This window comes from Streptomyces sp. bgisy159, from assembly GCF_057707805.1.
The window spans coordinates 1-54950 of the sequence record NZ_JBYIQX010000011.1; the positions used below are offsets into that span (position 1 = coordinate 1).

The 54950-nt window shown below is 71.7% G+C and carries 53 protein-coding genes, 1 tRNA gene and 1 riboswitch (1 of these 55 running past the window's edge); of the genes, 23 read left to right on the forward strand and 31 right to left on the reverse strand.

Annotation, left to right across the window (positions count from 1 at the left end):
• Nucleotides 1-110 precede the first annotated feature (110 nt).
• A complete protein-coding gene (locus tag AC3ET3_RS13310; RefSeq protein WP_432138864.1) occupies nucleotides 111-1199 on the reverse strand; it encodes an ABC transporter ATP-binding protein in 1089 nt (362 codons plus the stop codon).
• Between the two features lie 218 nt (nucleotides 1200-1417).
• Here AC3ET3_RS13310 and AC3ET3_RS13315 point away from each other — a divergent pair.
• Nucleotides 1418-1491 (forward strand) — tRNA-Thr (locus AC3ET3_RS13315).
• Between the two features lie 77 nt (nucleotides 1492-1568).
• Here AC3ET3_RS13315 and AC3ET3_RS13320 read toward each other — a convergent pair.
• The 13 genes from AC3ET3_RS13320 to AC3ET3_RS13380 form a co-directional block, all read right to left on the reverse strand.
• Nucleotides 1569-2708 carry a site-specific integrase gene (locus AC3ET3_RS13320; protein ID WP_432158624.1) on the reverse strand — a complete coding sequence of 380 codons (1140 nt, stop codon included), beginning with the start codon at nucleotides 2706-2708 and terminating at the stop codon, nucleotides 1569-1571.
• Nucleotides 2708-2908: a helix-turn-helix domain-containing protein gene (locus AC3ET3_RS13325; RefSeq protein WP_432158625.1), complete on the reverse strand. Its 201-nt coding sequence runs from the start codon at nucleotides 2906-2908 to the stop codon at nucleotides 2708-2710. The genes AC3ET3_RS13320 and AC3ET3_RS13325 overlap by 1 nt, the downstream gene beginning before the upstream one ends.
• Nucleotides 2909-3084: 176 nt before the next feature.
• A complete protein-coding gene (locus AC3ET3_RS13330) occupies nucleotides 3085-4317 on the reverse strand; it encodes a DUF3631 domain-containing protein (protein ID WP_435612177.1) in 1233 nt (410 codons plus the stop codon).
• The gene (locus tag AC3ET3_RS13335; RefSeq protein WP_435612178.1) at nucleotides 4314-4655 is read right to left on the reverse strand and encodes a hypothetical protein; all 342 of its coding nucleotides are present in this window, start codon (nucleotides 4653-4655) and stop codon (nucleotides 4314-4316) included. Before AC3ET3_RS13335 ends, AC3ET3_RS13330 begins: the two co-directional genes overlap by 4 nt.
• An 80-nt stretch (nucleotides 4656-4735) precedes the next feature.
• Nucleotides 4736-5632 carry a bifunctional DNA primase/polymerase gene (locus tag AC3ET3_RS13340; RefSeq protein ID WP_435612179.1) on the reverse strand — a complete coding sequence of 299 codons (897 nt, stop codon included), beginning with the start codon at nucleotides 5630-5632 and terminating at the stop codon, nucleotides 4736-4738.
• Complete coding sequence (locus AC3ET3_RS13345; RefSeq protein WP_435612180.1) at nucleotides 5629-6315, reverse strand: class I SAM-dependent methyltransferase; 687 nt, start codon at nucleotides 6313-6315, stop codon at nucleotides 5629-5631. The genes AC3ET3_RS13340 and AC3ET3_RS13345 overlap by 4 nt, the downstream gene beginning before the upstream one ends.
• Before the next feature lie 85 nt (nucleotides 6316-6400).
• Nucleotides 6401-6709 carry a hypothetical protein gene (locus AC3ET3_RS13350; RefSeq protein WP_435612181.1) on the reverse strand — a complete coding sequence of 103 codons (309 nt, stop codon included), beginning with the start codon at nucleotides 6707-6709 and terminating at the stop codon, nucleotides 6401-6403.
• A gap of 242 nt (nucleotides 6710-6951) precedes the next feature.
• Complete coding sequence (locus AC3ET3_RS13355) at nucleotides 6952-9078, reverse strand: hypothetical protein (protein ID WP_435612182.1); 2127 nt, start codon at nucleotides 9076-9078, stop codon at nucleotides 6952-6954.
• Nucleotide 9079: 1 nt separating this feature from the next.
• Nucleotides 9080-10639, reverse strand: coding sequence for a hypothetical protein (locus tag AC3ET3_RS13360; RefSeq protein WP_435612183.1), 1560 nt, complete (start codon nucleotides 10637-10639; stop codon nucleotides 9080-9082).
• A gap of 77 nt (nucleotides 10640-10716) precedes the next feature.
• Nucleotides 10717-11055 carry an RRQRL motif-containing zinc-binding protein gene (locus tag AC3ET3_RS13365; RefSeq protein ID WP_435612184.1) on the reverse strand — a complete coding sequence of 113 codons (339 nt, stop codon included), beginning with the start codon at nucleotides 11053-11055 and terminating at the stop codon, nucleotides 10717-10719.
• Nucleotides 11055-12065 carry a DUF2637 domain-containing protein gene (locus AC3ET3_RS13370; protein ID WP_435612185.1) on the reverse strand — a complete coding sequence of 337 codons (1011 nt, stop codon included), beginning with the start codon at nucleotides 12063-12065 and terminating at the stop codon, nucleotides 11055-11057. Before AC3ET3_RS13370 ends, AC3ET3_RS13365 begins: the two co-directional genes overlap by 1 nt.
• Entirely contained in the window at nucleotides 12062-12352 is a 291-nt protein-coding gene (locus tag AC3ET3_RS13375; protein WP_432138853.1) for a DUF6303 family protein, read from the reverse strand. The genes AC3ET3_RS13370 and AC3ET3_RS13375 overlap by 4 nt, the downstream gene beginning before the upstream one ends.
• On the reverse strand, nucleotides 12352-12609 hold the full coding sequence (locus AC3ET3_RS13380) for a DUF6284 family protein (protein ID WP_435612186.1): 258 nt from the start codon (nucleotides 12607-12609) through the stop codon (nucleotides 12352-12354). The genes AC3ET3_RS13375 and AC3ET3_RS13380 overlap by 1 nt, the downstream gene beginning before the upstream one ends.
• A gap of 814 nt (nucleotides 12610-13423) precedes the next feature.
• Here AC3ET3_RS13380 and AC3ET3_RS13385 point away from each other — a divergent pair.
• Both AC3ET3_RS13385 and AC3ET3_RS13390 read left to right on the forward strand, forming a co-directional pair.
• The gene (locus AC3ET3_RS13385) at nucleotides 13424-14185 is read left to right on the forward strand and encodes a GntR family transcriptional regulator (RefSeq protein WP_432138851.1); all 762 of its coding nucleotides are present in this window, start codon (nucleotides 13424-13426) and stop codon (nucleotides 14183-14185) included.
• A 25-nt stretch (nucleotides 14186-14210) separates the two neighbouring features.
• Nucleotides 14211-14879: a histone deacetylase gene (locus AC3ET3_RS13390; protein WP_435612187.1), complete on the forward strand. Its 669-nt coding sequence runs from the start codon at nucleotides 14211-14213 to the stop codon at nucleotides 14877-14879.
• Nucleotides 14880-14987: 108 nt separating this feature from the next.
• Here the strand turns inward: AC3ET3_RS13390 and AC3ET3_RS13395 are convergent, their stop codons facing one another.
• Both AC3ET3_RS13395 and AC3ET3_RS13400 read right to left on the reverse strand, forming a co-directional pair.
• Nucleotides 14988-15830, reverse strand: a complete 843-nt coding sequence (locus AC3ET3_RS13395; RefSeq protein ID WP_435612188.1) for a hypothetical protein — start codon at nucleotides 15828-15830, stop codon at nucleotides 14988-14990.
• The gene (locus AC3ET3_RS13400; protein ID WP_435612189.1) at nucleotides 15787-16782 is read right to left on the reverse strand and encodes a hypothetical protein; all 996 of its coding nucleotides are present in this window, start codon (nucleotides 16780-16782) and stop codon (nucleotides 15787-15789) included. Before AC3ET3_RS13400 ends, AC3ET3_RS13395 begins: the two co-directional genes overlap by 44 nt.
• Nucleotides 16783-17361: 579 nt before the next feature.
• Here AC3ET3_RS13400 and AC3ET3_RS13405 point away from each other — a divergent pair.
• Nucleotides 17362-18030, forward strand: a complete 669-nt coding sequence (locus AC3ET3_RS13405) for a histone deacetylase (protein ID WP_435612190.1) — start codon at nucleotides 17362-17364, stop codon at nucleotides 18028-18030.
• A 218-nt stretch (nucleotides 18031-18248) separates the two neighbouring features.
• On the opposite strand, the gene AC3ET3_RS13410 is transcribed toward AC3ET3_RS13405, so the two are convergent.
• Nucleotides 18249-19745 (reverse strand): NAD(P)/FAD-dependent oxidoreductase, encoded by a 1497-nt coding sequence (locus AC3ET3_RS13410; RefSeq protein WP_432157560.1) that lies wholly within the window; start codon nucleotides 19743-19745, stop codon nucleotides 18249-18251.
• A 105-nt stretch (nucleotides 19746-19850) separates the two neighbouring features.
• Between AC3ET3_RS13410 and AC3ET3_RS13415 the strand changes: the two genes are divergently transcribed.
• Nucleotides 19851-20321 carry a GNAT family N-acetyltransferase gene (locus AC3ET3_RS13415; RefSeq protein WP_432138846.1) on the forward strand — a complete coding sequence of 157 codons (471 nt, stop codon included), beginning with the start codon at nucleotides 19851-19853 and terminating at the stop codon, nucleotides 20319-20321.
• Between the two features lie 99 nt (nucleotides 20322-20420).
• Here AC3ET3_RS13415 and AC3ET3_RS13420 read toward each other — a convergent pair whose 3' ends face one another.
• Together AC3ET3_RS13420 and AC3ET3_RS13425 are read right to left on the reverse strand one after the other, a co-directional pair.
• Nucleotides 20421-21923: an MFS transporter gene (locus AC3ET3_RS13420; protein ID WP_435612191.1), complete on the reverse strand. Its 1503-nt coding sequence runs from the start codon at nucleotides 21921-21923 to the stop codon at nucleotides 20421-20423.
• Nucleotides 21924-22090: 167 nt separating this feature from the next.
• On the reverse strand, nucleotides 22091-23071 hold the full coding sequence (locus tag AC3ET3_RS13425) for a zinc-binding dehydrogenase (protein WP_435612240.1): 981 nt from the start codon (nucleotides 23069-23071) through the stop codon (nucleotides 22091-22093).
• A 447-nt stretch (nucleotides 23072-23518) separates the two neighbouring features.
• Between AC3ET3_RS13425 and AC3ET3_RS13430 the strand changes: the two genes are divergently transcribed.
• The 3 genes from AC3ET3_RS13430 (at nucleotide 23519) to AC3ET3_RS13440 (ending at nucleotide 27069) form a co-directional block, all read left to right on the forward strand.
• Complete coding sequence (locus AC3ET3_RS13430; RefSeq protein WP_432138844.1) at nucleotides 23519-24190, forward strand: pentapeptide repeat-containing protein; 672 nt, start codon at nucleotides 23519-23521, stop codon at nucleotides 24188-24190.
• Between the two features lie 120 nt (nucleotides 24191-24310).
• Complete coding sequence (locus AC3ET3_RS13435; protein WP_432157558.1) at nucleotides 24311-24820, forward strand: HIT family protein; 510 nt, start codon at nucleotides 24311-24313, stop codon at nucleotides 24818-24820.
• A 677-nt stretch (nucleotides 24821-25497) separates the two neighbouring features.
• Nucleotides 25498-27069, forward strand: a complete 1572-nt coding sequence (locus tag AC3ET3_RS13440; protein WP_432138885.1) for a M4 family metallopeptidase — start codon at nucleotides 25498-25500, stop codon at nucleotides 27067-27069.
• A 42-nt stretch (nucleotides 27070-27111) separates the two neighbouring features.
• Here the strand turns inward: AC3ET3_RS13440 and AC3ET3_RS13445 are convergent, their stop codons facing one another.
• Entirely contained in the window at nucleotides 27112-28539 is a 1428-nt protein-coding gene (locus AC3ET3_RS13445; protein WP_435612192.1) for a M1 family metallopeptidase, read from the reverse strand.
• 118 nt (nucleotides 28540-28657) lie between these two features.
• Between AC3ET3_RS13445 and AC3ET3_RS13450 the strand changes: the two genes are divergently transcribed.
• Together AC3ET3_RS13450 and AC3ET3_RS13455 are read left to right on the forward strand one after the other, a co-directional pair.
• Complete coding sequence (locus AC3ET3_RS13450) at nucleotides 28658-29158, forward strand: hypothetical protein (RefSeq protein WP_432138841.1); 501 nt, start codon at nucleotides 28658-28660, stop codon at nucleotides 29156-29158.
• Between the two features lie 111 nt (nucleotides 29159-29269).
• Nucleotides 29270-29923 carry a DUF1326 domain-containing protein gene (locus AC3ET3_RS13455; protein ID WP_432138840.1) on the forward strand — a complete coding sequence of 218 codons (654 nt, stop codon included), beginning with the start codon at nucleotides 29270-29272 and terminating at the stop codon, nucleotides 29921-29923.
• 299 nt (nucleotides 29924-30222) lie between these two features.
• Here AC3ET3_RS13455 and AC3ET3_RS13460 read toward each other — a convergent pair whose 3' ends face one another.
• Nucleotides 30223-30798, reverse strand: a complete 576-nt coding sequence (locus AC3ET3_RS13460) for a TerD family protein (RefSeq protein ID WP_432138839.1) — start codon at nucleotides 30796-30798, stop codon at nucleotides 30223-30225.
• Between the two features lie 143 nt (nucleotides 30799-30941).
• Between AC3ET3_RS13460 and arfB the strand changes: the two genes are divergently transcribed.
• On the forward strand, nucleotides 30942-31379 hold the full coding sequence (arfB, locus tag AC3ET3_RS13465) for an alternative ribosome rescue aminoacyl-tRNA hydrolase ArfB (protein WP_432138838.1): 438 nt from the start codon (nucleotides 30942-30944) through the stop codon (nucleotides 31377-31379).
• 93 nt (nucleotides 31380-31472) lie between these two features.
• Here the strand turns inward: arfB and AC3ET3_RS13470 are convergent, their stop codons facing one another.
• A complete protein-coding gene (locus tag AC3ET3_RS13470; protein ID WP_432138884.1) occupies nucleotides 31473-31964 on the reverse strand; it encodes a flavin reductase family protein in 492 nt (163 codons plus the stop codon).
• A 506-nt stretch (nucleotides 31965-32470) separates the two neighbouring features.
• On the opposite strand from AC3ET3_RS13470, the gene cdgB reads away from it, so the two are divergent.
• Together cdgB and AC3ET3_RS13480 are read left to right on the forward strand one after the other, a co-directional pair.
• Nucleotides 32471-34141 carry a diguanylate cyclase CdgB gene (gene cdgB, locus AC3ET3_RS13475; protein WP_432138837.1) on the forward strand — a complete coding sequence of 557 codons (1671 nt, stop codon included), beginning with the start codon at nucleotides 32471-32473 and terminating at the stop codon, nucleotides 34139-34141.
• Nucleotides 34142-34292: 151 nt separating this feature from the next.
• Nucleotides 34293-35252: a carbohydrate-binding protein gene (locus tag AC3ET3_RS13480; RefSeq protein WP_435612193.1), complete on the forward strand. Its 960-nt coding sequence runs from the start codon at nucleotides 34293-34295 to the stop codon at nucleotides 35250-35252.
• Nucleotides 35253-35264: 12 nt separating this feature from the next.
• On the opposite strand, the gene AC3ET3_RS13485 is transcribed toward AC3ET3_RS13480, so the two are convergent.
• From AC3ET3_RS13485 to AC3ET3_RS13495, 3 genes are all read right to left on the reverse strand, one after another.
• Nucleotides 35265-36203, reverse strand: coding sequence for a 1-phosphofructokinase family hexose kinase (locus AC3ET3_RS13485; RefSeq protein WP_432157553.1), 939 nt, complete (start codon nucleotides 36201-36203; stop codon nucleotides 35265-35267).
• 151 nt (nucleotides 36204-36354) lie between these two features.
• Nucleotides 36355-37482: an N-acetylglucosamine-6-phosphate deacetylase gene (nagA, locus tag AC3ET3_RS13490; RefSeq protein WP_488187276.1), complete on the reverse strand. Its 1128-nt coding sequence runs from the start codon at nucleotides 37480-37482 to the stop codon at nucleotides 36355-36357.
• Nucleotides 37483-37586: 104 nt separating this feature from the next.
• Entirely contained in the window at nucleotides 37587-38531 is a 945-nt protein-coding gene (locus AC3ET3_RS13495) for an ROK family protein (RefSeq protein WP_432138833.1), read from the reverse strand.
• Nucleotides 38532-38701: 170 nt separating this feature from the next.
• Between AC3ET3_RS13495 and AC3ET3_RS13500 the strand changes: the two genes are divergently transcribed.
• From AC3ET3_RS13500 to otsB, 3 genes are read left to right on the forward strand one after another with little or no spacing between them, the layout of a single operon-like run.
• On the forward strand, nucleotides 38702-39979 hold the full coding sequence (locus AC3ET3_RS13500) for an extracellular solute-binding protein (protein WP_435612241.1): 1278 nt from the start codon (nucleotides 38702-38704) through the stop codon (nucleotides 39977-39979).
• 22 nt (nucleotides 39980-40001) lie between these two features.
• On the forward strand, nucleotides 40002-40220 hold the full coding sequence (locus AC3ET3_RS13505; RefSeq protein ID WP_432138832.1) for a DUF3263 domain-containing protein: 219 nt from the start codon (nucleotides 40002-40004) through the stop codon (nucleotides 40218-40220).
• A gap of 18 nt (nucleotides 40221-40238) precedes the next feature.
• A complete protein-coding gene (gene otsB, locus AC3ET3_RS13510) occupies nucleotides 40239-41096 on the forward strand; it encodes a trehalose-phosphatase (protein WP_435612194.1) in 858 nt (285 codons plus the stop codon).
• Here the strand turns inward: otsB and AC3ET3_RS13515 are convergent.
• Nucleotides 41081-42481: an alpha,alpha-trehalose-phosphate synthase (UDP-forming) gene (locus AC3ET3_RS13515; RefSeq protein WP_435612195.1), complete on the reverse strand. Its 1401-nt coding sequence runs from the start codon at nucleotides 42479-42481 to the stop codon at nucleotides 41081-41083. The two genes, otsB and AC3ET3_RS13515, sit on opposite strands and share 16 nt — an antisense overlap.
• A gap of 148 nt (nucleotides 42482-42629) precedes the next feature.
• On the opposite strand from AC3ET3_RS13515, the gene AC3ET3_RS13520 reads away from it, so the two are divergent.
• Nucleotides 42630-43379, forward strand: coding sequence for a hypothetical protein (locus AC3ET3_RS13520; protein ID WP_432138829.1), 750 nt, complete (start codon nucleotides 42630-42632; stop codon nucleotides 43377-43379).
• Nucleotides 43380-43471: 92 nt separating this feature from the next.
• Here AC3ET3_RS13520 and AC3ET3_RS13525 read toward each other — a convergent pair whose 3' ends face one another.
• Nucleotides 43472-44416 (reverse strand): glucosyl-3-phosphoglycerate synthase, encoded by a 945-nt coding sequence (locus AC3ET3_RS13525; protein ID WP_432138828.1) that lies wholly within the window; start codon nucleotides 44414-44416, stop codon nucleotides 43472-43474.
• 148 nt (nucleotides 44417-44564) lie between these two features.
• A riboswitch (SAM riboswitch) is annotated at nucleotides 44565-44712 on the forward strand.
• Nucleotides 44713-44730: 18 nt separating this feature from the next.
• On the opposite strand from AC3ET3_RS13525, the gene thrC reads away from it, so the two are divergent.
• The 5 genes from thrC to AC3ET3_RS13550 all read left to right on the forward strand — a co-directional run bounded on the left by thrC (nucleotide 44731) and on the right by AC3ET3_RS13550 (nucleotide 50154).
• A complete protein-coding gene (gene thrC / locus AC3ET3_RS13530; RefSeq protein ID WP_432138827.1) occupies nucleotides 44731-46014 on the forward strand; it encodes a threonine synthase in 1284 nt (427 codons plus the stop codon).
• Nucleotides 46011-46286 carry a MoaD/ThiS family protein gene (locus tag AC3ET3_RS13535; protein WP_432138826.1) on the forward strand — a complete coding sequence of 92 codons (276 nt, stop codon included), beginning with the start codon at nucleotides 46011-46013 and terminating at the stop codon, nucleotides 46284-46286. The genes thrC and AC3ET3_RS13535 overlap by 4 nt, the downstream gene beginning before the upstream one ends.
• Before the next feature lie 430 nt (nucleotides 46287-46716).
• Nucleotides 46717-46920 (forward strand): cold-shock protein, encoded by a 204-nt coding sequence (locus AC3ET3_RS13540; protein WP_004986573.1) that lies wholly within the window; start codon nucleotides 46717-46719, stop codon nucleotides 46918-46920.
• Between the two features lie 285 nt (nucleotides 46921-47205).
• On the forward strand, nucleotides 47206-48828 hold the full coding sequence (gene groL / locus AC3ET3_RS13545) for a chaperonin GroEL (protein ID WP_432138825.1): 1623 nt from the start codon (nucleotides 47206-47208) through the stop codon (nucleotides 48826-48828).
• Between the two features lie 192 nt (nucleotides 48829-49020).
• Complete coding sequence (locus AC3ET3_RS13550; RefSeq protein WP_432138824.1) at nucleotides 49021-50154, forward strand: NADH:flavin oxidoreductase; 1134 nt, start codon at nucleotides 49021-49023, stop codon at nucleotides 50152-50154.
• Between the two features lie 155 nt (nucleotides 50155-50309).
• Here the strand turns inward: AC3ET3_RS13550 and AC3ET3_RS13555 are convergent, their stop codons facing one another.
• The 4 genes from AC3ET3_RS13555 to AC3ET3_RS13570 are packed head-to-tail and all read right to left on the reverse strand — an operon-like array spanning nucleotide 50310 to nucleotide 54504.
• On the reverse strand, nucleotides 50310-50888 hold the full coding sequence (locus tag AC3ET3_RS13555; protein WP_432138823.1) for a hypothetical protein: 579 nt from the start codon (nucleotides 50886-50888) through the stop codon (nucleotides 50310-50312).
• Between the two features lie 4 nt (nucleotides 50889-50892).
• A complete protein-coding gene (locus tag AC3ET3_RS13560) occupies nucleotides 50893-52491 on the reverse strand; it encodes a PTS transporter subunit EIIC (RefSeq protein ID WP_435612196.1) in 1599 nt (532 codons plus the stop codon).
• A gap of 16 nt (nucleotides 52492-52507) precedes the next feature.
• Nucleotides 52508-53566 (reverse strand): N-acetylmuramic acid 6-phosphate etherase, encoded by a 1059-nt coding sequence (gene murQ, locus AC3ET3_RS13565; RefSeq protein WP_435612197.1) that lies wholly within the window; start codon nucleotides 53564-53566, stop codon nucleotides 52508-52510.
• A 50-nt stretch (nucleotides 53567-53616) separates the two neighbouring features.
• Nucleotides 53617-54504, reverse strand: coding sequence for a MurR/RpiR family transcriptional regulator (locus AC3ET3_RS13570; protein ID WP_432138820.1), 888 nt, complete (start codon nucleotides 54502-54504; stop codon nucleotides 53617-53619).
• 56 nt (nucleotides 54505-54560) lie between these two features.
• Between AC3ET3_RS13570 and AC3ET3_RS13575 the strand changes: the two genes are divergently transcribed.
• Nucleotides 54561-54950, forward strand: the 5' portion of a protein-coding gene (locus tag AC3ET3_RS13575; RefSeq protein ID WP_432138819.1) for a hypothetical protein. It continues 9 nt past the right edge of the window; the window shows 390 of its 399 coding nt (coding positions 1-390); it begins with the start codon at nucleotides 54561-54563; its stop codon lies beyond the right edge, outside the window.

The window sequence follows — 54950 nt, forward strand, 5'->3', positions numbered from 1 at the left end:
GTAATGCCGGGGTATTCCGGTGCGTTGAAAAGGGCCCCGCAGTTCTCTGCGGGGCCCTGATCGTCAACCTGGGTGAATTACCCGGGATTCTTCCCGGGGTGTCCCGGTCCTCAGTCGGACAGGCGGGCGCCCGTCGACGTGGCGAACACGTGGGTCTCACCGGCGCGCGGCACGACGTGCAGCGAGCTGCCCTTCTCCGGGACGTCACGGCCGCCGACGCGGACCACGAGGTCCTTGGCCTCGCCGCCGACCTGGGCGGTGCCGTAGATGAACGCGTCGGAGCCCAGCTCCTCCACGACGTTGACGGTGACCTCGACGCCCTGGTCGGAGCCGGCGCCGGCCACGTCGAAGTGCTCGGGGCGGACGCCGACGGTGACCGTCTTGTCGGTGGCGGCGGAGAGCGCCTCACGCTCGACCGGCACGACCGAGTTGCCGAACTTCACGCCGCCGTCGGCGATCGGCACCTCGATCAGGTTCATCGCCGGGGAGCCGATGAAGCCGGCCACGAACAGGTTGGCGGGCTTGTCGTACATGTTGCGCGGAGTGTCGACCTGCTGGAGCAGACCGTCCTTGAGGACCGCGACGCGGTCGCCCATGGTGAGAGCCTCGACCTGGTCGTGGGTGACGTAGACCGTGGTGATGCCGAGGCGGCGCTGCAGCGAGGCGATCTGCGTACGGGTCGAGACGCGGAGCTTGGCGTCCAGGTTGGACAGCGGCTCGTCCATGAGGAAGACCTGCGGCTCACGCACGATGGCGCGGCCCATCGCGACACGCTGGCGCTGACCGCCGGAGAGGGCCTTGGGCTTGCGGTCCAGGTACTCCGTGAGGTCGAGGATCTTCGCGGCCTCCTCGACCTTCTTGCGGATCTCCGCCTTGTTGACGCCGGCGATCTTGAGCGCGAAGCCCATGTTGTCGGCGACCGTCATGTGCGGGTAGAGCGCGTAGTTCTGGAACACCATGGCGATGTCCCGGTCCTTGGGCGGCAGGTGGGTCACGTCGCGGTCGCCGATGCGGATGGCGCCGCCGTTGACGTCCTCCAGGCCCGCGAGCATCCGCAGGGAGGTGGACTTGCCGCAGCCGGACGGGCCGACCAGGACGAGGAACTCGCCGTCCGCGATCTCGATGTCCAGGGCGTCGACGGCGGGCTTCTCGGAACCCGGGTAGATGCGGGTCGCCTTGTCGAACGTAACAGTGGCCATGGTGAATGGGCCCCCTTCTACCGGCAGGAACGTGCCGGACGATCCGTTGTAGGAAGGTGGTTGGTGTAGTCCACACGGGTGAACTCGATCAGGACGGTACCTTCCGTTCACCCGCCCTGTCAGTACCTGGGGGACTGTGAACTTCGCGGAAATTTTCGACGGGACCGACCGGCGACCTGGGTACACTGCTCGGGCGCGCGGGTGACAGACCCGTGCGGGCCTCCTTAGCTCAGCTGGTCAGAGCACCGCTCTTGTAAAGCGAAGGTCGTCGGTTCGAATCCGACAGGGGGCTCTGTGTCTACCTGCATCAGCGTCCCCGCGATCATGGACCGGGGGGATGCTGACGGCAGGATTTGACGGCAGTCGCGCCTATCGGCGCCGCTTGAGCAGGCGATCCATGTGACCCATGGCCTCCCTGCGGTGGTCGTCGCTCACGTGGGTGTACACGTTCATCGTGACCGCGATCTGCGAGTGCCCCAAAATCTCCATCACGGTGCGGGGCGCGACGCCGGCGGCGAAGAGCAGCGACGCGCACCCGTGGCGGGTGTCGTGCAACCGCACCTTCGGCAGGCTGGCGGACTCGGAGATCCGCAGGAACGACCGGTAGAGGTTCCGCGGCTCGATGGGCCGACCGCTGCGCGTCGTGAACACGTGATCGCTTTCGTGCCACTCAGCTCCGGCCGCCGCTCGGCGGTCCGCCTGCCGCAGACGCTGCCACCGGAGCGGCGCCACGCACATCAGCGGAATCGGGACGACGCGGGCCCGCCGGTTCTTCGTCGTGTCCAGGTACAGCTCATTGCCGCCCCGGTGCAGCGTCGTGCGGACCGTGAGGGTGCGCCGGTCAAGGTCGACGTCCTTCCACTGCAACCCCAGGATCTCGCCCCGCCGCAGCCCCAGGGCGACGGCCAGGACGAATGCCGCGTAAAGCCCGTCTGTGCGCGCGGCCTCCAGGAAGGTCAGGGTCTCGTCCAGCGTCCACGGCCGGAGCTCCCGCGGCTCGACGCGCGGCGCCGGCACCAATTGGACGACGTTGCGGCTGATCAGTTCCTCACGGCAGGCAGCGGTGAGGGCGGTGCGCAGCACGCGGTGCGCCTCCTTCGCGGTCGCGGCGGACGCCTGTGCAGTCACCTTGGAGAGCATCTGCCGGACGTTGGCGGTGGTCAGCGACTCCAGCCGACGGCTCCCCAGCAGCGGCACCAGGTACAGCCGGACGTGCATCTCGTACTTCACGTACGTCGTGCGCTTCCGGTGCGGCCGGATGTACTCCTCCAGCCAGTACGGCAGCCACTCGGAGAGCTTGGCCGACCGCGACGGGGTCGGGATGCCCTGCCGGTCGCGGCGCACCAGCTCCTGCCGCTTCTCGTCGCACTCCTCCCAGGTGGCGCCGTAGACCGTCTTGCGCTTGCGGGTGCCGTCGGGCTGCGGGACGTAGACGCGCGCCTCATAGCGTCCGTCCTTGCGCTGCCAGATGCTGCCGGCGCCGTTCGGGTTCCTCTTGCGGGGTGCCATCAGGCTGCGTTCTCCTCCAGTCGGTCTTGCATGTAGCGGCGAACGGCATCGACGGGGATGCGGCGGGCCCGGCCGGACGTGTAGCTCGGGAGCTGTTTCGAGCGGATCAGGTCGTAGACCTTGCTGCGGCTGAGGCGCAGGGCGACCACGACTTCCGCGACGGTGAGGGCTTGAGGCTCTGTCGGGACGACGGTGAGCACGTCGGAACCTCCAAGACGGGGTGGGGCCTTCCTCGGCTTCCTTCTGGGAAATCCGCCACGTCCGCCACGCCGCCACAGCGCAGGTCAAAGCCTTGATCGTGTGGCGGGTAGCGGTTCTGTGGCGGATGGGCGCCGCCACACCGTGGCGGGTGTGGCGGCGAGGGAGGGGCGGTCGGCTATCCGGCGAGGATGGGCTGTGTGGCGCCTTCGGCCGGCGTGTGGCGGATGCCGGTGGCGGTTTCCGCCACGGATTCGCCCCCGCTGACCTGCGGTGTGGCGGACGTGGCGGACGTGGCGGATTCTCCGGAGGGAGGGGGGCAGTACCGGGTCCACGCGTCCGTGAGGTCTTCCGCGTAGTAGCCCTTGGGGAAGCCCGACGGGGTGCGGATACCGCGCGGCTTGATGGGCTTGTTGGCGGGGGTGACGTACTGGCCGAGCAGCTTGGACAGCATCCGGGCGTTGAGCGGCTTGTCGTCCACATCGCCCCACGGGGCGTCGTCCAGGGCGAGCAGCATTTCGAGGATGACGGCGGTGGGCATGCGGTCGGCGCCGCAGAACACCTTGTCGCGCAGGTCGGTCAGGAGACGGACACCGAGGGATGCTTCGTTGCCTTCGTCGCTGGCCGCCTTGATGAGTTCGACGCAGGCGGCGCGGGCGCGGTCGGGCCAGTGGCCGCCGGCCGCGTCGGCGACCGCGAGCAGCGGTTCCCACACGTCTGCGGGCCGGTCCGTGACGCCCTCGGGCATCGCGGGCCAGGCTTCGGCGACCTGGTCGTGAACGGTTGCGGTCCACTCGGCGAGCCGGTCGCGCAGGGCGTGTCCCTGCTTCTCGTGGACGCGTCGGCGGTAGGGCTCGACCGTCTCGTTGGGTGCGCGCTTGCGCATCCGGATGATGACGGAGCGGGTCAGGATGGTGTCGGGCAGGGAGCCGAGCCCGGCCATGGCGACCGCGCAGAACGAGGCGAACCACGCGGCGGTCTGGTTCGAGCCGTCCCCGACGCAGCGCAGGGACTTGGCGCCGCGCCGGTATCCGGAGTTCAGGAACCCGCGGACCTCTTCGTTGCCGCCGGCCTTCGGCCCGAAGACGGTGTCGATCTCGTCGAAGAGGAGCGTGGGCTTGCCTTCCTCGGCTTCCACGAGTCGGAAGAGGGCGTTGGCGGAGGCGTTGACGGTGGTGGCCGCGCGGGGGGTGAGGGTTTCCACGATCTCCAGCGCGCGGGACTTGCCCGACCCCGGCTCCGGGGACAGGAACGCCAGCCGGGCCGTGCCGTCGAACGCGTCGATCAGGTGGGCGTGCGCGTCCCACAGGGTGACGGCGACGTAGGCGGCCTCGGTGGGGAAGACGTTGAAGCGGCGGTGGAAGGCTTCCACCTCGTTGAGCAGCGCAGCCCCGTCGATGGTGGGGGTCATGCGGCGTTCCTCCGTTCGGTGTGCTCGGCGGGGGTGCCGGTGCAGAGGTGCTTGTGGTCGGTGTAGTCGGCGACCAGGGCGGTCACGGCGGCCGGGCCGCGGGCGGTGCGGGCACGGCCGCAGGGGCAGGCGTAGGCGGCGGTGGGGGTCTCGCCGTGCCGCTTGGACCAGCGGGCACCGTCGTCGGGGTGGCGGTAGACCGGCGGGGCGCTGATGCGGATGCCGGGCCGGTCGGGCGTCGGGTCGTCCGTGCGGTGGCGTGCGCTGTCGGCGGGGAACCGGTCAGAGCGAAGGACAGTTCGGACGCCCTGACGGGCGGCGCCTGTCGGCTCGCCCACGGATGCGGTGTCCACAGGCTGTGGAGCGGCCGGCGGCCCGGCGGCGGTGGTGGGCAGGCTCTTAGTAGGCGGTGGGCTGGTCATGCCACCCGCCTGTCGGCCGCGTTGCGGGCGATGGACCAGTCCAGTCCGCGCCGGATCACGTCGTCGTAGTAGCGCTGGGACTGGGTGGCGTTGCCCGCCGCCGCCCTACTAAGAGCCTCCTCGACCTCCCCGCGGGTGAGGTCGCCGGATGCGACCAGCCGACCGAGGGCGCGCGAGGCCCGCAGCAGGGTGGCGTTGCGGGTGCCGTCCGCGGCGGTGGCCACGTTGCGCACCTCGCCGTGCAGCGCTGCTGAGGCGTATCCGCTCGCGCGGGTCGTCACCGGCACGGTGCGGCCGTGGGTGGGCCGCTGGCGGGGTTTGAGGGCGTCGTGCAGCCACTCGGGCAGCACGACGGGCGGGCGGCCGTCGAGAACGGTGTAGGTGCCGTCTGTGGTGGTGCTGCCGGGGGCGACGACGTAGCCGCCCCAGCCCCGGGTGTCGATCTTCTTGGCGAGCCGTCCGGCGGTGTTGTGCAGGCGAGTGCCGGGCGGCTGGGTGAAGTACAGGTGCTCACCGCCGCGCGCGGTCCGCACCCGGTAGGTGTCGGGGACGGGGTGTCCGGCGCGCTCGCAGAGCGCCTGAAAGCTGGTCACGCCGTCAGGCATTCCTTCTCGCTCTTGAGGCTTGAGCGTGTCCAGGTCAATGACCAGCAGCCCGGACGGGCCGGTCGCGATACCAACGTTGTACGGCTTGTGTGCCCACGCTTCGCTCAGCAGGCCGGGGTCGGTGGTGGCGCGTTCCTCCGGGGTCTTGTGACCGTCGGCGCAGCGGCCGGTGCCGGGGCAGTACTGCTCGGCGTGCCCGGCGGGCCGCTTGTCGTGGGGGCGCAGCGGGATGACGTGCCAGCCGCGCGCGGCGGCGTTCAAGGCAGCGCGGAGAAGGTGCTCGTTCACGCCGCCTCCAGCACGGTTGAAGCGGCGAGCCATGCGCGGCCAATCCACTGGGTGTAGGCGGGCGGGATGCATTCGCGGATGCCGTCGCGGTTCATCCAGGGCACGCCCATCGCCTTGCGGGCGAGGTCGACGCCGGAGAAGTTGCCGACGAACTGCCCGTAGTAGCCCGGCGGGACGGGGCGGCCCATCTTTGCCTGCGGCGCGGTGTGGGCGGGGTGGTCCGGCTGGCCGAGGGCGAAGCCGCCGCCGGTCTCGAAGAACCGGTGCCGGTACGTTTCCACGCCGAACATGGGCCCGCACAGCATCACCGGAGCACGCAACTTGGGCACCGCCCCGCCCACGTTCTCGATCACCCACGGCCGCCCCGTCGTCTCCAGGGCGGCGCGGGTGGGGGCGATCAGGTCCGGGTGGGTGTTGCCCTGGATGCGCTGGCAGTCGCTGTCGTGCTGGCACGGCGGCGACGCATGGATGAACTCGAACTGCGCCCCATGCTCCAGCACGAACGCGATCGCGTCCGCCTGAACGAACCGGTAGGGGTAGCGGGGCTGGGGGGCGAGGTCGACGCCGGTCACGTCGAACCCGGCGTCGGCGTAACCCTTGCCGGCGCCGCCCTGGCAGCAGAACAGATCCAGCAGACGCGGTCGACGGCCGCGCACTCGCCGGTTGGCGATGGGATGGGTCATCCTGAAGGTCTCCAGTTCCTTGACGGGTTCTGGCTGACAAGGGCGGCCCCGGACTTTGGCGAGACGGGGGCCGCCCTTGGCGTAGCTAGGCGCCCTTGTGGCGGGCGAGTTTGAGGGTGATGCCGCCGATACCGATGGGTCCGGCGGCGCCGGCGATGACGGTGGCGGTGTGGGCGGCGGTGTCGAGCAGGACGCACAGGGCGGCGACCAGCCCCCAGCCGCCGGCGACGACCGCGCCGGCGATGGCGAAGGGGATGAGCACGCGCCGCCACTCGGTCCGGGCCGGGGCCTGGTCGTGGACGACGATGACGACGGGCTGTCCGGTGGCCTGTGCGCGGTGGAAGGTGTCGGCGGGTATGTGCGGGGCGATATGGCCCGGCGGGGTGTGATTCATCAGGGCTCCCTCGGGGTGAGCCGCGGGCCCGCGCCGGCGGTGGCGCGGGCCCGTGTGGGTGGGTGTGGTGGTGGGGTGTGGCTTGTCGCGTTGCTTGTCGTCTCACTTGTCGTGCTGCTTGTCGTCCTGCTTGTCGCTTGTCTTGTCTTGTCGCTTGTCGCCTTGCAGGTCACAGGCCGTTTTCGGGCCCTCGGGGCGGCCCGGACGCGCATGTGTTCTCGCGGGCGACAAGCGACAAGTGATCAGTTCGCGTCGGGCTGTTCGGGGGCGTGGCGGTGGTGGACGTAGCGGGCTTTGGTGCCCTCCCCGACGCGCACGGCGGTGCCGTCCTGCACCCATGTCTTGAGCCAGCCGACGACGGTCTGCCGGGTGGTGCCGTACTCGTCGGCGAGGGCGCGGGCGATGGCGGATGCTCCGGTGCCCTCCGGGCCGGCGGCGAGCAGCGCGGCGAGCGCGGCCTGCTGCGCGGGGTTGTCCTGCTCGCCCCGCAGCGCCGACAGGTTCAGCCCGATCGTCCCGGTGGCCGGCGGTTCGGCGTCCGGGGTGTGGGGGTCGGGCGTGGTGGCGAACTCGGCGTCGATCTGCTCGCGGAAGCGGCGCAGCATCTCGTCTTCCGGCGAGACCTGTCCGGCCGCCTGCTCGCGCAGCGCGGACAGGTTCAGCCCCGCCCCGGCCTGCCGCCCGCCCGGGCCGCCGTTGTCGTGCTCGGGTGCGGGCTGGTCGCGCATCCAGGCTGTGCGCTCGGCGTCCCACCGTCGCGCGTACGCGGGTCCGGCCGCCTTGGCGGACACGGCGTCCAGGACGGGGTGGCGGTCGGAGGTGGCGGCGATGATCTCGCGGATCTGGTTGGGCAGGATCCGCCACGCCTTGAACAGCGCGGCCGGCGACTCCGGGGTGCCCATGAACCCGGCCCCCTTGTACGGGGCCTGGTCGACGCGCAGTCCGCGCGAGCCGGGGAACATCTTGGACAGGTCCATGCCCTCCGTCTCGCCGCCGGTGAGGGCGACGCGGACCTTGGCTTCCCGGCGGATCATCAGGTTGCCCAGCACCGCCCCGGTGGCGCCGAGGGCGGTCAGGATGGTGCGCAGGCCCATGGCGCGGGCGATCCGGATGACTTCCAGGATCTTCTCCGCGAGCTTGCGCATGGCCCGGTCCGGGCTGGCCAGGATCTCGGCGCCCTCGTCGATGACGAGCATGATCTGAGGGATGCGCGGGCCGACCGGAAGCAGGTCGGTGTTCTCCCGGGCGAGGAGATCCTGGTAGGCCATCTTGCGCTGCTTGGCGACCTTCACGGCGGTGTCGAGCATGGTCAGCGCTTCGTCGTAGGTGCCGGCGAGCCAGTCGACGCCGGGCCGTACCGGCGTGCCGTCGGTGCGGGTGAGGTCGCCGGTCAGGGCGGGCAGCACCCAGGGGAGGCCGGCGGATCCGGCGTTGAGGTCGATGACCCAGGTCAGGACGTCGTCGGCGCGGGCGAACCCGGCAAGGATCGTGTGGACCATGTTGGTCTTGCCTGATCCGGTCGGCCCGACGACCAGCGCGCATTGCTCGCGCAGGTGGGCCAGGACGTGCTCCGCGTTCGTCCGGTACCCCCACGGGATCCCTGCGGTGAGGGAGAGCGGGCCGTAGTCGGTGGGGTAGGTGCGCTGTTCGGCGAGGACGTTGACGGTGGTGACGTCGATGATGACGCGGCCCTGGTCGATGCCGGGGGAGGCGGCGACGGTGCAGCCGTGCGGGAGGCGGGCGTCGGCGGACAGCCGCCCCGACTCGGCGGCGATCTTGGTGTAGGTGGCGCCGCCGGGCGGGAGTTCAGCGTCCAGGGAGAACCCGGCCCCCGTCTCCCACCGCTCCACCCCCACGATGCGCACCGTGATGCCGCACACCCGCTGGATGCGGTCGATCCATTCCGCGGCGATGGCGCGGCGTTCGGCGGACAGCTCCGCTGCGATCTGCCGCTGCTCGACGGCCAGCGTCTCCGCCTCCCGCGCTTCCTCGTAGAGGGCGGTGGAGCGAGCGGCGGCGCCGATCCCGACGCCGATGGTGGCGAGCGATCCGAGCGCGGCCCAGGTCAGCGGGCCGTGGGTCATGGCCCATGTGGTCCAGCCGGCGCCGATGAGCCAGGACGCGGCGCGGGTGGCAAGGGTGCGGCCGGCGTTGCGCACGCGCAGCCCGATCACGGTGTGTCCCAGGGCGCCGGCGGTGCCGACGGCGAGTGCCCAGCCCGGGGGCATGTGGGTGGCGGCGCCGGTGGTGGCGATGGCGAAGGCTCCGGTGGTGGCGGACAGGGCGCCGGTCACGGACCCGTGACCGGCGGCCCAGTCCAGCACCGGGCCACTGCCGGCGTTCTGCTTGGCGGTGGCGGTGCTGCTCATCTCAGACGTTCCAGCCCTTCTCGGCCTCGGTGCCGTTGCGGGGGTCCTCGTGGCGGGCGATGTCCTGCTCGTGGGCCTGCCGGAACAGCGGGCCCATGTCCTCCGCGACGGCGACGGCGCTCATCAGGGCGCCGAAAATGTCGTTGAAGCCGTCCGCAACCTCCTTCTCCAGCGGAAACTCACTGTCGGAGCGCTCGGCGAGAATCTTCATCACGTTCGCGACGCTGGTCAGCGCGGCGGGCAGTCCCTCGACCATGGCCAGGATCTCCATGGCGTTCTCGGGGTCGTACTGGGTGGCGGCCTGCTCCATCTCGGCCGCGACCTCTTCGAACCGGAAACCGGACACACTCTCTCCTTCACTCACAGAGACATTCGGGCTGGTCGGTGCAGGGGTGGCGGGCCGCTCGACGGTTTCGGCGATGCCGTCCGTGCCGTCCGTGGCTGCTTCCGCGTCCGCAGCGGCTTCGGCGTCGCGCTGCTGCTCGCGGATCCCTTCATCGCGCTCGGCGCGCTGCTCGGCCGCCGTACGGGACAGCCGCCGATACAAGCGGCGCCCCGGATGCATCAGCGCCGGGATGCCGAACTTGCGTCCCACCCAGGAGGACAGGCAGCTCAGCAGCCCGACCGGCAGGGCGAGCAGGGCGGCCAGCAGACGGCGCCCGTGGAACCGGGCCGCCGAGCGGCGCAGCGCCTTGCGGGCGGCCCGCCGCGCCGGAGCCTTCCGCACCGCCGCCCGCTGCGCCGCCACGGTCCCGGCGGTCTTGGCGTCGCGCTGGGCACGGCTCCGGGTGACCGCCGCATCCCGCGCACCGCGAGCCTTCCGAGCCGCGCCACTCGACAGGCGGCCCCCGGAACGCCCGCCGCTACCGGGCCTACTGCCAGCGGATCCGGCGCGGGAGGCGCGGCGGGCATCAGCGACCGCCCGCCGGGCCGCAGTCGTCTGCGCCCGCCGCTCAGCACGCGAGCCGGCCGCAGCATGCTGCGCGGACCGCAGCGCCCTGACCTGCCCCACCCGGGCCGCAGCCCTGCCGACAACGCCAGCTGGCCGCGGGGACGCGCTGCGGGAGGCGTTCCCCGGGGTCTTGGTGCGGGTGTTGGTGCTGCCATTCCGCGCGGCCGGGCCGGTGCGCCGGCGGTGCTGAGCGGGCACCCGGTTGGACCGGCCGCCGCTCCGACCGGCGCGGGCGCTCGGCGGGGTGGCTCCGCTGCGGTTCGTGCTGGCCTGGCGGGCCGCCGTACGGCCGGCGGCGCGGGCCGCGGACCGGCGGCCATCGCGGCGCGGGTTGGGCTTGTGAGAGCGGGTGGCGGCGACGGTGCCGAGGACGACGGCGCCGGTCGCGGCCACCATCGCGGCGACCGGGCCGCCGGCCAGGGATGCGGCGGCGAGCATGCCGACGGTGGAGTTGGCGCCCGACAGGGCGAGCGGCAGGACCGGCCAGCCGCCGGGCGTGTGCTCCACCTCCACCGGGGCCGGGGCCGAAGGTGTCGTGGTCGGTGCGGGCGGCGGCTGGGGTGTGGCCGGCGCCTCGACGGTTACCGGCTCGATGCTGACTTCCGTCATGCTGAGAGCACTCCTCTTCGGGGAGTAGGGCCCGGCCAGGGCCGTGGAAAGTTGCTGGCCGGGCCTGCCAACAGGGCTTATGCGGCGCGCTGTTCCTCGGAATGGGCGCAGGTGGCACACATGCCGAGTGAGGGCGGGATGACGTATCCGGCGTCCCGGCGGCACTCGGGGCAGATACGGCGGACGGCGTTCGCTCTGGCCAGCGCCGCCCACTTGGCGGGCGTCATCGGCCGGACCGGTTTGGCCTGGTCGATCCGGTAGAGGTAGGCGACCAGCGGGCCGCGCCGACGGCGCGGACGCTCGACCTGCGCGACCACATCCTGACCGCCCGGCCGCAGCCCCAGCGCACGCAGTTGGCGGCGCGTGGCCAGCCCGTCAGGGGCCAGCCGCCACCGGTAGACCGGGAGCGCGGCCATCAGCGGCCCGCGATGGCCAGCTCAGCGCCGCCACCGGCGGCCGGGTCGCGGTGTTCGGCGTAGCGGGAGGACACCCAGCCGACCGACCAGCCGCACAGCTCCGCAGCCGACCGCACCGACAGCCCCGCCGTGAACGCGGCGGCCACGACCGCGCGCGCTTCGTCCTCGGGCAGCTTGCTGGTGGCCGGGCCGCGCGCCAGCAGCGCGGCGCGTTCACGCTCGGCCCGCTCCTCCCGCTCGCGCTGTTCACGGCGTTCACGCTCGGCCGCCTCATGGCGCTCGCGTTCGCGCCGCTCGGCTGCTTCCTGCTCGGCGCGTTCACGCTCCCGCTCGCGCTGTTCACGCTCGCGTTCACGGCGTTCACGCTCCGCCAGCTCTGCAGCCTCCCGGACCGCCTGCCGCTCCTGCTCCTCACGGTGGCGCCGCTCCTCGCGCTCCGCCTGCTCGCGCGCCAACGCGGCCTCGTGTTCACGCTGTTCACGCGCCAGCAACGCGGCATGCTCGCGCTCCTCCCGCGCTTGCCGACGGGCGGCCTCGGCACGCTCCCGGGCAGCCTGCTCCGCCCGCTCACGCTCCGCCCGCTGTGCTTCCTTCAGCGCGGTCACGGCCGTCGTGATGGCGCGCCGGTAGGCGAGCCCGGTCTCGGCCGTAACGATCAGCAGCAAGGGCGCCACCGAGTGGACGGCGACGCCGACCATGTCCTTGTGCAGGGCGGAGTCGGCGACGTTCAGGGCCAACGTCATGCAGCCGGTCATCCACCGCAGCGCGATCGGCCAGGCCCCGCCGTGACCGCCGAGGCGGGCCAACACCGAGTCCAGCCGGACCACGATGACCACTGCTGCGTCCACGACCAGGGGCAGGATCGGGGACGTCCAGTCCCACTTGTCGGGCGTGTGCGCGGCGGCGAGCGGCGTCACGGTCAGGATCGAGTACAGCATCGCCCCGGCCACGATCAGCCACGTGCCGACCGACAGGGCGCGCTCGGCTGAACGGACCTGAACGGCGTTCATGCCACCGCCCCCGTCCATGAACGCACCCGGACGGCGGCGAGTAGCGTCACCGGCGACGACGGGTCGTCAAGGTCGGCGCTGTACTCCGTCCACTCCCACTCGGCCCCCGGCACCGGTTCGAAGCCCAGCACGCTGAGCGCTTCCGAGCGCTCCGTGAACGTCGGCACCGGCTCAGCCCGGCCGAAGCTGAACTCCGGCCACCGCGTCGTAGTGCCGTCCAGCAGGACGACATACAGCCGCCACCGCCCCTTGGATACGGACATCTGCGCCGCGAACTCCCGCGCCATCAGGCAACCTCCCGCACCGCAGCACGGTTGGCGACCATCGCCCGCTCGACCAGCACCCGGTGCCGCTCGCGCCGCGCCCGGCGCGTGTCCAGCTCACCCGGCACCCGGTCCAGCAGCGCGATACGCACGTCCAGCTCCTCGACGTCCGCCAGAATCGCGGGCATCTCGGCGTCGATGGCGTCCAGCTCCGCGTCCGTCGGTTCCATCCAGTCCGCGAACGCGGTAACAGCCTCCTGAACAGTCACGATGTGACTCATTGGGTCGTCTTCCTCTCACACGGTGGAACGGCCCGCACAGCGGCTCCCGGGGATGCGCCCCCGGGAGCCGCGCGCCGTTGAAGCCGGCATCTCGGCTCCCCGCACCCCGCCCGTACGACCACCGCACACACGGCGCGGGCCGGACGGGCGAGGGAGGCAACCGGCCGCAGCGCCGGCGACGCTGCGGCATCACCCCGCGCACGACCACGCCACCGGCAACACCGGGACGCCCGCACACGGAGGATCTGGAAGGGACTCGGTGGGCAAGCCGCGCGCATGGTCCGACACGGCGGCGCCCTAGGTATGTCGTCGGTTCACACCGAACTCCCGCAGGTCGCAGGGACACGGCTTCACCGGTACGCCGTTGCCACGGAGCACCGGTCCCGAGCCGGGACAGTCGGGCGCGTCATCGTCACTGCTCTGACGCCAGCAGGGCGGCGCGCACCGGGTGGCACCCCTGGGGTTGACCTCCAGAAATGAAGGGATGATCCCCAGGACTGTTCTCCAGAGCCGGTACGCGGGGCAGGACGTGTTCTCCTGCCGCAAAGTGGCCGCCGGCGGCCGTGACCCGGGCCGCTACGGGGACGGGGACTTCCACCCCGTCGCTTCACACCCTGTTGAGTTCTCAAAGAACGCCCAGTTCAGGACCACGAGGTTCCGTGGACAGCACCTGTCCGGCATAAAGACTGACTCAACGGTGTTGGTGGTGTTGTACCAACAACCGACGCCCTGAGTGTTGCCTCAACCGCTTGGGATCGTCAAGGCAATCGGCGTATGTTGTTGGCACAAGTCAGCCAACCGTCGGGAGGGAACCGTGAGGGAGCAACGCCCCAGGTATCACCGCATCGCCGATGACCTGCGAGGACAGATCGAGCGGGGGGAGCTGGAGCCCGGTGAACAGCTTCCGACGGAGTTCGAGTTGGTGGACCGCTACGAGGCGAGCCGGAACACAGTGCGGCTCGCTCTGCGCCGGCTGACCGAAGAAGGGCTCATCATCGCTGGTCAGGGCCGAGGAAGCTTCGTGCGGCGCAGCCTCACGCCAGCGGTGTGGGACTGGTCGGTACTGGAGTCCCGCTCCCGTCACCAGAGCGACCAACAGGGCGACCAGTGGTCCAGCATCGTGGCCGAAAGTGGTCGTCAGCCGCGACAGGAAGTGCGCGTATCCATCCGGCGCCCGCCTAAGGTCGTGGCCGAGCGGTTGGGGCTGGACCCCGAGAACGCGCTGACGGTCGTACGGGAGCGCGTGCGCATAGTCGACCAGGACCCGTACGCACTGGCTGACTCGTACTTCCCTGAGGAACTTGTACGGGGCACACCCCTGATGCTTCCTGAGGACGTCTCCGCTCCGGGCGGTGTACTGGCCAGCGTGGGGCTCGTTCAGGCCCGGTACCGCGACGAGATCACAGTCCGGATGCCGACCCGCGCCGAGATCGAAAAGCTGTCGTTGCCGTCGGCCACGCCCGTGGCTGTCCACATGCGCACCGGATACGACAAGGACGACCGTCCGCTACGAGTAATGGTCACGATCCTTCCGGGGGACCGACATGTCATCGCGTACGACGTTTCCGCAGACTGAGTCCCCTAGCCAGGAGCGAGCAGGCGTGAAAGCCCTCAACGCCATTGACCCGACGTTGCCGACCGACCTGAAACCGGAACGGGTCTGGTACACGTCGTACGGCTCGAACATGGATCTCGACCGGCTCGCCTACTACATCCGCGGCGGTCGGCCGCCTGGTGCCGCCAGGACCTACCCGGGGTGCCGCGACCAGCAGATGCCTTCGCGATCCATCCCGGTTGAACTGCAAGGGGCGATGTACTTCGCCACCGAGTCTCCCGTGTGGGGAGGTGGCCGGGCCTTCTATGACCCGCAGGCGGACGGGCGGGTCTTGGGCCGTGCCCACCTGGTGTCGGTTGAGCAGTTCTCCGACATTGCCGCTCAGGAGATGTACCGCGAGCCTGGCAGGAACCTCGATCTCGGTGAGGCACTGACAACCGGGCGCGTCATGCTGGGCGATGGGCGCTACGAGACTCTTATCTGTTCAGGCCAGGTCGACCGGGCGCCAGTGCTCACATTTACCGCCCCGTGGAGCATGCATGACGTGAGGTGGAACCCTCCCTCGGCCGCTTACGTCCGCTTCCTTGCGACTGGTCTACTAGCTGCAGGTGCATGGGACGCGGAAGCAGTCGCGGAGTATGTCGCTGCCTGCCCCGGAGCGATTGACCACTGGTCGGAGCAGACCATCCGGGAGCTCCTTGGATCCGAGACCTAGGTGTGCTTCCAGCCTTCCCAACAGGGGTAAGGCTGCTTGCTCCGCTCTCCGCGCCGACTCGGACCCTCCCCCCGGCCTGCGCTCTTACTTATGGCGCGGTAATTAGATTCAAGCGCTTTGCAGCACGGGAACGCCTAGAGCATCAGCAACATTCTCCGCTGCACGCCGATCTCTCACGTTGACCGTGTGCGAAAAACGCTCTATGGCGCGAAGATAACTGTCAACTGGGCCGGACTCTCTAGTCTTCCCAAGGTCGTAAAGTGTAACGAAATTCGGCTGCTTGACTTTTAGGTCTTCACGCACGTGCTCTATACGGAAAAGCAGATCATGGACCTTCTGTCGAATGATCCTATCCTGCGGGGAAAGAGTGATCTTATCCAGGAGAGTGGTGCGCCCGTTCTCGTAACGGTAATCGAATCCAACGTCATGCGGCTCGCCGTTCAACTCCACCGTATACACAACATTGCGCTCTATGCGGTGGCCCTGGGGAACTTTCAATCGCCGGTACAGGAGAGTGTTCGCTATTTCGTCTATCGACGGCTCATCGGAAGACGTAGACTCGCCCACAAGCTCCTGGAATAGCCCTTCGGCGATTTCTTTTATCGTTGCATCCGGGGCATTGAGGAGCACGCCTCGCGGCTCGATCAAATAGTTTTGCCCACTTCGTCCGGAAAGCCTTTCAAGCTGTTCTCGGAACGAGCCGGATTCGAGGTGGTATTCGAGGTACTCAAGCCACGCCCGAAGGGTTCGAGAGCTCCGAACTATGCCCCGGACGCGGCGACCGTCCAGAATGTCCCCCTTCTGCCCGACCAGACGGACTGCCCCTCGCCCCTCAGCTTCAACAACGACGCCAATATTCTTGGGCTCGTTCCTGAAAGGGTCAGGGACGTACTTCACCAGATACCAGTTAATTGCCACCATCCACCCCCTCAAGATCAAGAGTCCATTCATCAGCGCTAATGAACTGGTCCTTAGTCCTATCAATGAAAGACCGGATCCTGGACTGGCGATATTCAATAAATTCGATCAAGGCGTCGCGCACATGAGCGTCAATCAAACCTGCAGAATGACAACGCCCCACGATCTGCAAAATTTCCCGACGAGTAACAGAAGAGATTCGATCAAACCATTCCGGGAAGTGTGACACATCCTTCACGTGACGGATCAGGCAATGAGTTTTGTAGGCTATGTCTTTTCCGCTGGACAGCGATGCAATCGCATCTCCGTCGGGCGGCTGATTGATCAAGGTGCGATCATGGTCGAATACTGAAACCCCGACATCAGGCAGGTATGCGAGGTTTTCGTCATGTCGATCAGTATTCAGAATCCAGTGATCAAAAGCGATGATTCCACAGGCCTCCCAAGGTCGCTCAGCGCAAAACTTGGGTGGGATTACGGGTGGAGGGCGGTCACCTCGATCACCGAAGGCCAGGGAGACGTATCCATGCTTGCCGCCGTACAAGCCCACCAAATTACCCGGAGGTACCGGGAGGCCTGCCGCCATGCCTAGTGAACTCGCTACAAAGTCATTGACGACAGCGAACGGCTTAGCGGACGTGTCTTGGCGTGCGTAAGCGTTGAGTTTTACGTGGTAAACTCCGCCAGTGGAATTCTCGATTGCCGCACCATAATGGGCAATATCAAAATATCCGACGTCGTTCTTCGTCGGCTTATTTGCCCGCGGCGGCATGGAACCTCCCGCGGCTGCCTTGGGGATACATGCACCAAAGCGTAGAGGATCGGTCTGCAGCGTGCTGCCGGTAGAGCCGCGGCGACCCCAGCTTCCAGCGCGAATCATGGCCTTATGCGAAGAATGACCAGGTTTTTCTCTGGTGAGCAGGCGTGGGCTGGGGAGGCCCGGCGAAATCGCCCGCCTCATCCCCGGTGCTGCGACAGCTTGCATGCTCCGACCTTAGGTTCCGCCTGTGACATCAGTTCCTCGCTGTGACCTAACGACCACAGTGAGTGTCAGTTATTCACTCCACTGCCACGACCAGGGTTCCCTTACCCACTCATGAGCAAGCCTGATCGTAAATGATCAACAGCGACAGCTTGTGTCATCTAAAGCAAAATATACTTGCCGGTAGGTGTAAGGAGAGTAACAACTCCCGGTTGCTGTCAGTGATCAGCACGGTAACCATCTAGCGACGCCGTGCGGCGCGGGGTTCCCGGACCCAGCACCGGGGAGCGTGCTTGCGAACGGCCTAGCGGCTCGCGCAGAGCGGATGAGAAGAGGGCCGCAGGCATCCGCAGGGCGGTGCGCTACCGAGGTTCATGGGGGCAGTGACGGCAGCCTTTGACGGCAACGTCAGCACACAGACGCGGCCCGGAGTGATCGTTCAGGTGCTCGCCGAGACCTCCAAGAGGCCCAGCCGAGCAGGCCAGCCGCCCCCCTGGACGAACTTGTAAAGCGAAGGTCGTCGGTTCGAATCCGACAGGGGGCTCTGTGGGTGGTTTTTGCGGCGGGCGGGAGCCGGTCGGGGTGAAGGCGCTCGGTGTCATTGATCCGGCGTTGCCGGCCGACCGGCGGCCCGACCGGGTCTGGTACGCGGCCTACGGGTCCAACACGGACCTCGACCGGCTCGCCTTCTACCTCCGCGGCGGCCGGCCTCCCGGTGCCGCGCGGGCCTGTCCGGGGTGCCGCGACCCGCGGATGCCTTCCCGGTCGGTCCCGGTCGAACTGGCCGGGGTGCTGTACTTCGCCACCGAGTCGCCGGTGTGGGGAGGCGGCAGGGCCTTCTACGACCCGCGGGCCGACGGGCGGGTCCTGGCGCGGGCGCACCTGCTGTCGGCCGGGCAGTTCTCCGACATCGCCGCTCAGGAGATGTACCGCGCGGCCGGCGTGGACCTCGATCTGGGCGCGGTGCTCACCGACGGCCGAGCCGTCCTCGGCGAAGGGCACCACGAGACCCTTGTCTGCGCCGGGCAGATCGACGGGGTGCCGTTGCTCACCTTCACGGCCCCGTGGGGTGTGCGCGACGTGAGGTGGGTCGCGCCGTCGGCCGCCTACCTTCGCCTGCTGGCCGTCGGGCTGCTCGCCGCGGGAGCGTGGGACACGGAGGCGGTCGCCGAGTACCTCGCCGCCTGCCCGGGAGCTGCCGGCCACTGGTCGGAGCAGGCGGTGCGAGAGCTCCTTGGGCGCGAGACCTGAGCGCGCTCCGGGAGCGGGCTCGTCGCCCGCCAGGAGCCGCCTGTCGCTGGTCGCCCGCCACGAGCCGCGCCCGCTGCCGTCGCGGGCCGGGACGGCGCTCCCGGCGGGGTTCTCTCGCGGACGACGCCGGTCACGCGCAGGTCGGCCACGGCTCAGGTGCGGCTCGGGAGCGGAGCGGGCCCGGGCCGGTGTGAGGAGCGGCCCGGGCCCGCGGGTTCTCAGTGGCGGCCCGCGATCAGGTCCGCGGCGCGGGCCAGCCGGGAAGAGCCGGTGGTGCGCAGTTCGCTCTCCCGGCGGTCGGCCGCGCGGTAGGTGGCGTACAGGCCCTGCACGCCCAGCCAGCGCAGCGGCTCCGGCTCCCAGCGGCGCACCCGGTGCCCCACCCACGGCAGCCCGGTCAGCTCGGTGGGACCGTCCTCGCCCGCGTCGAGGCGGACCAGGTCGCGCAGGGTGCGGGCGGCGAGGTTGGCGGTGGCGACGCCGGAGCCGACGTAGCCGCCCGCCCAGCCGAGGCCGGTCGCGCGGTCCAGGGTGACGGTCGCGCACCAGTCGCGCGGTACGCCGAGGACGCCCGACCAGGCGTGCGTGACACGCACCCCCGACAGGGCCGGGAAGAAGTCCGTGAGGATGCGGCGCAGCGCCGCCACCGTCTCCGGCTGGGTGCGGCCGTCGTGGTCGGTGCGCGAGCCGAAGCGGTACGGCACGCCGCGCCCGCCCAGCGCGATCCGGCCGTCGGCGGTGCGCTGGGCGTACATGTACGCGTGCGCCATGTCGCCCAGGGTGGCCCGGTCCTCCCAGCCGATGTCCGCCCACTGGCCGGCGGTCAGCGGCTCGGTGGCGATCATCGAGGAGTTCATGGGCAGCCAGGTGCGCTTCTGGCCCTTGAGGGCGGCGGTGAAGCCCTCGGTGCAGCGCAGGACGTACGGCGCGCGGACGGTGCCGTACGGCGTGACCGCCCGGCCCGGGTGGATCTGCGTCACCGGTGTCGACTCGTGCACCCGCACCCCGAGCGCCTCGACCGCCGCCGCGAGGCCGCGTACCAGCTTCGCCGGGTGCACGCGGGCGCCGTGCGGGGTCCAGCTCGCGCCGAGCGCGTCCGCGATCCGGATCCGCTCGGCGGTCTCCGCGGCGTCGTACAGCCTGCGGTCGTGCTCCCCGTAGGTCAGTTCGTGCGCGTGGAAGGCGTGCAGCCGGGACAGCTGGGCGGGGGTGCGGGCCACCTCCAGAACGCCGCCCCGGTGGACGTCGGCGTCGATGCCCTCCTCGCGGGCCGCGCGCACGACCTCGTCGACGGTGGCGTTCATCGCCTTCTGCAGGCGTACGGCGGCCTCGTGGCCGTGGCGGCGGGCGTACCGGTCCCGGCCGGCGATGCCGTTGTAGAGCCAGCCGCCGTTGCGGCCCGAGGCGCCGTACCCGCAGAACCGCTGCTCCAGCACCGTGATCCGCAGGTCGGGGGCGGCCTTCTTGAGGTAGTACGCGGTCCACAGGCCGGTGTACCCGCCGCCCACGACGGCGATGTCGGCGGCCGTGTCGCCGGGCAGCGGCGGGCGGGGGGCCGGGAGGCCGTCCGAGGCGTACCAGAAGGAGACGCCGCCGTTGACGGGATCGTCGGGGCCGGTGCGGTGGGCCGGTACAGGAGAGTGGGCCGGTGCGGGGGAGTCGGTCGGTGCGGGGGAGTCGGTCGGATCGACGGGATCGGTGGTGGGGCTGGTCATGGGCGGACGGTAACCCGACTGGGAGGGGGGTGTCTCCTTCGGATTCCGTCGTTTTCCGGGGAATTCCGCAGGCTGTGCTCACCGGGGCCGGGATACGCTTCCGGGGTGATTCGTGTCGCCACGCCTGACGATGTGCCCGTCATCCACGCCCTGATCCGCGAGCTCGCCGAGTACGAGAAGGCCCCGGACGAGGCGCGGGCGACGCCCGAGCAGTTGCGGGAGGCGTTGTTCGGGGCGCGGCCCGCGGTCTTCGCGCACGTCGCGCAGGACGGCGACGGGGAGGTCGTCGGTTTCGCGCTGTGGTTCCTGAACTTCTCCACCTGGCGCGGCACGCACGGTGTCCACCTGGAGGACCTGTACGTGCGTCCCGCCGCGCGGGGCGGCGGGTACGGCAAGGCCCTGCTGACGGAGCTGGCGCGGCTGTGCGTGGCGCGCGGCTACCAGCGGCTGGAGTGGTCGGTGCTGGACTGGAACCGGCCCGCGATCGACTTCTACGAGCGGCTGGGCGCCGTACCGCAGGACGAGTGGCGCGGCTACCGGCTCACGGACGAGGCACTGGCCGCGCTGGGCGGCTGACCGTCCGCCGCCCGACGCGCGGGCCGGGCAGGACAGGGCAGCCAGGGCCGGTGTCCGGTGTCCGGTGTCCGATGTCCGGTGTCCGGGGCCCGCGGGCCCTCAGGCCACCGACTCCGGTACCGCCTGACGGGCGTGCGCGCCCTGCTTCGGCGGCGGCTTGGCGGTGACCATCGTCGCCGCGACGACGCCCGCCAGGAGCATGATGCCGGCGGCCCACCAGATGGCGACGGTGTAGCCGTGCACCGTGCCCTCGGCGACGACCTGGGCTTTGCGGGCGGGGTTGCTCAGGTGGGCGGCGATGTAGGCGCTGCTGCTGGTGGTGGCGATGGTGTTGAGCAGGGCCGTGCCGATGGAGCCGCCGACCTGCTGCGAGGTGTTGACGGTCGCGGAGGTCACGCCGGAGTCCTGCGGGGCGACGCCCGCGGTGGCGGTGGAGAACACCGGCATGAAGGTGAGACCCATGCCGAGGCCCATCAGGATCAGGGCGGGCAGGATGTCCGTCGTGTAGGAGGAATCCACGGTCATCCGGGTGAGGAGCAGCATGCCGCCGGCGGCCAGCACCATGCCCGGAGCCATCAGCATGCGCGGCTGGACCCGGCTGAGCAGCCGCGCCGAGATCTGGGTCGAGCCGATGACGATCGCCACCGTGAGCGGCAGGAACGCGAGGCCGGTGCGGACCGGCGAGTACTGGAGGATGCCCTGCAGGTAGTACGTCATGAACAGGAACAGGCCGAACATGCCGATCACGGCGAGGCCCATGGTCAGGAAGCAGCCGGCCCGGTCGCGGTCCCGGATGATGTGCAGCGGCAGGAGGGGCATCGGGGCCCGGGTCTGCCACCACACGAACACCGCCAGGAGGGCGACCCCGCCCCCGAGCAGGCCGAGCACCAGCGGGTCGGTCCAGCCGCGGGGCTGGGCCTCGCTGAAGCCGTAGACGATCGCGACGAGGCCGCCGCAGCCCAGTACCGCGCCCGGCACGTCTAGGCGGGCGCCGGCGTGGCCGGGGCGGTCGTGCAGCAGGGCCAGGGCGCCGAAGACGGCGACGGCCGCGATGGGCACGTTGACGTAGAGGCACCAACGCCAGTCGAGGTACTCCGTCAGCAGCCCGCCCACGATGAAGCCGATCGCGGAGCCGCTGCCGGCCAGCGCGCCGTAGATGCCGAACGCCTTCCCGCGCTCCTTCGGGTCGGTGAAGGTGGTGGTGAGCAGGGAGAGCGCGGAGGGCGCCAGGAGGGCCGCGAAGACGCCTTGCAGCGCGCGGGCGCCGAAGAGCATGCCCGGGCCGACGGCGGCGCCCCCCAGCGCGGAGGCGCCGGCGAAGCCGATCAGGCCGATGACGAAGGTGCGTTTGCGGCCCACCAGGTCGGCGACGCGGCCGCCGAGCAGGAGCAGGCCGCCGAAGGCCAGCGTGTACGCGGTGATCACCCATTGGCGGTTGCCGTCGGACATGCCCAGCTCCCGCTGGGCGGACGGCAGGGCGATGTTCACGATGGTCGCGTCGAGGACGACCATCAGCTGGGCCAGTGCGATGATCACGAGCCCCCACCAGCGGTGGGGGTCGGCGGTCTGGGGCCGGGCCTCACCCGGTGGGGTGACACTCACGGGCCCAGAACAGCATGGTTCGGGATGTGTCGCATTCTCGGTGGGTTGCCAGGGACGGGGGCGGTCATTCCCACGAGTTCTGTTCCGGCTGCCCGGGTCACTCGGGTGGCCGCTTTCCCTCGGGTGCCTCGGGCGGCGCCGGGGGCGGGGGCGGGGGCGGGGGCGGGTCAGGGCTCCAGGACCACCTTCCCCGTCGTGCGGCGGGTCTCCAGGGCGTGGTGTGCGGCGGCGGCCTCGCTGAGCGGGAAGCGCTGGACGGCCGGGGTGAGACGGCCGGCGGCGGCCTCGGCGAGGGCGCGCAGTTCGAGGGTGCGGACCGGATCGGGGCCGCCCGCCTTCCGCATCATCACCGGGCCGAGGACCTGCTCGGTGACGCCTTCGACGACGTAGGGGCCGCCGTCCCGGATGCCGTCGGCCGACCAGCCGAACACCAGGTGCCGGCCGCCGGGCCCGAGGAGGGCGACGGCCTCGCGGGCCACTTCGCCGCCGACGCCGTCGAGGACGACGGTGGCCGTCCGTCCGCCCAGGTGGGTGCGGACCTCGGCGGGCCACGAGGGGGCGGTGTAGTCGACGGCGAGGTCGGCGCCGTTCGCCCGGACGCGGGCGGTCTTGTCCGGGCCCCCGGCCAGGCCGACGACCGTGGCGCCGGCGTTGCGGGCGTACTGGACCAGAAGCGTGCCGAGGCCTCCGGCGGCGGCGGGGACGACGACCACCGAGTCGGGGCCGAGATCGGTGAACTGCACGATCCCCATCGCCGTGCGTCCGGTACCGATCATGGCTACCGCCTCGGCGAAGTCCAGGTTCCCGGGGATCTCGTGGAGGCGGCCGGTGTCCGTGACGGCGAGTTCGGCGTAGCCGCCGGGCGCGAAGCCGAGGTGGGCGACGACGCGTTTGCCGAGCCAGTGGCCGTCGACGCCCTCGCCGAGCGACTCGACGACCCCGGCGATCTCCCGTCCGGGCACGGTCGGCAGGTCCGGCAGCCGGGGCAGAGGGCCCTGGACGCCCTGCCGTATCGCGGTGTCGAGCAGGTGCACGCCGGCCGCGGCCACGGCGACGCGGACCTGACCCGGGGCGGGTACGGGAGCGTCGATCCGCTCGTGGAGCAGGTTCTCGGCGGGGCCGAAGGCGTGGAGGCGGATGGCGTGCATGGGGTGGGTGGTCTTCACGGGTCCCCCGTTGTGGTCGTCCGGTGTGGTCCTGCGGGGTTGCGTCCGGTGTGGTCCTGCGGTGCTGCGTTCGGTGGGCTTGCGGTGTGGCTGTCGGGCGCCGTCGTCGCCGGGTGTCGCCGGGTGTCGTCGGGTGTCGTCGGGCGTTTCCGGCGGGCGTGGTGCTCGGGTGCCTTCCGGTGCCGTCCTCGGGTGCCTTCCGACGGAGAACAGCCTCCGACCTCAAGCGGGATTGAGGTCAAGGGGCGGGGCGGCCGCCGCCGGGAGCGAGGCACGGCGGGTGGCAGGGGCGGCCGGTGGGGCGGCCGGTGGGGCGAAGGCACGGCGGGTGGGGAGCGGGGGCGTGGTCGGTGGGGCGAAGGCACGGCGGGTGGGGAGCGGGGGCGTGGTCGGGGGGCGTTGTCAGTGGTGAGGTGGAGGATGGACGGTATGGCGAAGAGCGGTGGCGGCAAGGTGAAGGGGGCGCGGCGGCCGGAGGTGCGCCTGCCGGCGCTGGAGGCGTACGGGGGCGGCGGGCTGGAGCCGGACGGGGACTACGACGGGGTGGAGTTCGCGGGGTCCGACCTCTCCGGGCAGGGCGGTGCCGGGGCCCGGTTCATGGACTGCGCGCTGCGGGGGTGCGCGCTGGACGGGACGGGGCTGGCGGGGGCCCGGATCCTGGACTCGGTGCTGAGCGATGTACGGGGGGTCGGGACCGGCCTCGCGAAGGCGACTCTGCGAGACGTCGAGCTGACCGACGCACGGCTGGGCGGGACGCAGTTGCACGGCGCGGTTCTGGAGCGGGTCCTGGTCCGTGGCGGCAAGATCGACTACCTGAACCTGCGTCAGGCCCGCTTGAGAGACGTTGTCTTCGAGGGCTGTGTCCTGGTCGAGCCGGACTTCGGGGGAGCCACGCTGGAGCGGGTGGAGTTCCTGAACTGTGCGCTGAGGGAGGCGGACTTGCACGGGGCCACCCTCCGCGACGTCGACCTGCGCGGCGCGAGCGAGCTGACCGTCGCGGGCGGGCTGGACCGGCTCTCCGGGGCGGTGATCAGCGTGGCGCAACTGATGGACCTGGCGCCGGTTCTGGCCGCGGAGTGGGGCATCCGGGTGGAGGGGTAGCGGCGGGGGTGGTGAGGGTGCCGGTGGTGGAGGACTGGAGGGGGAGGAGGAAAGGACTGGAGGGGGAGGGAAGGGCGAAGGGGAAGGAGAGGGGGAAAGGCGAGGGAGGAAGGGCGAGGCATGGGACGTGCGACGCCGGCAGCGGATGACGCCCGGGCAGGGGAGGCGTGGCGCCGGGACCGGATCGGCAGCGCACTGCGGGGTGACAATCCCACGGTGCTGCGGAGACTGGAAGCGGGGTTCGCCGTCATCGGGGACGTCCAGTTCCTGCCGGGGTACTCGCTGCTCCTGGTGGACGACCCCGCGGTGCGGCGGCTCTCCGAGTTGCCGAGGAGCAGGAGGCTGGCCTTCTTGTCCGGTATGGACCGGCTCGGCGAGGCCGTCGAACGGGCCTGTGCGCGGCTGGACCCGGCCTTCCGGCGGGTCAACCTGGAGATCCTGGGGAACACCGAGCCCTTTCTGCACGCCCACGTCTGGCCGCGGTTCGACTGGGAGCCCCCCGACCTGGTGGGCCGGCCGGTGTGGCTGTACCCGCGGGAGCGATGGACCGACGGGCGGTACGCGCTCGGCCCGCGGCACGACCCGCTCCGGGCGGCGATCGCGGGGGAACTGGACCGCCTGACACCGTGACCGGATGCCGTGGCAGAGCGTGCCGCGGTGATCACCGGGTCTCCTCGCCTCGTCGGCGAGCGCCGGGTTCCGGACGAGTCGCTCGCCGGGTTGGTCAGGGTCCCCTGGACCGGGCTGCTGAAGTGGACGCGGCGGTGCGGGGGCAGAGGTTCGGGCGTCGGCTCGCGGAGGCGGTGGAGGCACGGCTCCGTGAGGCGGGGCGAAGTGGTGTCCGACTTGCCGTGCCGGACGCCGATCCGAAGGGGCTCGCGTTCTGCTCGGCCCTCGGGTGGGAGGCGCGAGGCGATCGACCGGCGGGGCGACCCGGAACGCCCCTCCTTGCACGCGGTGTTGCGCAGGTCGCCCGCCGGGTGACGTCCGGGCGGGTAACTGCGCTGTGTTGTAAGGGGGTTGGTGCTTCGGCCGGTCGTCCGGATAGCGGATCCGCAGTAACGGCTTTCGGAAACGAACACGTAAAGTCTTGACGGCGCTCTGTCAAACAGGGGCCTGGGGATGTCAGTCTCTCCTCGCTCGCCGCAACCCTGTGCCCCACATGTGGCCTCCCCCCACGAGGCCCGTCCTGCGCCTCGAAACCCGAGGCCGGCGAAGAAGGAGACCGAGTGAGACTGCAGTCCCGCGTCACCCGCACTCCCCGCACCACCGCTCTGCGCGCCGCCGCTCTGATCGGCTCGGCCGCGATGGTCGTGCTGGCGGTCCAGAACGGCCCCGCCACCGCGGTCCCCGAGCAGGCGAACGGCGCCGCCGCCCTCCCCGTGAACGCCTCCGCCCGAGCCGCCGCCATCGCCTCGGCCCAGGACGCCGCTCCGGCCGCCGCCCGCCGGCTCGGCCTGGGTGCCCGGGAGAAGCTCGTCGTGCGCGACGTCGTCAAGGACCGCGACGGCACGGTCCACACCCGCTACGAGCGCACCTACGCCGGTCTGCCCGTACTCGGCGGCGACCTCGTCACCCACGTCACCGGGAACGGCACCCTGAAGGGCGTCAGCAAGGCGACGCGGGCCCGGATATCGGTGCCGTCGACCGAGGCCGCCGTGTCCGTCGCGGGCGTGAAGAAGTCCGCGCTCGCCGCCGCGGCGGCGGACGGCGCCACGGCCGGGGACGCCGGTGTCGCCTCCGCCCGCAAGGTCGTCTGGGCCGCCGGCGCCAAGCCGGTCCTCGCCTACGAGTCGGTCGTCAAGGGCCTGCGGCACGACGGCACCCCGAGCGAGCTGCACGTCATCACCGACGCCACCAGCGGCAAGGAGCTGTTCTCCTACGAGGCCGTCGAGACCGGCGCCGGCACCAGCCAGTACAGCGGCACCGTGCAGCTGGGCACCACCGCCTCCGCCTCCGGCGGCTACGACCTGGTCGACTCGGGTCGCGGCGGCCACCGGACGTACGACCTGAACGGCGGCACGTCCGGCACCGGCACCCTCTTCCACGACGCCGACGACGCCTGGGGCGACGGCACGCCGGTCAACCGGCAGACCGCCGCCGTGGACGCCGCCTACGGCGCCCAGGTCACCTGGGACTTCTACCAGAACGCGCTGGGCCGCAACGGCATCCGCAACGACGGCAAGGCCGCCTACTCCCGCGTCCACTACGGCGACGCCTACGTCAACGCCTTCTGGTCCGACCAGTGCTTCTGCATGACGTACGGCGACGGCGCGAACAACCTCAAGCCGCTCACCTCGCTCGACGTCGCCGGCCACGAGATGAGCCACGGCCTGACCGCGTCCACCGCCGGCCTGCGCTACAACCGGGAGTCCGGCGGCCTGAACGAGGCCACCTCCGACATCTTCGGCACCTCGGTGGAGTTCTTCGCCAACAACTCCTCCGACGTCGGCGACTACCTCATCGGCGAGAAGATCGACATCCGGGGCAACGGCACCCCGCTGCGTTACATGGACCGGCCCAGCCGGGACGGCAACTCCGCCGACTACTGGTCGCGCTCGGTCGGCCGGCTCGACGTGCACTACTCGTCCGGGCCCGCCAACCACTTCTTCTACCTGCTGAGCGAGGGCAGCGGCGCGAAGACCGTCAACGGAGTCTCCTACAACTCCCCGACGTACGACGGCTCCACGGTCACCGGCATCGGGAGGGCCAAGGCCTACCAGATCTGGTACAAGGCCCTGAGTACCTACTTCACCTCGTCGACCGACTACGCGGACGCCCGCGTCGGTACCCTGCAGGCGGCCGCCGACCTCTACGGCTCCGGCAGCGCGGAGTACACCGCGGTGGCGGCGGCCTGGAAGGCCGTCAACGTCAACTGACGCCGCCACCTCGGCAGCGCCGTGGGCCGGGCCGTCCGTTCCCTACGGGCGGTCCGGCTTTCCCTCGCCGTACAGCCAGTCCTCCCAGAGCGACGTGAAGTCCTCGTCCGGGAAGGCCTTCTCCACGTACGCCGTGAAGTCGTCGGTGCCGGCGTTGCCGTGCCGGTGCTCGGCCGCCCAGCCCTGGACGAGGTCGTAGAACGCGTCGTCGCCGACCGTCCGGCGGATCCGGTGCAGCACCATCGCGCCGCGCTGGTAGACGGGCTCGCCGGAGATGTCCGAGGCGGTCGGCGGCTCGGCGGGCGGGAAGTCCCAGAGGTCCTCGAACACCTCGTCGCCGTGGCGCCCGTGCTCGTACAGCTCGGTGAAGATCTCCTCCGCGTCGTCGCCGCCGTGGTCCTCCTCCCACAGCCACTCCGCGTAGGTCGCGAAGCCCTCGTTGAGCCACATGTCCCGCCAGGACTCAGGGCTGACCGAGTCGCCGTACCACTGGTGGGCCAGCTCGTGGACCAGGAGTTCCACGGTGGGCGGGCCGGGGAAGACCGGGCGGTTCTGGGTCTCCAGGGCGTAACCGGCGTCGCCCGGGCGGTCGACGATCGCGCCGGTGGAGGAGAAGGGGTAGGGGCCGAAGTTCTCCGTCGCCCAGTCGACGACCTCGGGGAGCCGGCCGAGGACGTCCCGGCTCGCCTCGTCGACCTCCGGGTCGACGGCCGTGTACACCGGCAGCCCGTCCTCGGTGGTGGACTCGCTGACCCGGTAGCGCCCGATGGCGAGAGTGGCGAGATAGCCCGCCATCGGTTCTCCGGTGTGCCAGGTGAAGACGGTCCGCCCACCGCTCTCCCGGCGTTCCGTCAACTCCCCGTTCGACACGGCCGTCAGGCCCTCGGGCACGGTGACGGCGAGATCGTACGTCGCCTTGTCGGACGGGTGGTGGTTGCCCGGGAACCACGCCATGGAGCCCGTCGGTTCGCCGAGCGCCAGCGCGCCCTCGGCGGTGGGCAGCCAGCCCTCCTCGGAACCGTCGGGGTCGGTGAGGGTGCGCGGCCGGCCCGAGTAGCGGACGGTGACCTCGAAGGTCTCCCCGGCGGTGAGTTCGTCCTGCGGCCGGACGGTCAGTTCCTGCCCGTCGCGGCTGGTGCGCGCCGGGCGCCCCTCGACGGTGACCCCCGCCACGTCCAGGCCCGCCAGGTCCAGGTCGAAGGCGGACAGGGCCTGGGTGGCGCGTGCGGTGATGACGGCCGTGCCGGTCAGGCGGGTGGTGGCCGGGTCGTAGGAGAGGGTCAGGCCGTAGTGGGAGACGTCGTATCCGCCGTTGCCCGCCCGCGGGAAGTACGGGTCGCGCACGCCGGGGGCGCCGGGACGCGCCGAGTCGCCGCCGCTGCCACCGCCGCTGCCGCTGTCGCAGGCGGTCAGGGCGAGGGCCAGGGAGAGCAGAGCGGCCACGGGCGCGAGCCGTGCGGATCTGGACATGTCAGTGATCTTAGGGTTGTGGGGGTACGTCGTGGCCGGGTGTGCGGGCTCGGGGCGCGTCGGGGGCGGGTCGTGGCCGGTACGGAGGGTGGCGCCGCCGCGTGACACCATCACGTACGTGCTCGACATCGGCTACGCCCTCTCCAACCGCTTCCCGGACCCGCCGCAGACGGACTACCGCCGCGCGGACGTCCACACCCTGCGGCATGACCTGTTCTGCGGGGACGTCTACCTCGCCGACACCGAGAAGGACCGGGAGCTGTCCACAGCCTGGGGATGGGTGCCGGTGCTGGACTTCGCGTGGGCACTGTGCGACATCGTGGAGCGCGTGGACCGGGACCCGGCGGGTTCCCGCGCCTCGCGCCCCCAGCGCGCGGAGCTGGACTTCACCGAGTCCACCGACCGCATGCTCTTCGAGCGCCGCTTCGGCTGGGTGGACGTCGAGGCCGACTGGATGCCGGCCGAGGAACCGCCGCTGACCTTCTCCCATGCCGAGCTGCGCCGCGAGGCCCGGGACTTCCTGCACGACCTGCTGGCCGATCTGATCGACCTGCACGAGGATCTGGGCGACAACCCGGCGATCTGGACGCTCCAGGCCCGCTTTCCCCGCGTGGGCTGACTCCCCGCCGGGCGGGGGCGGAGCCGGCCCCCGGGTGCCGACTCGCCTCGTCGTGCGATCACCGGGTTGCGCGACGAGAATGAACGGGGTACGGCGTGAGGAGGTGACGACATGTCGCAGACGGCGCCGGTGATACCCGAGTGGCATGTGTCCGGAGACTGGTTCGACACCTGCAAGTGCGCCATCCCGTGCCCGTGCTCGTTCGCCCAGCCGCCCACCTACGGTGACTGCGAGGGCGTGCTGGCCTGGCATGTACGGGAGGGAAACTACGGGGACGTCCCCCTGGACGGGCTCAACGTGCTGATGGTGGCCTCGTTCGTCGGGAACGTCTGGGGAGAGCACTCGGACGCGTACGGGGCGGTCTTCCTCGACGAGCGGGCGGACGACGCGCAGCGCGAAGCCCTTCAGATGATCTTCGGCGGGCAGGCGGGCAGCTGGCCCACGCAGATGTTCACCATGTTCGCGGCCGAGATGCGGGGGATGGAGGTCGCCCCCATCCGGTTCGAGGCCGACGACGACCTCGGCGGCTGGCGGGTCACCGTGCCCGGCAAGGTCGAGGCGAGCGCCGAGGCGCTGACCGGGCCGACCACGCCGGAGGGTGCCCGGGTGCAGACGGTGAACCTGCCCGGCTCGGAGACGGGCCCCGGCCAGGTGGCGACCTGGGGCCGCGCCACCGCCGACCGGGTGGACGCCTTCGGCTTCCGGTGGGGCCGGGAGGGCAAGTCCAGCAAGCACATCACCTTCGACTGGAGCGGCCCGGACTGAGGGTGGTGACGGCACGCGACCAGGGACGGGGCGGACCGTTCCGTCCCGGACCGCGGGACCGTCGTGCCCCGGACCGGCCGGGCCGGCCGCACGGTCCCGGACCGCGACAGACGGCAAGCGGAACGGCGCCCCGGCCGAACGGGGCCGTCCGGAGCGACTGCCGACCACCGTGCCGACCGCCGGCCCGACTGCCGACCGCCGGCCCGCATGACGTCCGCGGGGACGTCCGAGGGACCGGCGGTGCGGCAGCCGGGTTCCGGGAATCGTGTCGCTCGGCGACGGACCGCCCGGACTCGTTCTCAGACGTTGACGCCGAAGTCCTGGGCGATGCCGACCAGGCCGGAGGCGTAGCCCTGGCCGACCGCGCGGAACTTCCACTCGGCGCCGTTGCGGTACAGCTCGCCGAAGACCATGGCCGTCTCCGTGGCCGCGTCCTCGGAGAGGTCGTAGCGGGCGATCTCGGCGCCGCCGGCCTGGTTGACGATGCGGATGTAGGCGTTGCGGACCTGGCCGAAGTTCTGCGAGCGGTTCTCCGCGTCGTAGATCGAGACCGGGAAGACGATCTTCTCGATGTCGGCGGGGAGGGCGGCGAGGTTGACGTTGATCGCCTCGTCGTCGCCGGCGCCCTCGCCGGTGCGGTTGTCGCCGGTGTGGACGATGGAGCTGTCCGGCGTCTGCTTGTTGTTGAAGAAGACGAAGTGGGCGTCGGAGTAGACCTTGCCCTGGGAGTTGACCGCGATCGCGGAGGCGTCGAGGTCGAAGTCCGTCCCGGTGGTGGTGCGGACGTCCCAGCCGAGGCCCACGGTGACGGCGGTCAGGCCCGGAGCCTCCTTGGTGAGCGAGACGTTGCCACCCTTGGACAGGCTTACAGCCATTGTTGGGAGTCCCTTCCCTCGGTGCGTTACGGCAAGAAGCTACTACCTCTATGAACGCGGCGAGGGGTGCGGGAGGTTCCAGCTCGCTTTACTTTCTTTACCCACGGATATTCGCGTGACGTGAACCGGACAGAGCCGGGAACATGGACGGCATGTCCGGTCCCTATCCCATCCGCGGCTCGGTCGCCCTTCCCGAGGCCGAGCTCATGTGGCGTTTCTCCCGGTCGTCGGGGCCGGGCGGCCAGCACGTCAACACCAGCGACTCCCAGGTGGAGCTGCGCTTCGACCTCGCCCGCACCGAGGCGCTGCCCGAGGTGTGGAAGCGGCGCGCGCTGGACCGGCTGGCCGGCCGGCTCGTCGGCGGCGTCGTCACCGTACGGGCCTCCGAGCACCGGTCCCAGTGGCGCAACCGTGAGGCCGCCGCGGTACGCCTGGCCGCGCTCCTGGCCGAGGCCACCGCGCCCCCTCCCAAGCCGCGCAGACCCACCCGCATCCCGCGCGGCATCAACGAACGCCGGCTCCGGGAGAAGAAGCAGCGCTCCGAGACGAAACGGGGGCGCTCCGCGCGGGACTGGGGTTAGAGACCGATGCCGGTGAAGTCGCCGGCATCGGGGTGAGCGCCCTCCGGCGGAGTTCCGCGGCGCCGGCTGACGTGGAGGTGGAGGTGGGTGGGTTCACCCCAACTGCCGGTACCGCCCCCGGAAGTACACCAGCGGGCCGCCCTCCACGCCCGGCAGGTGGGTGGCCCGCACGCGGCCGATCACCAGGGTGTGGTCGCCCGCCGTGACCCGCTGTTCGGTGCTGCACTCCAGGGCGGCGAGCGCGCCGCCCACCAGGGGCGCGCCGGACACCTCGCCCCGGGTCCAGGCGATGTCCTCGAACAGCAGCCGGTCGCTGATCCGCCCCTTCATCGCGAACCGGCCCGCGATGTGGCGCTGGTTCTGGGCGAGGACCGACACCGCCCACCGGGGCTGCTCGTCGAGCAGGTCGTCCATGCGGGAGCCGGTGCGCAGGCTGACCATGACCAGCGGCGGCTCCAGGGAGACCGAGACGAAGGAGGTGGCCGTCATGCCGATGTCCTCGCCGGGCGGCGCGTCCGGGTCGTCGGGGTCCAGCGACGGCTCCTGCGCGGTCACCAGGACCACGCCGCCGGCAAGCCGGGACATGGCGGCCCGGAACGCGTCGTCGCTCACCCCCTCAGCATGCCCGGCGCGGGCGGCGGGTGACGGGGAAGGCGCGGTGGAAGAAGTCGTCAGCACCCTGGGAACGCTAGTGTCCGTCGTCGGCGGCGCACATCGGACCCCCGCCCGAGACGGGGCCGAGGAAGGTGGGCGAAGAGTCCTAGGACCGTGGTCCGAGCGGGGTGCCGCATACTCGGTCGGGCGCCTTCGGTAAACGCGCGGGGAATTGCGGGGAAGGTGCGGGAGAAGCGCAAGAGGCGGAGAAGTGGCAGGCACGGCCGGTTCTGAAGACGTAGAAAGCGCGGAATCTCCACGCAATTGTTCACGTTTCGCTGTGACTTGAGTCACAAGGGGCAGGAATTGTTGACCCTGTGTACCGAGTGGGGAGCGCGCTGTGATTCAGTGGCGGAGACGCTGCACCGGACACCACCGAGAAGATAGCGCCGAAGACAACCCTTGATTCGCTGCGAAGTCTCGGGGGGAGGGCGAGCATGGAGACCGAGTCGGAGCCGTACGTCCGCCTTGCGTCCCTGCGACAGCTGCATCAGGTCATGGCCGACATGAACACGGCCCGCAGCCTGGCGGACACCTTGCAGACGGTCGCCGACGGCGTGGTCACCGCGCTCGGCTACGAACTGGCCTGCGTCAACCTGGTGCGCCCCGACGGCGACCTCGTCGTCGCCGCGCTCTCCGGCAACCCCGCGGCCGAGGCGCTGATCACCGGCCGGGTCGGATCCCGCGAGTCCTGGGAGCGGCGGCTGAACATGGGCGAGCACTGGGGCGGCCTGGTGTTCATACCGCACACCGAGGGCTGGGTCCTCGACGACGACGACGTCCCCCAGTGGTACACCGACGGGCCCGCCCCCCGCTTCGAGGACGAGTGGCACCCCAGCGACCGCCTGTTCGCCCCGATGTACACGCCGGCCGTGCCGGGCGGCTCCGGCGGCGAGCTGATAGGCGTCCTGTCCGTGGACCGGCCGCGCAACGGACGGCTGCCCGGCGCCTGGGGCCGCGAGGCGCTGCAGATGTACGCGTTCCAGGCGGCCATCGCGATCAGCAACGCGCGGCTGCGCGCCAACATGCAGCGGGCCCTGGTCCGGCTGGAGCGCGAGCAGCAGGCGCTGCGCGCCAGCGAGGAGTCGTTCCGGCAGGCCTTCGAGTACGCCCCCTCCGGCATGGCGATAGCCGAGATGGGCGGCGACCAGCACGGGCGCATACTCCGCACCAACGACGCCCTGTGCCGGCTGCTCGGCCGCCCGGCCTCCGTGATGCGCCGCTACTCCTTCTCCGACCTCGTACACCCCGAGGACATAGGCACCCTGCTGCGCACCTCCGCGGAGGGCGGCCGCGCGGAACTCCGCCTGGGCCGCCGGGACGGCACCTACGTCTGGGTGTCCCTGCGCAACTCGGTCGTCGCCGACGCCGCCGACGGCCCCCGCTTCCTCCTCACCCACGTCGAGGACATCGAGGAGCGCAAGCGCCGCGAGCTGCAGCTCGCCCACCGTGCCTCGCACGACTCCCTGACCGGCCTGCCGAACTCCGCCGAACTGCGCTCCCGCCTCGCCGCCCGCCTCTGCCGGCGCCCGCAGTCCGCGCACCCGGCCGCCGTGGACGCCTACGACTCCCACGACCCCGTGCACGGGCAGGCCGCGCACGACGCCAACGGCCACGGCTTCGACTTCCGGCCCGGCGGCTTCGACACCTACGACGCCTTCGACCACCACGTGCACACCGTGGCGCCCGAGGAGGGCCGCGACGACGGCACCAAGGGCCTCGCGGTGCTCTTCTGCGACCTCGACGGCTTCAAGTCGATCAACGACCGGTTCGGGCACAACGCGGGTGACGCCGTCCTCATCGAGGTGGCCCGGCGGCTGTCCGACGGCGTGCGCGACGGCGACACCGTGGCCCGGCTCGGCGGCGACGAGTTCGTGATCCTCGCCGACGGCCTCGGCCGCGCCGACGCCCAGGACCTCGCCGTACGCCTGCGCAACGAGATCATCCAGCCGATCCGCGCCGAGGGCCGGGCGGTCCGGGTGGGCGCCAGTTTCGGCATCGGGTGGGCGCACTGCGGCATGACCGCGGACGAAGTCCTCAAGTCAGCCGACGAACGTATGTACGTCGAGAAACGATCTCGTCCCAAACAGCACAGACGTGCGGGATAAGGCGCAGGTCAGCGAGTTGGTGCGATCCGAGTCACCCGTTTGGGCCCCAGGGAACGGGTAGGCTCGCAGTTCGCCACCCTTATTTCAGACCTGGATCGCACGCTTCAGAACGGCACCGCATCCGCCCCGCACTGTTGAGGAGTACGAAGGGATGACGCCCGGCAACAACGGCGCGAGCACGCCCGAGGACGACGACCCGTTCGGCTACCTCTACGCCGACGGACAGGCCAACGGAGCCCAGCCGCCCTCCGGCGGCTACGGCTACCCGAACTCGGTGAGCAGGGTGCGTGCCGTCGGCGAGCGCCAGTACGGCCAGCCGCAGTACGGCGGGCAGTCGACCGTGCCCCAGCAGCAGCAGCCGTACGGCCAGCCGCAGGGCGCCTACGGCCAGCCGAACCCGCACTACGCGGCACCGGAGAGCCTTCCCGGCGGCGCGCCCGTCCGGCAGCAGCCGGCGCCCGCCGGCGGCGGTGGCGGCCGGGGCGGCGGGCCCAACACCAAGGGGCTGCTGATCGGCGCGGTCGCGGTGGTCGCGGCGGTGGTCGTCGGCATCGCCGTCGCCATGTCGCAGGGCGACACCGGTGACGAGAGCAAGGGCGGTGACCAGCCGACGGCCTCGGCGTCCGCCTCCCCGAGCCCCACACCCAGCGAGTCCAGCACCAGCGAGGCCACCGAGGTCGAGCTGCCGACCATCGACGCCAAGGCCCTGCGCCTCGGCGGCACCGCCAACATCGCCTCCGACATCCCGGGCGCCCAGTCCGAGGGCGGCGTCTACGTCGGCAACCTCAACCAGGTCGGCAACTCGGTGACCTGGACGGTGAACGGGATCCCGGAGGAGGGGGCGTACACCCTCTTCAGCCGTTTCAGCACGGTCGGTGAGGACCAGGAGATGACCCTCACCGTGAACGGCAAGCCCTTCGGCAGCAAGATCAACTACGGCAACTTCACGCACACGTCGGACGGCGACTTCTCCAAGGGCTGGACCCAGACCTACACCTGGCCCACCCTCGCCAAGGGCACCAACACCATCACCGTCTCCTGCGAGCAGGGCGACAAGTGCAACGTCCTCCTCGACCAGTTCTGGCTGAAGAAGGGCCAGGTGAAGGGTTAGCCCCTCGGTGGGTCAGCGCGCCTGGGCGGCGCTCGCCTCCCCCGTCACCGACACCCGGTTCACCAGCGCCTCGTAGTCCCGCCGGTCGAAGTCGCCGGCGGTGGGGGAGAGGACCGTGGCGGCGGAGAGGGCCACCGCGTGGGCGAGGCGGTCGGGCCAGGGGCGGTGGGTGACCAGGCCGGCCAGGAGGGCGGCGGAGACCGCGTCACCGGCGCCGGTGGGGTTGCCGCGCACCCGGGCCGGCGGAGTGGCCCGCCAGCGGCCCTCCGGGGTCGCCGCGACCAGGCCGGACGCGCCCAGCGTGGCCACCACGGAGTGCGCCCCGCGCCGCCGGGCGTCCTGCGAGGCGCGCGTCGGCTCGTGGAAGCCGGTCAGTTCGGCCAGTTCGTCCGCGTTCGGCTTGACGATGTCCGGGCGGGCGGCGACGGCCCGCCGCAGCGCCTCACCGCCGGTGTCCAGCAGCACCGGCACCCCCGCGGCGCGCGCGGTGCGGATCAGGCTCGCGTACGCCCCCACCGGTACCCCCGGCGGCAGGCTCCCGCACAGGGCCACCGCGTCCGCGCCGGCCACCAGCGCCTCGTACGACCGCTGGAAGGCGGACCACTCGGCGGGCCGGACCATCGGACCCGGCTCGTTGAACCGGGTGCTGTCACCGGTGCGTTCGTCGGTGACGCAGACCGTGCGGCGGGTCGCACCGGCCACCGGGAGCAGGGCGTCCGTCAGCCCGGGGAGGGTCCTCAGCCCCTCGCGGACCATCTCGCCGGTGGCGCCGCCCGCGAAGCCGGTGACCGTCACCGGCCGGCCGAGCGCCGCCAGCACCCGCGCCACGTTCAGCCCCTTGCCGCCGGGCCGCTCGCAGACCTCCGAGACCCGGTGCGAGGTGTGCGGTCGCAGGGACCGCACGCGGTAGGTGATGTCGAGAGCGGTGTTCAGCGTGACCGTGAGGATCACCGGGCCGACCTCCCCCGATTGCGTGTGTTGCCGTCAGTCCTGTGCCGCTTCCCGGAGCTCGCGGGCGATCCCCGGGGGACACGATCATGCCAAACGGACGGCGGCCGGCGCAGTCCCGGCGCCGGTCACCATCTCGCAACGAACGGACTTCTCAGGCCAGTCGGGGATCCACCACCCACGTGCCGCGCCGCATCACGCCCCGCACGTCGAAGTTCTCGTCGAGCAGCACCAGGTCGGCGTCCTTGCCGGGCTCCAGCGAGCCGATCCGGTCGGCCATGCCCAGGAGCCGGGCCGGGTTGACGGACAGGGCGGTCACGGCGTCCTCGACCGACAGCCCGTCCACGGTCACCGCCCGCTTGAAGGCGCGGTCCAGGGTCAGCGTCGAGCCCGCGATGGCCCCGCCCTCCACCAGCCGCGCGACGCCGTCGGCGACCTCCACCGCCAGCGGGCCGAGCTTGTAGAGGCCGTCGCCGAAGCCGGCCGCGTCCATCGCGTCGGTGATGAAGGCGACACGGCCCGGGCCCGCGTGGTGGAACGCCAGTTGCAGGGCGGCCGGGTGCAGATGCGTGCCGTCGTTGATCAGCTCGACGGTGATCCGCTCGTCCTCCAGGAGGGCGGCGATCGGGCCGGGGGCCCGGTGGCCGAGGGCGGGCATCGCGTTGAAGAGGTGGGTGGCGACGGTCGCGCCCGCGTCGATGGCCTCGCGGGTCTGCTCGTACGTCGCGTCCGTGTGGCCGATCGCCGCGATCACGCCGCGCTCGGCCAGCAGCCGCACCGAGTCGACGCCGCCGGGCAGCTCGGTGGCCAGGGTGACCATCTTCGCGTGGCCGCGCGCGGCGTCGATCAGCCTGCGCACCTCCGCCGGGTCCGGGTCGCGCAGCAGTGCCTCGGAGTGGGCCCCCTTGCGGCAGGGGGAGATGAACGGCCCCTCGAAGTGGATGCCCGCGATGTCGCCCTGCTCGGCCAGTTCGGACAGGAGTCCGGCGCGCCGGGTCAGGAAGTCCATGTCACCGGTGACGGTGGAGGCGACGAGGGTGGTGGTGCCGTGCCGGCGGTGGGTGTCGATGCCGGTGAGGACGTCCTCGACCGTTCCGGAGGTGAAGGAGGCGCCGCCGCCGCCGTGGTTGTGGAGGTCGACGAAGCCGGGGACCAGCCAGCCGGTGAGGTTGACGACCTGTGCCTCGGGGGACGGTTCGGCGACGATGCGGGTGCCCTCAATGGCGACGCGGCCGCCGTGGACCACGCCGGTGGGGAGGACGACTTCGGCGCCGGAGAGCACCAGAGGGGTGCCGGCCGGAGCGGGGTGCGGGTGGGTGGTCGCTTCTCGCGCTCCGCGGCGGAGCCGCACGTCGGCGCTGTCCCGCGTCCCTGAGGGGGTTGCCATCAGGCCGGTTCCTCCTGAGTCCGAGTGGTGGTGAGCAGATCCCAGGCCATCAGGCCCGCGCCCAGGCATCCCGCCGCGTCGCCCAGAGCCGCCGGGACGATCGCCGGCAGCTTCTGGAAGGTGATCCGCCGCCGGACGGCCTCCCGCAGCGGTGTGAACAAGGTTTCCCCCGCCTCGGCGAGGCCGCCACCGATGACGAGGGTGCGGGGGTCCAGCAGGGTGAGGGCGGTGACCAGGCCGTCGGCGAGGGCGTCGACCGCCTCCTGCCAGACCCGGACGGCGTTCGGGTCGCCGGACGCGACGGCCCCGGCGCAGTCGGCCGCGTCCGCCTCCGGGTTCCCGCTCGCCGCCGCCCACGCCTCGGTGACGGCGGCGGCGGACGCGTAGCGCTCCAGGCAGCCGTGCTGCCCGCAGGGGCAGGCGGGGCCGCCGTGCCGTACGACGATGTGCCCGATCTCGCCCGCGAAACCGTGCGCGCCCGCCTCGACCCGGCCGTCGACGCCGATGGCGCCCGCGATGCCGGTGCCCAGGGCGACGAAGAGGAACCGGTCGGCGTCCCGGGCCGCGCCGACGCGGCCCTCCGCCAGACCGCCGGTGCGCACGTCGTGGCCCAGGGCGACCGGGACGCCGCCGAGGCGGTCGGCGAGCAGGGCGCGCAGGGGTACGTCGCGCCAGCCGAGGTTGGCCGAGTAGGCGGCGATGCCGCCGGGCTCGTCGACGATGCCGGGGACGGCGACGCCGGCGGCGGCCGCGGGCCCGCCGAGGTGCTCGGCGCCGTACTGCCGCAGCTCGGCGGCGAAGTCGAGGATGCCGGCGACGACCGCGTCCGGGCCGCGCTCGCGCCCGGTGGCCCGGCGGGCCTGGTGCAGCAGAGCGCCGTCCGGCCCCGCCAGGGCGGCCTTCATCCCGGTGCCGCCCACGTCGAGGGCGATGACATGTCTCACGGGGGACAGTGTGGCCCCACTACCCTCAAGAGGTCTAGTCCACTTGCGTGGTGTAGACCTGAATCCTTGTGGTGTAGACCTCAATCCGGTATTCGGATGGTGGTCCAGACGACCCAGTCGCGGGACATCGCGGAACAAAGCGGAATATGTCGTACAACTCGGGAGTGACAGTGCAGCGGCGCGCATGGCGTACGGGAGTGATCGCGGTGGGGGCCGCGCTGGGGATGACGGGAGCCGTCGCCGGCTGCGGGCTCGGCGGCGGCTCGGACGAGGTGACGCTGCGGCTGGTCGCCGCCGACTACGGCGACAGCGCGGCCAACACCTCCGAGAAGTACTGGAGCGAGCTGGTCCAGCGCTACGAGGAGAAGCACCCCGACGTGCACGTCGAGGTCACCGTCTACTCGTGGAACGACGTCGACCGCAAGGTCAAGGAGATGGTCGACGCGGGCGAGGCGCCCGACATGGCGCAGATCGGCGCGTACTCCGACTACGCGGCCGCGGACAAGCTCTACAAGGCCGGCGACGTGCTCTCCATCCCCGTCCAGGCCGACTTCGTCTCCCAGCTGTCCAAGGCCGGCGAGGTCAACGGCGTCCAGTACGGCATGCCGTTCGCCGCGTCGACCCGCGTGCTGTTCTACAACAAGTCCCTCTTCACCAAGGCCGGCATCAAGCCGCCCACCACCTGGGCCGAGCTAGCCTCCGACGCCGAGGCGCTGAAGGAGGAGGGCGTGAAGTACCCGTTCGCGCTGCCGCTCGGGCCGGAGGAGGCGCAGGCCGAGACCATGCAGTGGCTGCTCAGCGGCGGGGGCGGCTACACCTCGATGGTCGGCGGCTACACCCTCGACTCCACCGAGAACGTCGCCACCTTCGGCTGGCTGAAGAACGAGCTGGTCGGCAAGGGGCTGACCGGTCCCGTCCCGCCCGGCAAGCTGAACCGCGCCGACGCCTTCGCGGCGTTCGCCGACGGGGACGTCGGCATGCTCAACGGGCATCCGTCGCTGATGAAGGCCGCCTCGGCGAAGGGCGTGAAGTACGGCATGGTGCCGATGCCCGGCAAGGACGGCGCGAGCAAGTCCACGATGGGCGTCGCCGACTGGATGATGGCGTTCAAGCAGAACGGGCACGCCGACGAGATAGGCGACTTCCTCAACTTCGTCTACAGCGAGGAGAACGTGCTCGACTTCTCCCGGCGCTACGACCTGCTGCCGGTGACGACGTCCGCGAGCGAGGTCATGGACTCCTCGCCGGAGGACCGGGACCTCAAGCCGTTCCTCGACGAGCTGCCGCTGTCCGAGCTGTACCCCGTCGGGCGCACCTCCTGGGCCGCGGTCAGCGCGGTGGTGAAGCAGCGGATCGGCGCCGCGGTGGCACCGGTCGGCAACCCGGCCTCCGTCCTCGGCGAGCTGCAGACCAAGGCGATCACGGCGGACAGCAAGGTGTCGGACTGAACCGCTGGGTTACGGTCGGGGCATGGAGCAACGGGAGCGGGCGATTCTCGGCCTGGAGCGGCGCGGCTTCTCCGGGCCCGGCGCGAAGGAGCGGGCGATCCGCGAGGAGCTGGGACTGTCGCCGGTGCGCTACTACCAGCTGCTGAACGCGCTCCTGGACGACCCCGAGGCGCTGGCCGAGGACCCGGTGACCGTCAACCGGCTGCGCAGGGTGCGCGAGGCCCGCCGCTCGGAGCGGTGACACCGCTAGGGTCGTCGTATGGGAACCCACGAGACGCACTCCACGGAACCCCTTCCCGCTCCGCGCACCCCCGCCGGCCGGGACGCGCTCGAAACGATCCTGCGCAAGCCCGGCGAGACCCTGGTCGCCCTCGACTTCGACGGGACGCTCGCGCCCATCGTCGAGGACCCGGAGCGGGCGCGGGCGCACGCCGACGCCGTGCCCGCGCTGGCCGCCCTCGCGCCCCGGGTGGCGTCCGTCGCCGTGGTCACCGGGCGCCCCGCCGAGGTGGCCGTACGGTACGGCGGATTCGCCGGGGTCAGTGGTCTGGACCACCTGGCCGTGCTGGGGCACTACGGCGCCGAACGGTGGGACGCGCGCACCGGCGAGGTGAGCGCGCCGGAGCCGCACCCGGGCGTCGCCGCCGCGCGGGGCGAGCTGCCCGGGCTGCTGGAGCGGTCCGGCCGGTCCGGGCTCTGGGTGGAGGAGAAGGGGCGGGCCGTCGCCGTGCACACCCGCCGGGCCGCGGACCCGCAGGGCGCCTTCGAGGCGCTGCGCGGGCCGCTGGACGCCCTCGCCGCCCGGCACGGACTGGTCCTCGAACCGGGGCGCATGGTCCTTGAGCTGCGCCCGCCCGGCATGGACAAGGGCGTGGCGCTGACGGCGTACGTACGGGAGACCGGCGCCCGGGCCGTCCTCTACGCGGGAGACGACCTCGGTGACCTGCCCGCCTTCGCCGCCGTGGAGGAACTCCGCTCCGAGGGGGTCCCCGGGCTGCTGGTGTGCAGCGGCAGCGCCGAGGTCACCGAGCTGGCGGACCGGGCCGACCTCGTCGTGCCCGGCCCGCAGGGCGTCGTACGGCTGCTGCGGGCGCTGGCCGCTCAGCTCGCCGGCTGAGCCCGCAGCGCGGTCAGCTGGTCCAGGAACCACTGCGCCGGCGGCAGCGCGGTCGCCGCTTCCGCCAAGCGCTTGGAGCGCTCGGCGCGCTCCTCCGGGGACAGGGTGAGCGCCTCGTGCAGGGCGCGGGCGGTGCCCGTCACGTCGTAGGGGTTCACCCCGATCGCGTCCTCGCCCAGCTCCTCGTACGCCCCCGCCTCCCGGGACAGCACCAGGGCGCAGCCGTCGTCGGCCAGCAGCGGCACCTCCTTGGCGACCAGGTTCATGCCGTCCCGGATCGGGTTCACCAGGGCCACGTCGGCGAGCCGGTAGGCGGCCAGGGAGCGCGCGAAGTCGTCCTTGACGTGCAGCACCACCGGGGTCCAGCCGGGGGTTCCGTAGCGGGCGTTGACCTCGTCGGCGACCCGCTGCACCTCGGCCGTGTAGGCGCGGTAGACCTCCAGGTCCTGCCGGGAGGGGTAGGCGAAGGCGACGTGCACCACGCGCTCGCGCCACTCGGGGTGGTCCGCCAGCAGCTGGGCGTAGGCCAGCAGCCCGCGCACGATGTTCTTCGACAGCTCGGTCCGGTCGACCCGGACGACCGTCCTGCGGCCGGGGCCGATCTCCTCGCGCAGGGCCGCCATCCGCTCCGCCACATCGGGCCGGTGGGCTCGCTCGCGCAGGAAGTCGGCGTCCGCGCCGAGCCCGTGCACCCCGATCCGGGTGGTGCCGACGCCGCCGACGACGGCGTCGCAGCACGCGGTGAACGCGTCCGCCCAGCGCCGGGTCAGGAAGCCCAGCCGGTCCGCGCCGAGCATGCCGGTCAGCAGCTGCCGGGCGATGTCGTCGGGCAGCATCCGGAAGTACTCGGGCGGCGCCCAGGGCGTGTGCGAGAAGTGGCCGATCCGCAGGTCGGGGCGCAGCTCGCGCAGCATCCCCGGGACCAGGGTCAGGTGGTAGTCCTGGACGAGCACCGACGCGCCCTCGGCGGCCTCCTCGGCCAGTGCCTCGGCGAAGGCGCGGTTGTACGTCTCGTACGACGCCCACTGCCGCCGGAACTCCGCGTCGAAGACCGGCTCCAGCGGGGTCTGGTACAGCATGTGGTGGACGAACCAGAGCACCGAGTTGGCGATGCCGTTGTAGGCGTCGGCGTGCACGTCGGCCGGGATGTCCAGCATCCGGGTGCCCGGCTCGGCGACCCCGTGCCGCACCGCCTCCCGGTCACCGTCGGACAGGGCCGAGCAGACCCACAGGGCCCCGGCGTCCGAGCCGATGGCGGACAGGCCCGAGACCAGTCCGCCGCCGCCGCGCTTGGCGGTCAGTGATCCGTCCGTCTCCCGTGTGTACGAGACCGGGCCGCGGTTGGAGGCGACCAGGACCTGGGCAGCACCGTGCGTGGAAGCCATACGCCACAACCTAGCCCGCCCGGTAAACGCTCAAACGTACGGTTCCACTCGACCCGTTGTGAACATTGTGTGAAGAGGGGATGATGTGCCGCGCACATGCCATGCGTGGCAAGGAGCGCGTGGCGCGCACGGCCGGGGGTGGGCATTCGTGATCGATTTCCGCAGACGTCTCCTGGGCGACCGCAGAGCCACCGGGCTCGCCGCGCTGTTCGCCGCGTCCGTACTCGCCCTGGCCGGCTGCGAGGGCGGTGACGACGGCGCGGCGGCGGACACGAGCGTCACCCAGGTGGCCGTCACGGACAGCCCCGCCGGCCCCACGCCCGAGCCCTCACCGACCCGCGCGGAGCCCACGCCGCCCCCGACCCCCACCCCGGCTCCCGCCCTCGCCACGCTCGCCGACCACACCGGGCAGGCCGTCGGGAAGGCCGCCGCCGACGCGAAGGCCGCCGGTCTGGCGTACGCCGTGTACCTCCAGGGCACCGGTGCCCCGCTCGGCGGCGGCGGCCGGACCGCCTCCTCCTGGGGCGCGGCCGAGAAGGTCTGCGAGCAGATCGACGATCCCGACGACGCCGCCGCCTCCTTCGACGTGGCCTTCGTCGTCGCGCGGGACGGCCGTGACTGCTCCGGCCGGCTGCTGCACACGCCCACCCCGACCCCGCGGGCGGCGCAGACCTCCGGCGGCTCGTCGGGCGGCTCGTCCGGCGGGTCCTCCGGCGGCACGTCCGGTACCGACAAGAGCTGCGCCATCACCAGCCCCGCCGGGAACTGCTACGCCGACGGCCAGTTCTGCGCCAAGCGGCACCACGGGCTGAGCACCTACGGCAGGGGCGGCGAGTACCTCACCTGCGAGCAGGACTCCTCCGGCACCTGGCGCTGGTCGGACGGGCATCCGGGCTGACGGGTATCCGGGCTGACGGGTATCCGGGCTGACTGTCCGGGCCGACGTGCCCCCGCGCCGACGGGCCGCCCGTCGGCCCGGGGCGCCGCCCGTCACGCCACCTTGCGGGCCGCGTACTCCGCGATCTCCACCATCGGCGGCCGCTCCTCCGTGTCCACGGAGTACGTCCGCGGCTCGAACCCCTCATCGGTGCGCTCGAACTGCGTGAGGGAGGGCCGGACGAGGTGGCCGCGGGCCAGCCGCAGCTGGGCGGTGCGGTAGATGGCCGCCGCCATCCGGCCGAGGGCCTGGCCGTCCTGGTGGCGGTGGATGCGCACCCCCAGGTCGACCTGGGCGAGCGCGTCCAGGCCCACCAGGTGCAGGGCGTCGACCAGCATGCCCAGCTCCACCCCGTAGCCCACCGGGAACGGCAGCTGTTCCAGCAGGGAGCGGCGGGCCGCGTACTCGCCGCCCAGCGGCTGCACGAACCCGGCCAGCTGCGGCCAGTGCATGTTCAGCAGCGGGCGGGCCATCAGCTCGGTGACCCGGCCGCCCTGCCCCGCCGCCCCGGCCAGCGGACGGTCGTACATGCCCTTGACCAGGGCGACACCGGGTTCGGTGAGCAGCGGGCCGACGATGCCGGTGACGAAGTCGGAGGAGAACTCCCTGAGGTCCGCGTCGACGAAGCACACGATGTCCCCGCCGGTCACCAGCAGGGAGCGCCAGAGCACCTCGCCCTTGCCGGGCAGGGCGGGCAGGCGGGGCAGGATGTCGTCGCGGTGGACGACCCGGGCGCCCGCGGCGGCGGCCACCTCGGAGGTGCGGTCGGTCGACCCGGAGTCGACGACCACGATCTCGTCGACGAGCGGGATCTGCTGCATGAGGTCGTGGCGGATCACGGCGACGATGTCGCCGACGGTCTCCTCCTCGTTCAGCGCGGGCAGCACGACGGAGACCGTCTGGCCGGTCGCGCGCTTGGCGGCCAGGACGCGGTGCGGCGGGCGGTCGCTCACGGACCAGGAGCGGGTGGTCAGCCAGCGCTCGACTTCTTCCAGCACGCCTGCGGCTCCTCACGGTGTCTCGGCGGTGTCCGCGGGTGTCTCGCGGTTCGGACGACTATCTCAACTGTCCTGGTCGTCGGTTACAGTCTTGAACAACGCTGATGACCATCGCATGTCGGGGGTTGTTGCGCTTACAACTACATACCGCTCATCCAGAGGGGCAGAGGGATACGGCCCGATGAAGCCCCGGCAACCCTCCAGTCGGTTCCCGTCACGTCGGCGTGGCGAGGCTCCCGGCTAGGGAAGGTGCCAAATCCGTCTCACGGCGAGATGCGTCGTGAGGAAGATGAGGAGAAAGGGCCTCGCCTCACATGGCTGTGCAGACAGTTGCAAACTCCGGCAATCCCACCGTCGACCTCGGTCCCGCCGCGGCCCTGAGCTGTCGCGAGTGCGGTCACCGCGTCCCCCTCGGCCCGGTCTTCGCGTGCCAGGAGTGTTTCGGCCCGCTGGAGATCGCCTACGACTTCTCCTCCTACGACACGGAGGAACTGCGCAAGCGGATCGAGGCCGGACCCGCCAACATCTGGCGCTACGCCCCGCTGCTCCCGGTCCCCGCCGACGTCGCCGACAAGCCCAACCTGAACCCGGGCTGGACCAAGCTGGTCAAGGCCGACAACCTGGCGCGCGAACTGGGCGTCACCGGCGGGCTGTACATCAAGGACGACTCCGGCAACCCGACGCACTCGTTCAAGGACCGCGTGGTCGCACAGGCGCTGGAGGCCGCGCGCGCCTTCGGCTTCACCACCCTGTCGTGCTCCTCCACCGGCAACCTCGCCGGTGCCGTCGGCGCCGCCGCCGCCCGGGCCGGCTTCCGCTCCTGCGTGTTCATCCCGCACGACCTGGAGCAGGGCAAGGTCGTCATGGCCGCGGTCTACGGCGGCGAGCTCGTCGGCATCGAGGGCAACTACGACGACGTGAACCGCTTCTGCTCCGAGCTGATCGGCGACCCGGCCGGCGAGGGCTGGGGCTTCGTCAACGTCAACCTGCGGCCCTACTACGCCGAGGGGTCCAAGACCCTGGCCTACGAGATCTGCGAGCAGCTCGGCTGGCGGCTCCCGGACCAGATCGTCGTCCCCATCGCCTCCGGCTCGCAGCTCACGAAGATCGACAAGGGTCTGCAGGAGCTGATCGGGCTGGGGCTGGTCGAGGACCGGCCGTACAAGATCTTCGGCGCGCAGGCGCTCGGCTGCTCGCCGGTCTCCACCGCGTTCAAGGCCGGCCACGACGTCGTACGCCCGCAGAAGCCGGACACCATCGCCAAGTCCCTGGCGATCGGCAACCCCGCCGACGGGCCGTACGTGCTGGACATCGCGCGCCGGACCGGTGGCGCCGTGGAGGACGTCACCGACGAGCAGGTCGTGGACGCGATCAAGGTGCTGGCCCGGACCGAGGGCATCTTCGCGGAGACCGCCGGCGGTGTGACGGTCGGCGTGACGAGGAAGCTGATCGAGAACGGCGTGCTCGACCCGGCGAAGACCACGGTCGTCCTGAACACCGGAGACGGCCTGAAGACCCTCGACGCGGTGGCCGGCACCGGCCTCACCGCCACCATCCGCCCGAACCTGGACTCCTTCCGAGAGGCTGGCCTCGCATGAGCGTGACCGTTCGCATCCCCACCATCCTGCGCACCTACACCGGTGGGCGGGCCGAGGTGCCGGCCGAGGGCGCGACCCTCGCCGACGTCATCGCCGACCTGGAGAAGAACCACACGGGGATCGCCGCGCGCGTGCTGGACGACCAGGGCAAGCTGCGCCGTTTCGTGAACGTGTACGTGAACGACGACGACGTCCGTTTCGAGCAGGGCCTGGCCACCGCGACCCCCGACGGCGCGGGAGTCTCCATCATTCCGGCGGTCGCCGGCGGCTGATCATTACCTTCGGTAATCACGGTTACCGAGCGTTCATGGAATTGCCTCCTCCGTGAGAGAAACGGAGGGGGCAATTCTATGTGATTGAGCGCGGTAGAGTTGGGGAACGTGGTCCCGGCCGACGAGCCGGGAGCCGCGTGTTTCTGCCGCGCTGCCGTCGAGAAGCAGCCAAAGTGCGCCTTGCATTCGCGGCATTTGTTCCTTTTGTGGGGCCCGACTTGGCCTGAATTCCGCCTATTCGCCCCCTCTTTCCGGGCTTGGTGCGTCCAGATTTCTCGTCCGATTGACCTGTTGCAGACGGCAGTTGGACAGATACATTCAGCCGCGGTCGACGCGTTCCGGCGCACGCCCCCGACGACTGGGGGGTGAGGTCTGACCCGGATCCGCGAAGTGTGGATCTGTGCAAGGGCCAGTAATAGGGGAGTTAGGCATGGCTCAGGGCACCGTCAAGTGGTTCAACGCGGAGAAGGGGTACGGCTTCATCGCGGTCGACGGTGGTGCGGACGTCTTCGTCCACTACAGCGCGATCCAGATGGACGGCTACCGCACCCTGGAAGAGGGCCAGCGGGTCGAGTTCGAGATCTCGCAGGGCCAGAAGGGCCCGCAGGCCGACATGGTTCGCGTCACCGCCTGAACGTCCTTTTCGCCGAAGGGCCCGCACCCGTCCCGGGTGCGGGCCCTTCGTCCTGTCCGTCCCCGGCTGATCCCCGTTCCTCCCCCCTGGAGGCGCTTGCACTCGACGGTGCCGAGTGCTAATCATTGGCGTTAGCACTCTGAAGGTGAGAGTGACAGCGAAGGACCGGGTCGGTGAGGCCCGCAGGCCGGGTGGGGCAAGGAACCACGAGGCCCGCGAGCCGTCCGTCGCGGGCGCGGGCGCGGTCCGAAGGAATCACCCCCAGTCCTGGAGGGACCACTTCACATGGCCAAGATCATCGCGTTCGACGAAGAGGCGCGGCGCGGCCTTGAGCGCGGCATGAACCAGCTCGCGGACGCCGTCAAGGTGACCCTCGGCCCCAAGGGTCGCAACGTCGTCCTGGAGAAGAAGTGGGGCGCCCCCACGATCACCAACGACGGTGTCTCCATCGCCAAGGAGATCGAGCTGGAGGACCCGTACGAGAAGATCGGCGCCGAGCTGGTCAAGGAAGTCGCCAAGAAGACGGACGACGTCGCCGGTGACGGTACGACCACCGCCACCGTCCTCGCCCAGGCGCTGGTCCGCGAGGGTCTGCGCAACGTGGCCGCCGGCGCCAACCCGATGGCCCTCAAGCGGGGTATCGAGAAGGCCGTCGAGGCCGTCTCCGCCGCCCTGCTGGAGCAGGCGAAGGATGTCGAGACCAAGGAGCAGATCGCCTCCACGGCCTCCATCTCCGCCGCCGACACCCAGATCGGCGAGCTGATCGCCGAGGCCATGGACAAGGTCGGCAAGGAAGGCGTCATCACCGTCGAGGAGTCGCAGACCTTCGGTCTGGAGCTCGAGCTCACCGAGGGCATGCGCTTCGACAAGGGCTACATCTCCGCCTACTTCGCGACCGACATGGAGCGTATGGAGGCCGTCCTCGACGACCCGTACATCCTCATCGCGAACTCCAAGATCTCCAACGTCAAGGACCTGCTCCCGCTGCTGGAGAAGGTCATGCAGTCGGGCAAGCCGCTGCTGATCATCGCCGAGGACGTCGAGGGCGAGGCCCTGTCGACCCTGGTCGTGAACAAGATCCGCGGCACCTTCAAGTCCGTCGCGGTCAAGGCCCCGGGCTTCGGCGACCGCCGCAAGGCGATGCTGAACGACATCGCCATCCTCACCGGCGGCGAGGTCATCTCCGAGGAGGTCGGTCTCAAGCTCGAGAACACGAGCCTCGACCTGCTGGGCAAGGCCCGCAAGGTCGTCATCACCAAGGACGAGACCACCATCGTCGACGGCGCCGGCTCCTCCGAGCAGGTGCAGGGCCGCGTGAACCAGATCCGCGCCGAGATCGAGAACAGCGACTCCGACTATGACCGCGAGAAGCTGCAGGAGCGCCTGGCGAAGCTCGCCGGCGGTGTCGCGGTCATCAAGGCCGGCGCCGCCACCGAGGTGGAGCTCAAGGAGCGCAAGCACCGCATCGAGGACGCCGTGCGCAACGCCAAGGCGGCCGTCGAGGAGGGCATCGTCGCCGGTGGTGGCGTGGCCCTGCTGCAGGCCTCCCAGGTCTTCGAGAAGCTGGAGCTGGACGGTGACGAGGCGACCGGCGCCAACGCCGTGAAGCTCGCGCTGGAGGCCCCGCTGAAGCAGATCGCCGTCAACGGTGGTCTCGAGGGCGGCGTCGTCGTGGAGAAGGTCCGCAACCTCCAGGTCGGCCACGGCCTGAACGCCGCGACCGGCGAGTACGTCGACATGATCGCCGAGGGCATCATCGACCCGGCCAAGGTGACGCGCTCCGCGCTGCAGAACGCCGCCTCCATCGCGGCCCTGTTCCTCACCACCGAGGCCGTCATCGCCGACAAGCCGGAGAAGGCCGCGGCCCCGGCCGGCGGCGGCATGCCGGGCGGTGACATGGACTTCTGATCGACCTCAGGGTTGATCGACCGTCCAGCGGACCGAGGGCGGCACTCCTTGCGCGGCAGGGGGTGCCGCCCTCGGGCGTGTCCGGAGTCACAGACGGGGCGGACGGGGAATGCGCGGCGGGGTATCGGCAGTTGCTTCATCAGGTGCAACGATGCGTATGCACATACCAGCTGGTCGATCCGAGGAGTCCCCGTGACCGCCACCACCGCCGAGTCCGCCGCGTCCCGCGCGGCCGAGCTGCTCTCCCGTCCCGTCGAGATCAACGGGATGACCGTCCCGAACCGCATCGTGATGGCGCCGATGACGCGGATGTTCTCCCCGGGCGGTGTCCCCGGTGAGGACGTGCGGTCCTACTACGCCCGCCGGGCCGCCGCCGGGGTCGGGCTGATCGTCACCGAGGGGACCTACGTCGGGCACGAGTCGGCCGGCGACCAGGACCGGGTGCCCCGGTTCCACGGGGAGGAGCAGCTGGCCGGCTGGGCGAAGGTCGCCGACGCGGTGCACGCGGCCGGCGGGAAGATCGTGCCCCAGCTGTGGCACATCGGCATGGTCCGCGAGACCGGCAGGCCCCCCTACGCCGACGCGCCCGCCGTCGGCCCCTCCGGCATCCGCCTCGACGGCACCGAGGGCGCCGGCAAGCCCATGACGAGCGGCGACCTGGACGACGTCGTCGCCGCGTTCGCGCGGGCCGCGGCGGACGCCGCGCGCATCGGCTTCGACGGTGTCGAACTGCACGGCGCCCACGGCTACCTGATCGACCAGTTCCTGTGGGAGCGCACCAACCGCCGCACCGACGGCTACGGCGGCGACCCCGTCGCCCGGACCCGGTTCGCCGCCGAGATCGTGGCCGCCGTGCGCGCCGCCGTCCCGGCCGACTTCCCGGTGGTCTTCCGGTACTCGCAGTGGAAGGCCGACGCCTTCGACGCGAAGCTCGCCGAGACCCCGCAGCAGCTGGAGGCGATCCTCGCGCCGCTCGCCGCGGCCGGCGTCGACGCCTTCCACGCCTCCACCCGCCGCTACTGGCTGCCCGAGTTCGACGGCTCCGACCTCAACCTGGCCGGCTGGACCAGGAAGCTCACCGGCAAGCCGGTCGTCACCGTCGGCTCGGTCGGTCTGAACGGCGACTTCGTGCGGGCCTTCGCCGGCGAGGGCGCGCCGCTCGGCGGCCTCGACAACCTTCTCGACCGGCTGGAGCGCGCCGAGTTCGACCTCGTCGCCGTCGGCCGTGCGCTGCTGCAGGACCCGCGGTGGGCGGAGAAGGTGCTGGCGGGCCGCTTCGACGAGCTGACGCCGTACGACGGTGCGGCGCTGCGCACGCTCAGCTGACACCGCGGCCTGCCCTCCGGGCCGCGCCGGGCCGCGCCGGGCCGCGCCGGGCCGCGCCGGGCCGCGCCGGGCCGCGCCGGTCCGGGCCGCGCCGCGCCGGGCCGGAGGTCAGAGGGCCAGCGGTCAGAGGGCGATGGCGGGCCGGAGGCCGGAGGTCAGAGGTTGCCGAGGGGTTCGATGTCGACCCTGACCGGGGTGCCCCAGACCCGCAGCACCTCGTAGTCCGTGAACTCGTGCACCAGCCGGTACGCCATCGCCGGCCGCGATCCGCGGCGCAGCGCCGCCAGGTACAGCTCGGCCTCGTGACGGTCGCGGCGCGGGGTGCCGCACAGCTGCCACTCCTGGCCGTTCCACAGCTCCGGCAGCCAGCGCTGCTGGGGCTGCGGGCGGTCGGCGCGGACGCCGTAGCGGGACGGCGCCGGGTCGGTGTGGTCCCGGGGGAGCGGCTGGGGCGCGGGGCCGGCGTACTCGGCGCGACGGGCGGCGCGCCGCCGGGTCTCGCAGAGCAGGCACAGGTCGGGGGCGCTCTCGTCGACCGGCCCGTTGGGGTGCTCGGCGCACCGGGTGGTCCGCGCGGCCGTGCCGACACTCTCGTCCAGGAGGTCGAGGGCACGCCGCAGATCGGCCTTCACCTCGTGCAACGCGGCGTCCGTGGTGTCGGCGGTCAGGGCCTCGCCGTGCTCCCCGAGAAGGCGCAGGGCACGGCCCAGAGCGTTCAGCTGGGCGTGATTCACCCTCCTACCGTCGCACACGCCCGGGTCCGGCCGCGTCGCCGCCGGAGACATCGCTCGCCGGGACGGCCTCCGCCGCCGGCCGGTCGCCCCCGGTCGCGGCCGGGGCCCGCAGCCGGGATTCGGGGATGCCCGCCAGGTAGGTCGCGGCGAACCCGGTCGTGTAGGCGGTCAGGAGACCGCCCGCGTAGACCGCCGCCGTGACGGTGAGGCTCGCGGTGCCGGACAGGAGGGGGAAGAGGGCCCAGCCGGACGGGCCGATGGCGGTGGCGCCGACCTGGTCGCCGAGGGTCGCGAAGAAGCCGACGAAGGCTCCGCCGGCCGCGCCGCCCGCGCAGGCGGTCACGAAGGGGCGCCCCAGGGGCAGGGACACGCCGTAGATGAGCGGTTCGCCGACGCCGAGGAGACCGGCGGGCAGCGCCGAGCGGATGGTGGCGCGCAGCGAGGCGTCGTGTCGCAGCCGTACGTACACCGCGCAGGCCGCGCCGACCTGGCCGGCCCCGGCCATCGCGAGGACCGGCAGGAGCACCGTGTACCCCTGCTGTTCGATGAGGGTGGCGTGCAGCGGGATCAGCGCCTGGTGCAGGCCGAGCATCACCAGCGGCAGGAACAGCCCGCCGAGAACCAGACCGGCGAGCGCCCCGGTGGTGGTCAGCAGCCAGGTCGCCGCGGTGCCGATGGCGGAGGAGACCGCGCCGGCCGCGTACATCAGCCCGTACAGGGTGGCGAGGCCGGCGACCAGGACGGTCACGGTCGGCGTGAGCAGGACGTCCAGCGTCGCCGGGAACCGGCCCCGGCACGCCTTCTCCACGTACGTCCCCAGCAGCGCGGCGGCCAGCGCCCCGAGCACCCCGCCCTGGCCGGGGGAGAGGGCCACACCGAACGCGGTGACCTTCGCGACCCCCGGGTACACGACGACCGCCGCGACCGCGCCGCCCAGCACCGGCGTCCCGCCGAACTCCTTCGCCGTGTTCACGCCGACGAACACCGCGATCAGCGCCATGAACGCGGACGACACGGCGGTCAGGGCGGGCGTCAGGCCGGTCAGCCGGCCGGTGTTGACCAGCAGCCCGTTCAGCCCGGCGAGGACGCCGCAGCCGATCAGCGCGGGGATGAGCGGCACGAAGACGGCGGCGAGGCGGCGCAGCGCCCGTTTGACCGGGGTGGCGTTGCGCCGCCGGGCGGCCTCCCTCAGCTCGGCGCCCCGCGAGGCCAGCCCGTCGGCGACCGTGGGCGGGACCGCGGTCGTCTCCCCGGCGGCGTCGGCAGGGCCGGCGGCGTCGGGGACATGGGCAGGGCCGGCGGCGTCGGGGACGTGGGCAGGGCCGGTGGCGTCGGCGATGCCTGCCGCCGCCCGGACCAGTCCCTCGAACTCCGCGGTCACCCGCCCGACGACCCCCGGCCCCAGCACGACCTGGCATCCGTCGGCAGCCGTCACCAGGCCCAGGACACCCGGGACCGCCCGCACCGCCTCCGTGTCCACCCGTGCCGGGTCGGTGAGGGTGAGCCGCAGGCGGGTCACGCAGTGGGCGACGGAGGTGATGTTGGCGGGGCCGCCGACCAGGGGGAGGAGGGCGGCGGCCGTGTGGCGGGGGTCGGTGCGCATGCCCCGAGCGTGCGGCTCAGCGGCGGGCGGCGGCCAGCGCGGCGCGCAGATGGCCGCCGGACTCCTCCAGAAGGCGGGCGGCGGCGGGTCCGTCCACACCGGCGAGGACGACCAGGATCGCGTTCTTCACCTCGCCCCCGGCGGCGTGGAGCGCGGCCTCGGCCTCCGCGTCCCCGGCGCCCGTGGCGAGGGCGACGATCCGCCGGGAGCGGGCGCGCAGCTTCTCGTTGGACGCCCGCACGTCGACCATCAGGTTCCCGTACGTCTTGCCCAGGCGGATCATCGTGATCGTCGACAGCATGTTGAGCACCAGCTTCTGCGCGGTGCCGGCCTTCAGCCGCGTCGACCCGGTGATCAGCTCGGGCCCGACGACCACCTCGATGCCGTACGCGGCGGCCGCCGCCAGCGCGCTCCCCGGGTTGCACACCACCCCGACGGTCAGCGCCCCGGCCGCCCGGGCGTGCTCGACGGCCCCGACGGCGTACGGGGTGCGGCCGGAGGCGGAGACACCGACCACGGTGTCGGCGGGGGTCAGACCGAGCGCGTCCAGGTCGCTCACCGCCAGCTCCCGGGAGTCCTCGGCGCCCTCCACCGAGCTGACCACGGCCTCGGGCCCGCCGGCGATCAGCCCCACGACCTGCCCGGGCGCGGTGTCGAAGGTGGGCGGGCACTCCGAGGCGTCCAGTACGCCGAGCCGCCCGGCGGTCCCGGCACCCGCGTAGACGAGCCGCCCGCCGCGCGCCATCCGCTCGGCGATGGCGTCGACGGCGGCGGCGATGGCGGGCAGCTGGGTCGCCACGGCGGCCGGTACGGCGGAGTCCTCGCCGTTCATCAGGCGGGCGATGTCGAGGGTGGGCAGCCGGTCGATGTCGGCGAGGTCGGCGCGGAACGCCTCGGTCGGCAGGGCGGACAGCTGGGCGAGGAGATCGCCGCCGTCGCTGCCGGCGCCCCCGGCAGACCGGGCGAGGCTCGGGGTGCTGGGGGTGCTGGGGGTGCTGGAGGTGTCTGGGCTGTCGGTGTCGGTGGTGTCGGTGGTGTCGGCGGTGTCGGGGCGGCGCGCGGAGGATGCAGTCATGACGGGGTGGCTCTTTCGGTGCGAGGGCGGTCGGTCCGGCTCACCCGGTCCTACCGGTGCCGGTGCGCCAGCGCCTCGTACGACGCGGCCAGGGCGGGTGCGGCCGACTCGTACGTCCGCTGCGCCACGCCCACGAACAGGCAGTCCACCACCAGCAGCTGGCCGGTGCGGGACGACATCGCGGCCGGCCGCAGCTCGCTCTCCCGGGCCGTGGACGTGGTCAGCACGAGGTCCGCGTACTGGGTGACCGCTCCCTCGGGCCGCCCGGTGATGACGACGGTGGTGGCCCCGCCCTCGAAGGCCACCCGCAGCGGTTCGATGACGTCGCCGGTGGCGCCCGAGTGGGTGATCGCGACCGCGGCGTCGCCCTCGCGCAGCTGCACGGCGTTGGTGACCGCGAGGTGCGGATCGCTGTGCGCGTGCGCGACCAGCCCGATCCGCAGCAGCTTCTGCGCCAGGTCCTGGGCGACCAGCCCGGACGCCCCGACCCCGTACACGTCGGTGCGCCGCGCCCCGGCGACGGCGGCGACGGCCGCGCCGAGCTGTGCGGTGTCGAGCCCGGCGGCGGTGTCGGCGAGGGTGCGCTGCTCGTCGAGGGCGAGCTTGGCGACGACGTCGGCGAGCGGGTCGTCCACGGCGATGTCGGTGGTGATGGCGGGTGCCCGCCCCGACCGCTGCTGGGCGGCGAGGCCGGCGAGCGCCAGCCGCAGATCGCGGTAGCCCGGATAGCCGAGGAGGCGGGCGGTGCGCACGACGGTGGCCTCGCTGGTGCCGGTGCGCTCGGCGAGGCCCGTGACGGTCAGGGCGGCGCACCCGGCCGGATCACCCGCGACGGCCTCGGCGACGCGCCGCATGGAGCGGGTCATGGTGGGGGCGAGCGTGCGCACCTTGGCGGTCAGTGCGGCGGGGGCGAAAGTTTCCTTCGCGTCCTGGGTCACGTACTGAAAGTTATTTTCATGTCGAGGAGGCCGTCAAGAGTGCGCACAATGGGGGCATGGAAGCCCCGAAGACCCCCCTGAGCCCCCTGGAACAGGCGCTGCACGCGGCGCGCGCCCTCGTGCTGGCCGACCTCATGGCGGGGCGGGTCGCGGACGCCGACGTGGTGTCGCTGGTGGAGGAGTCCCTCGTGCAGCGGCGCTGGTGGGTGGAGCAGTGGCCGGACGGGGCGGCGTACGTGACCGGCCTGGTGGCGCAGGACGTGCAGGACGCCCTGCTGGAGCGGTACGGCCGCTGGCCGCTGTGCCCGGTGTGCGGCTCGGGCGACCCGCACGCGCTCGACGTCGAGCCGGAACTGGGCACCGACCCGCACTGGGTGTGTTCCGAGGCGGGCGTGAAGGTGGCGCCGGTGGGCTCGCTCGCCCTGGCGACGGGCGACGGGGCGGCG

What these genes read in the sequence shown, in the direction of transcription:
- AC3ET3_RS13430 (WP_432138844.1), top strand. Translation starts at nt 23,519, where the DNA reads ATGGCGAAGAGCGGTGGCGGCAAGGTGAAGGGGGCGCGGCGGCCGGAG.
- AC3ET3_RS13400 (WP_435612189.1), bottom strand. Translation starts at nt 16,782, where the DNA reads ATGCAAGCTGTCGCAGCACCGGGGATGAGGCGGGCGATTTCGCCGGGC.
- thrC (WP_432138827.1), top strand. Translation starts at nt 44,731, where the DNA reads ATGGCTGTGCAGACAGTTGCAAACTCCGGCAATCCCACCGTCGACCTC.
- AC3ET3_RS13370 (WP_435612185.1), bottom strand. Translation starts at nt 12,065, where the DNA reads ATGAACGCCGTTCAGGTCCGTTCAGCCGAGCGCGCCCTGTCGGTCGGC.
- otsB (WP_435612194.1), top strand. Translation starts at nt 40,239, where the DNA reads ATGGGAACCCACGAGACGCACTCCACGGAACCCCTTCCCGCTCCGCGC.
- AC3ET3_RS13440 (WP_432138885.1), top strand. Translation starts at nt 25,498, where the DNA reads ATGGTCGTGCTGGCGGTCCAGAACGGCCCCGCCACCGCGGTCCCCGAG.
- groL (WP_432138825.1), top strand. Translation starts at nt 47,206, where the DNA reads ATGGCCAAGATCATCGCGTTCGACGAAGAGGCGCGGCGCGGCCTTGAG.
- AC3ET3_RS13345 (WP_435612180.1), bottom strand. Translation starts at nt 6,315, where the DNA reads ATGACCCATCCCATCGCCAACCGGCGAGTGCGCGGCCGTCGACCGCGT.
- murQ (WP_435612197.1), bottom strand. Translation starts at nt 53,566, where the DNA reads ATGACTGCATCCTCCGCGCGCCGCCCCGACACCGCCGACACCACCGAC.
- AC3ET3_RS13455 (WP_432138840.1), top strand. Translation starts at nt 29,270, where the DNA reads ATGTCGCAGACGGCGCCGGTGATACCCGAGTGGCATGTGTCCGGAGAC.
- AC3ET3_RS13460 (WP_432138839.1), bottom strand. Translation starts at nt 30,798, where the DNA reads ATGGCTGTAAGCCTGTCCAAGGGTGGCAACGTCTCGCTCACCAAGGAG.
- arfB (WP_432138838.1), top strand. Translation starts at nt 30,942, where the DNA reads ATGGACGGCATGTCCGGTCCCTATCCCATCCGCGGCTCGGTCGCCCTT.
- AC3ET3_RS13360 (WP_435612183.1), bottom strand. Translation starts at nt 10,639, where the DNA reads ATGACGGAAGTCAGCATCGAGCCGGTAACCGTCGAGGCGCCGGCCACA.
- AC3ET3_RS13480 (WP_435612193.1), top strand. Translation starts at nt 34,293, where the DNA reads ATGACGCCCGGCAACAACGGCGCGAGCACGCCCGAGGACGACGACCCG.
- AC3ET3_RS13535 (WP_432138826.1), top strand. Translation starts at nt 46,011, where the DNA reads ATGAGCGTGACCGTTCGCATCCCCACCATCCTGCGCACCTACACCGGT.
- AC3ET3_RS13435 (WP_432157558.1), top strand. Translation starts at nt 24,311, where the DNA reads ATGGGACGTGCGACGCCGGCAGCGGATGACGCCCGGGCAGGGGAGGCG.
- AC3ET3_RS13395 (WP_435612188.1), bottom strand. Translation starts at nt 15,830, where the DNA reads ATGAATGGACTCTTGATCTTGAGGGGGTGGATGGTGGCAATTAACTGG.
- AC3ET3_RS13380 (WP_435612186.1), bottom strand. Translation starts at nt 12,609, where the DNA reads ATGAGTCACATCGTGACTGTTCAGGAGGCTGTTACCGCGTTCGCGGAC.
- AC3ET3_RS13310 (WP_432138864.1), bottom strand. Translation starts at nt 1,199, where the DNA reads ATGGCCACTGTTACGTTCGACAAGGCGACCCGCATCTACCCGGGTTCC.
- cdgB (WP_432138837.1), top strand. Translation starts at nt 32,471, where the DNA reads ATGGAGACCGAGTCGGAGCCGTACGTCCGCCTTGCGTCCCTGCGACAG.
- AC3ET3_RS13320 (WP_432158624.1), bottom strand. Translation starts at nt 2,708, where the DNA reads ATGGCACCCCGCAAGAGGAACCCGAACGGCGCCGGCAGCATCTGGCAG.
- AC3ET3_RS13410 (WP_432157560.1), bottom strand. Translation starts at nt 19,745, where the DNA reads ATGACCAGCCCCACCACCGATCCCGTCGATCCGACCGACTCCCCCGCA.
- AC3ET3_RS13425 (WP_435612240.1), bottom strand. Translation starts at nt 23,071, where the DNA reads ATGCACGCCATCCGCCTCCACGCCTTCGGCCCCGCCGAGAACCTGCTC.
- AC3ET3_RS13445 (WP_435612192.1), bottom strand. Translation starts at nt 28,539, where the DNA reads ATGTCCAGATCCGCACGGCTCGCGCCCGTGGCCGCTCTGCTCTCCCTG.
- AC3ET3_RS13540 (WP_004986573.1), top strand. Translation starts at nt 46,717, where the DNA reads ATGGCTCAGGGCACCGTCAAGTGGTTCAACGCGGAGAAGGGGTACGGC.
- AC3ET3_RS13330 (WP_435612177.1), bottom strand. Translation starts at nt 4,317, where the DNA reads ATGACCCCCACCATCGACGGGGCTGCGCTGCTCAACGAGGTGGAAGCC.
- AC3ET3_RS13515 (WP_435612195.1), bottom strand. Translation starts at nt 42,481, where the DNA reads ATGGCTTCCACGCACGGTGCTGCCCAGGTCCTGGTCGCCTCCAACCGC.
- AC3ET3_RS13375 (WP_432138853.1), bottom strand. Translation starts at nt 12,352, where the DNA reads ATGGCGCGGGAGTTCGCGGCGCAGATGTCCGTATCCAAGGGGCGGTGG.
- AC3ET3_RS13355 (WP_435612182.1), bottom strand. Translation starts at nt 9,078, where the DNA reads ATGAGCAGCACCGCCACCGCCAAGCAGAACGCCGGCAGTGGCCCGGTG.
- AC3ET3_RS13505 (WP_432138832.1), top strand. Translation starts at nt 40,002, where the DNA reads ATGGAGCAACGGGAGCGGGCGATTCTCGGCCTGGAGCGGCGCGGCTTC.
- AC3ET3_RS13350 (WP_435612181.1), bottom strand. Translation starts at nt 6,709, where the DNA reads ATGAATCACACCCCGCCGGGCCATATCGCCCCGCACATACCCGCCGAC.
- AC3ET3_RS13470 (WP_432138884.1), bottom strand. Translation starts at nt 31,964, where the DNA reads ATGTCCCGGCTTGCCGGCGGCGTGGTCCTGGTGACCGCGCAGGAGCCG.
- AC3ET3_RS13560 (WP_435612196.1), bottom strand. Translation starts at nt 52,491, where the DNA reads ATGCGCACCGACCCCCGCCACACGGCCGCCGCCCTCCTCCCCCTGGTC.
- AC3ET3_RS13365 (WP_435612184.1), bottom strand. Translation starts at nt 11,055, where the DNA reads ATGGCCGCGCTCCCGGTCTACCGGTGGCGGCTGGCCCCTGACGGGCTG.